Source organism: Isoptericola cucumis, assembly GCF_014635665.1.
GTDB classification, from domain to species: Bacteria; Actinomycetota; Actinomycetes; order Actinomycetales; family Cellulomonadaceae; genus Isoptericola; species Isoptericola cucumis.
Genome location: NZ_BMDG01000010.1, coordinates 170083 through 215581 on the forward strand (window position 1 = coordinate 170083; position 45499 = coordinate 215581).

45 protein-coding genes, 4 tRNA genes and 1 riboswitch (1 of these 50 cut by a window edge) are annotated in these 45499 nt (G+C 74.9%); of the genes, 21 read left to right on the forward strand and 28 right to left on the reverse strand.

Translation table 11 applies throughout. The features are described from left to right. The 8 genes from IEW03_RS15070 to IEW03_RS15105 form a co-directional block, all read right to left on the reverse strand. A protein-coding gene (locus IEW03_RS15070; RefSeq protein ID WP_188524518.1) for a S8 family peptidase crosses the window boundary here: on the reverse strand, positions 1-1220 show its 5' portion. It extends 583 nt beyond the left edge of the window; the window shows 1220 of its 1803 coding nt (coding positions 1-1220); its start codon is at positions 1218-1220; the stop codon falls past the left edge of the window. 112 nt (positions 1221-1332) lie between these two features. Further along, positions 1333-1848, reverse strand: a complete 516-nt coding sequence (locus IEW03_RS15075; protein WP_188524519.1) for a hypothetical protein — start codon at positions 1846-1848, stop codon at positions 1333-1335. Next, on the reverse strand, positions 1845-2480 hold the full coding sequence (locus tag IEW03_RS15080) for an RNA polymerase sigma factor (RefSeq protein ID WP_229738180.1): 636 nt from the start codon (positions 2478-2480) through the stop codon (positions 1845-1847). Before IEW03_RS15080 ends, IEW03_RS15075 begins: the two co-directional genes overlap by 4 nt. 297 nt (positions 2481-2777) lie before the next feature. Beyond that, the gene (gene rplA, locus IEW03_RS15085; RefSeq protein WP_188524521.1) at positions 2778-3488 is read right to left on the reverse strand and encodes a 50S ribosomal protein L1; all 711 of its coding nucleotides are present in this window, start codon (positions 3486-3488) and stop codon (positions 2778-2780) included. Between the two features lie 116 nt (positions 3489-3604). Then, complete coding sequence (gene rplK, locus IEW03_RS15090) at positions 3605-4039, reverse strand: 50S ribosomal protein L11 (RefSeq protein WP_188524522.1); 435 nt, start codon at positions 4037-4039, stop codon at positions 3605-3607. Between the two features lie 102 nt (positions 4040-4141). Further along, entirely contained in the window at positions 4142-4987 is an 846-nt protein-coding gene (gene nusG / locus IEW03_RS15095) for a transcription termination/antitermination protein NusG (RefSeq protein ID WP_188524523.1), read from the reverse strand. Positions 4988-5058: 71 nt separating this feature from the next. After that, positions 5059-5307, reverse strand: coding sequence for a preprotein translocase subunit SecE (gene secE / locus IEW03_RS15100; RefSeq protein WP_188524524.1), 249 nt, complete (start codon positions 5305-5307; stop codon positions 5059-5061). A 132-nt stretch (positions 5308-5439) separates the two neighbouring features. After that, positions 5440-5515 (reverse strand) — tRNA-Trp (locus IEW03_RS15105). A gap of 191 nt (positions 5516-5706) precedes the next feature. Here IEW03_RS15105 and IEW03_RS15110 point away from each other — a divergent pair. The 8 genes from IEW03_RS15110 (at position 5707) to IEW03_RS15145 (ending at position 13315) form a co-directional block, all read left to right on the forward strand. After that, positions 5707-6687 (forward strand): ABC transporter ATP-binding protein, encoded by a 981-nt coding sequence (locus IEW03_RS15110; RefSeq protein ID WP_188524525.1) that lies wholly within the window; start codon positions 5707-5709, stop codon positions 6685-6687. Beyond that, positions 6684-7553 carry an ABC transporter permease gene (locus tag IEW03_RS15115; protein WP_188524526.1) on the forward strand — a complete coding sequence of 290 codons (870 nt, stop codon included), beginning with the start codon at positions 6684-6686 and terminating at the stop codon, positions 7551-7553. The genes IEW03_RS15110 and IEW03_RS15115 overlap by 4 nt, the downstream gene beginning before the upstream one ends. Then, positions 7540-8787, forward strand: a complete 1248-nt coding sequence (locus IEW03_RS15120) for a sensor histidine kinase (RefSeq protein WP_188524527.1) — start codon at positions 7540-7542, stop codon at positions 8785-8787. The genes IEW03_RS15115 and IEW03_RS15120 overlap by 14 nt, the downstream gene beginning before the upstream one ends. Then, positions 8784-9413: a response regulator gene (locus tag IEW03_RS15125; RefSeq protein WP_188524528.1), complete on the forward strand. Its 630-nt coding sequence runs from the start codon at positions 8784-8786 to the stop codon at positions 9411-9413. The genes IEW03_RS15120 and IEW03_RS15125 overlap by 4 nt, the downstream gene beginning before the upstream one ends. A gap of 39 nt (positions 9414-9452) precedes the next feature. Then, on the forward strand, positions 9453-10484 hold the full coding sequence (locus IEW03_RS15130; protein WP_188524529.1) for an adenosine deaminase: 1032 nt from the start codon (positions 9453-9455) through the stop codon (positions 10482-10484). Positions 10485-10548: 64 nt separating this feature from the next. Beyond that, entirely contained in the window at positions 10549-10971 is a 423-nt protein-coding gene (locus IEW03_RS15135) for a hypothetical protein (protein ID WP_188524530.1), read from the forward strand. A gap of 29 nt (positions 10972-11000) precedes the next feature. After that, positions 11001-12662 (forward strand): sensor histidine kinase, encoded by a 1662-nt coding sequence (locus IEW03_RS15140; RefSeq protein ID WP_188524531.1) that lies wholly within the window; start codon positions 11001-11003, stop codon positions 12660-12662. Further along, complete coding sequence (locus IEW03_RS15145) at positions 12659-13315, forward strand: response regulator transcription factor (RefSeq protein ID WP_188524532.1); 657 nt, start codon at positions 12659-12661, stop codon at positions 13313-13315. Before IEW03_RS15140 ends, IEW03_RS15145 begins: the two co-directional genes overlap by 4 nt. On the opposite strand, the gene IEW03_RS15150 is transcribed toward IEW03_RS15145, so the two are convergent. Next, entirely contained in the window at positions 13281-13907 is a 627-nt protein-coding gene (locus IEW03_RS15150) for a PadR family transcriptional regulator (RefSeq protein WP_188524533.1), read from the reverse strand. The genes IEW03_RS15145 and IEW03_RS15150 overlap by 35 nt on opposite strands. Positions 13908-14037: 130 nt before the next feature. Here IEW03_RS15150 and IEW03_RS15155 point away from each other — a divergent pair, with 130 nt between their 5' ends. Together IEW03_RS15155 and IEW03_RS15160 are read left to right on the forward strand one after the other, a co-directional pair. Next, positions 14038-14730, forward strand: coding sequence for an NAD(P)-dependent oxidoreductase (locus IEW03_RS15155; RefSeq protein ID WP_188524534.1), 693 nt, complete (start codon positions 14038-14040; stop codon positions 14728-14730). Beyond that, positions 14727-15143, forward strand: coding sequence for a hypothetical protein (locus IEW03_RS15160; RefSeq protein WP_188524535.1), 417 nt, complete (start codon positions 14727-14729; stop codon positions 15141-15143). The genes IEW03_RS15155 and IEW03_RS15160 overlap by 4 nt, the downstream gene beginning before the upstream one ends. 6 nt (positions 15144-15149) lie before the next feature. On the opposite strand, the gene IEW03_RS15165 is transcribed toward IEW03_RS15160, so the two are convergent. From IEW03_RS15165 to IEW03_RS15175, 3 genes are all read right to left on the reverse strand, one after another. Beyond that, complete coding sequence (locus tag IEW03_RS15165) at positions 15150-15515, reverse strand: nuclear transport factor 2 family protein (protein ID WP_188524536.1); 366 nt, start codon at positions 15513-15515, stop codon at positions 15150-15152. Between the two features lie 59 nt (positions 15516-15574). Further along, a complete protein-coding gene (locus IEW03_RS15170) occupies positions 15575-15964 on the reverse strand; it encodes a hypothetical protein (protein WP_188524537.1) in 390 nt (129 codons plus the stop codon). Between the two features lie 119 nt (positions 15965-16083). Beyond that, positions 16084-17559 (reverse strand): phosphotransferase, encoded by a 1476-nt coding sequence (locus IEW03_RS15175; protein ID WP_188524538.1) that lies wholly within the window; start codon positions 17557-17559, stop codon positions 16084-16086. Positions 17560-17756: 197 nt separating this feature from the next. On the opposite strand from IEW03_RS15175, the gene IEW03_RS15180 reads away from it, so the two are divergent. The 4 genes from IEW03_RS15180 to IEW03_RS15195 all read left to right on the forward strand — a co-directional run bounded on the left by IEW03_RS15180 (position 17757) and on the right by IEW03_RS15195 (position 21425). Beyond that, entirely contained in the window at positions 17757-18974 is a 1218-nt protein-coding gene (locus tag IEW03_RS15180) for a sensor histidine kinase (protein WP_188524539.1), read from the forward strand. Then, the gene (locus tag IEW03_RS15185; RefSeq protein WP_188524540.1) at positions 18971-19675 is read left to right on the forward strand and encodes a response regulator; all 705 of its coding nucleotides are present in this window, start codon (positions 18971-18973) and stop codon (positions 19673-19675) included. Before IEW03_RS15180 ends, IEW03_RS15185 begins: the two co-directional genes overlap by 4 nt. 141 nt (positions 19676-19816) lie before the next feature. Next, positions 19817-20110 carry an SHOCT domain-containing protein gene (locus tag IEW03_RS15190; RefSeq protein ID WP_188524541.1) on the forward strand — a complete coding sequence of 98 codons (294 nt, stop codon included), beginning with the start codon at positions 19817-19819 and terminating at the stop codon, positions 20108-20110. A 301-nt stretch (positions 20111-20411) separates the two neighbouring features. Further along, a complete protein-coding gene (locus tag IEW03_RS15195) occupies positions 20412-21425 on the forward strand; it encodes a L,D-transpeptidase family protein (RefSeq protein WP_188524542.1) in 1014 nt (337 codons plus the stop codon). 19 nt (positions 21426-21444) lie between these two features. Here the strand turns inward: IEW03_RS15195 and IEW03_RS15200 are convergent, their stop codons facing one another. Together IEW03_RS15200 and IEW03_RS15205 are read right to left on the reverse strand one after the other, a co-directional pair. After that, entirely contained in the window at positions 21445-22635 is a 1191-nt protein-coding gene (locus IEW03_RS15200; RefSeq protein WP_188524573.1) for a UDP-N-acetylmuramate dehydrogenase, read from the reverse strand. Positions 22636-22685: 50 nt separating this feature from the next. Then, complete coding sequence (locus IEW03_RS15205) at positions 22686-24023, reverse strand: MFS transporter (RefSeq protein ID WP_229738182.1); 1338 nt, start codon at positions 24021-24023, stop codon at positions 22686-22688. Between the two features lie 135 nt (positions 24024-24158). Here IEW03_RS15205 and IEW03_RS15210 point away from each other — a divergent pair, with 135 nt between their 5' ends. Then, positions 24159-25250: a LacI family DNA-binding transcriptional regulator gene (locus IEW03_RS15210; RefSeq protein ID WP_188524543.1), complete on the forward strand. Its 1092-nt coding sequence runs from the start codon at positions 24159-24161 to the stop codon at positions 25248-25250. Between the two features lie 55 nt (positions 25251-25305). On the opposite strand, the gene IEW03_RS15215 is transcribed toward IEW03_RS15210, so the two are convergent. From IEW03_RS15215 to IEW03_RS15225, 3 genes are read right to left on the reverse strand one after another with little or no spacing between them, the layout of a single operon-like run. Beyond that, positions 25306-27798, reverse strand: a complete 2493-nt coding sequence (locus tag IEW03_RS15215; RefSeq protein ID WP_188524544.1) for a GNAT family N-acetyltransferase — start codon at positions 27796-27798, stop codon at positions 25306-25308. Continuing rightward, the gene (locus IEW03_RS15220; RefSeq protein ID WP_188524545.1) at positions 27795-29195 is read right to left on the reverse strand and encodes a lysine N(6)-hydroxylase/L-ornithine N(5)-oxygenase family protein; all 1401 of its coding nucleotides are present in this window, start codon (positions 29193-29195) and stop codon (positions 27795-27797) included. Before IEW03_RS15220 ends, IEW03_RS15215 begins: the two co-directional genes overlap by 4 nt. Then, complete coding sequence (locus IEW03_RS15225; protein ID WP_188524546.1) at positions 29192-30772, reverse strand: pyridoxal phosphate-dependent decarboxylase family protein; 1581 nt, start codon at positions 30770-30772, stop codon at positions 29192-29194. The genes IEW03_RS15220 and IEW03_RS15225 overlap by 4 nt, the downstream gene beginning before the upstream one ends. A gap of 167 nt (positions 30773-30939) precedes the next feature. Next, a riboswitch (TPP riboswitch) is annotated at positions 30940-31046 on the forward strand. Here IEW03_RS15225 and IEW03_RS15230 point away from each other — a divergent pair. Together IEW03_RS15230 and IEW03_RS15235 are read left to right on the forward strand one after the other, a co-directional pair. Beyond that, positions 31040-32356, forward strand: coding sequence for an MFS transporter (locus IEW03_RS15230; protein WP_188524547.1), 1317 nt, complete (start codon positions 31040-31042; stop codon positions 32354-32356). (Overlaps the previous riboswitch by 7 nt.) Positions 32357-32555: 199 nt before the next feature. Beyond that, positions 32556-33869: a C39 family peptidase gene (locus IEW03_RS15235; protein ID WP_188524548.1), complete on the forward strand. Its 1314-nt coding sequence runs from the start codon at positions 32556-32558 to the stop codon at positions 33867-33869. A gap of 51 nt (positions 33870-33920) precedes the next feature. Here IEW03_RS15235 and IEW03_RS15240 read toward each other — a convergent pair whose 3' ends face one another. From IEW03_RS15240 to IEW03_RS15270, 7 genes are all read right to left on the reverse strand, one after another. After that, the gene (locus IEW03_RS15240; RefSeq protein WP_188524549.1) at positions 33921-36161 is read right to left on the reverse strand and encodes an N-acetylmuramoyl-L-alanine amidase; all 2241 of its coding nucleotides are present in this window, start codon (positions 36159-36161) and stop codon (positions 33921-33923) included. 112 nt (positions 36162-36273) lie between these two features. Next, positions 36274-36699, reverse strand: coding sequence for a MaoC family dehydratase (locus tag IEW03_RS15245; RefSeq protein ID WP_188524550.1), 426 nt, complete (start codon positions 36697-36699; stop codon positions 36274-36276). Continuing rightward, positions 36699-37166 (reverse strand): FAS1-like dehydratase domain-containing protein, encoded by a 468-nt coding sequence (locus IEW03_RS15250; RefSeq protein WP_371870632.1) that lies wholly within the window; start codon positions 37164-37166, stop codon positions 36699-36701. Before IEW03_RS15250 ends, IEW03_RS15245 begins: the two co-directional genes overlap by 1 nt. A 35-nt stretch (positions 37167-37201) precedes the next feature. Further along, positions 37202-37372 (reverse strand): 50S ribosomal protein L33, encoded by a 171-nt coding sequence (gene rpmG, locus IEW03_RS15255; RefSeq protein ID WP_188524551.1) that lies wholly within the window; start codon positions 37370-37372, stop codon positions 37202-37204. 85 nt (positions 37373-37457) lie between these two features. Continuing rightward, positions 37458-37534: transfer RNA gene (locus IEW03_RS15260), tRNA-Met, on the reverse strand. A gap of 64 nt (positions 37535-37598) precedes the next feature. After that, positions 37599-37671: transfer RNA gene (locus tag IEW03_RS15265), tRNA-Thr, on the reverse strand. Between the two features lie 132 nt (positions 37672-37803). Continuing rightward, positions 37804-37885 (reverse strand) — tRNA-Tyr (locus IEW03_RS15270). Positions 37886-38034: 149 nt separating this feature from the next. Between IEW03_RS15270 and rarD the strand changes: the two genes are divergently transcribed. From rarD to IEW03_RS15285, 3 genes are read left to right on the forward strand one after another with little or no spacing between them, the layout of a single operon-like run. Further along, entirely contained in the window at positions 38035-38973 is a 939-nt protein-coding gene (gene rarD / locus IEW03_RS15275; RefSeq protein WP_188524552.1) for an EamA family transporter RarD, read from the forward strand. A gap of 21 nt (positions 38974-38994) precedes the next feature. Further along, the gene (locus IEW03_RS15280; RefSeq protein ID WP_188524553.1) at positions 38995-39489 is read left to right on the forward strand and encodes a YajQ family cyclic di-GMP-binding protein; all 495 of its coding nucleotides are present in this window, start codon (positions 38995-38997) and stop codon (positions 39487-39489) included. Then, positions 39486-40367, forward strand: a complete 882-nt coding sequence (locus IEW03_RS15285; protein ID WP_188524554.1) for an HAD family hydrolase — start codon at positions 39486-39488, stop codon at positions 40365-40367. The genes IEW03_RS15280 and IEW03_RS15285 overlap by 4 nt, the downstream gene beginning before the upstream one ends. A gap of 35 nt (positions 40368-40402) precedes the next feature. Here IEW03_RS15285 and IEW03_RS15290 read toward each other — a convergent pair whose 3' ends face one another. From IEW03_RS15290 to IEW03_RS15300, 3 genes are all read right to left on the reverse strand, one after another. Beyond that, positions 40403-41287: a potassium channel family protein gene (locus IEW03_RS15290; RefSeq protein WP_188524555.1), complete on the reverse strand. Its 885-nt coding sequence runs from the start codon at positions 41285-41287 to the stop codon at positions 40403-40405. 49 nt (positions 41288-41336) lie between these two features. Beyond that, on the reverse strand, positions 41337-42230 hold the full coding sequence (gene htpX / locus IEW03_RS15295) for a zinc metalloprotease HtpX (RefSeq protein ID WP_188524556.1): 894 nt from the start codon (positions 42228-42230) through the stop codon (positions 41337-41339). Between the two features lie 119 nt (positions 42231-42349). Beyond that, positions 42350-43762, reverse strand: coding sequence for an FAD-dependent oxidoreductase (locus tag IEW03_RS15300; RefSeq protein WP_188524557.1), 1413 nt, complete (start codon positions 43760-43762; stop codon positions 42350-42352). 248 nt (positions 43763-44010) lie between these two features. Between IEW03_RS15300 and IEW03_RS15305 the strand changes: the two genes are divergently transcribed. Then, positions 44011-44640 carry a prepilin peptidase gene (locus tag IEW03_RS15305; RefSeq protein ID WP_229738184.1) on the forward strand — a complete coding sequence of 210 codons (630 nt, stop codon included), beginning with the start codon at positions 44011-44013 and terminating at the stop codon, positions 44638-44640. A gap of 33 nt (positions 44641-44673) precedes the next feature. Here IEW03_RS15305 and IEW03_RS15310 read toward each other — a convergent pair whose 3' ends face one another. Beyond that, a complete protein-coding gene (locus tag IEW03_RS15310) occupies positions 44674-45270 on the reverse strand; it encodes a hypothetical protein (protein WP_188524558.1) in 597 nt (198 codons plus the stop codon). Positions 45271-45499 lie beyond the last annotated feature (229 nt).

Below are 45499 nucleotides of genomic sequence, written 5' to 3' on the forward strand. Positions count from 1 at the left end.
TCGCGCAGGCGCGCGAGGACCTCCGAGAGCGGGTGATCCCACTGCAGGTCCTCGGGCTGCTCGTGGTAGTAGCCCAGGGGCAGGACCACGACGTCGATCGCGACGCTGTCCGGTTCGCCCGCGAGGCCGCGGCGGTGGAACCGGAGGAGCCGTCGCAGGGACTCGATCACCTCGGACTCGACCGCGGACCCCGACCCGCCGACCGCGCGGACCGGCAGGAGCAGCGCGTCCGGGCAGGTCTGGTGGACGATCCCCGCGATGAACGTCCCGTGCCCCGCGACCGGGTCCAGCGGTCCTGTGAGCGGGGCCGTGCTCGCGCCGCCGATCTCGGCGTCCTCCTCGGGCAGGCGCGGCGTCGGGTACGTACCGATCGGGCCGTCCGGGAGCGAGGCCCCGCGGATCACCACGCCGTTGCCGTCGTCCGACCCGGACCCGTAGGTCCCGAACCACTCGTGGGTCCCGATGCCCGTGTCGACGATCGCGACCACGGGACGCGCCCCGCCGTCCGGGGTCCGGAAGTGGTCGCCGTCCTCCCGCACGCGCCGCGGCGGCGGCGACCCGAGCCTCGCCACCGGGGACCGGCCCCCGCTGCCCGGGGCGCCGTACTCCCGCATGCCGTGGGCGGTGAAGGGATGGGTGGTGAACGGGTGCGTCGTGAACGGGTGCGTCGTGAACGGATGCGTCGTGAACGGGTGCGTCGTGAACGGATGCGTCGTGAACGGGAGCGCCGACATCACGTGGTCCAGGTTGAGCCGCCACGGCACGGACTCGTCGCGGGAGTCCGCCTCGAGCACCTCCCAGGCGTCGGGCTGGACGTCCGGACGGTCGGCGATGAGCCGCAGGACGAAGCCCTGGTCCTCGTCGACGAGGTCCAGGGGATCCGTGTCCGCGGACGCCTCTGCGCCCTGGCGGTACCTCACCTCCACACCCAGGTGGCAGCCCTGGCTCCGCGCGGCGCGCTCGAACCCCGCGACCTCGGCGTCGTCGTCGGCGCTCGGGTCGAGCTGGAGGACCGAGGGCAGGTCCGGGGTGTCGTCCGGCCGACGGAGCCTTCCTCTGATCGGGTCCGGGAGCCCGCCCTGGACGAGGAGACGGTCGGCGACGTACCAGGTCGGCGCGACGTCACGCTGCCCGGGACGGCGTCGGACGGTGCTGGGGTCCAGGTATCGGACCGACGGGTCGGGCCTTCTGGGCGCCGGTCCTACGGGCGACTCGCTCACGTGCTCCCCTTCCAGGTGGCGCGCGTCGGTGGACGCGCGGCGGGGCGGCGGTGTGGTGCCGCGCCCAGGACTGCTCAGGTCGTCGAGGTCAGATGTGACGTCGTCCGGGAGATCAGAGCTCGATCACCGGAGTGGCGACGGTGACGTCGTCACCGCCGGCCAGGTGCACGAGCAGGCTCGTCGGCCCACGATCGACGGCGGAGAACGCGAAGCGACCGTCGGCATCGGCGTCGGTGGTGCGCTCGCCCCCCGGCTGGCGCAGCTCCACCGTGAGCGTGTCGGCCGGCGCGACCCAGCCGTCGACGCGCACGTGCGCGCCGTCGTCGTCCGCGGACAGGGCGATCATGACCGTCAGCCGTTCGTGCGTGAACGTGATGGTGCGCGCCTCGAGCGGTGCGGCGTCGCCGCGCACGGAGCCCGCCGGCGCGGTGATCTGCTGCAGCTCCATCACCTCGGCCTCGAGCCGGGCGAGCGTCATCGCGAACAGCGACCGCTCGACGAGGCTCTCCGGCACCGGGTCGGTGGCGCGCACGGCGCGTCCCAGCCGGTCCAGCAGCGCCACGTCGACGTGGTCGAGGGCGTCGTCCTCCCCGGGCACGGGCGTGCTTCCTGCGTCCTGCCTGCTCATGTCCACGAGGCCTCCCCCTGCTCCGTGAGGACGGCGCGCAGCTTCGCCAGGCACCGTCCCCGAGTGGCACCGATGCTTCCCACCGGCATGCCGATCGATGCCGAGATCGCCTTGTAGTCCGGGCGGTCGGCGAGCGAGACGAGCCGCAGCAGCTCCTGGCACCGCTGCGGGAGCCGCTTGAGCGACGACCACAGCAACCGGTCGCGCTCGTCGCGCAGCACCTCGTCCTCCGGCCCCGGGCCGAAGTCCGGCAGGGCCGCAGCTCCTTCCGTCACGTCGTCGGGCAGCTCGGTGCGCCGCCGTGCGTCCGTGCGGTCCTTGCGCACCGCCTGCCACGCGGCCCGGCGCGCCGTGACCAGCAGCCACTTCAGCACGGCCTTCGGCTCCGCGATGGTGTCGGCGTGCCGCACCAGCGCCGCCCAGGTGGACTGCACGACGTCGTCCGCGACGTCCCGGTCGGCTCCCTGGGCCCGCACCGTGTGCCACAGCAGCGGGGTGGCCTCGCGCACGAGGTCGGTGAGGGCGTCGGTCCGCCCCTCGCGGTACTCCAGCAGCGCGCGGGCGGCCCGGTCCCCCAGGCTCTCCTCCGCGTCGCGGGCACCGCCGAGCGGGTCGTGGCTGGTGGGTGACATTGCTGGTCGCACCTCACGAGGGCTCGTCGATTCGCCGGGGCTACCTTGCCCCGCAGCCTTAGAGCCTACGGCGTGCGCCGACGACGCACTGCCGGGTCGCGTCGTCATGCGGGGTCTCCCTCCGGGCGCGTGCCGGTGCGGTGTGCTCGTCATCGCACGGTAGGGAGCGTGGTCCACGGGCCCTGATACACGCCGTCACCACCGGATCCGTCGTCGGTCCCGGGGACGACGACGGCCCGGCACCCTCGCGGGTGCCGGGCCGTCGTGGCAGCTCTCGTCAGCGGGTCCCCGTGGGGATCACGCCTCCTCGAGGAGCTTCGTGGTGCGCGACTGGTCGAGCGGGATGCCCGGGCCCATCGTCGTCGCCATCGTGGCCTTGGTGATGTACCGGCCCTTCGAGGACGACGGCTTCAGACGCAGGACCTCGTCGAGCGCCGCCGCGTAGTTCTCCACCAGCGCCTTCTCGTCGAAGGAGGCCTTGCCGATGATGAAGTGCAGGTTCGAGTGCTTGTCGACGCGGAACTCGATCTTGCCGCCCTTGATGTCGTTGACAGCCTTGGTCACGTCCATCGTCACGGTGCCGGTCTTCGGGTTCGGCATGAGACCGCGGGGGCCCAGCACCTTGCCCAGACGACCGACCTTGCCCATGAGGTCCGGCGTCGCCACGGCGGCGTCGAAGTCGGTGTACCCGCCCGCGACCTTGGCGATCAGGTCGTCGCCACCGACCTCGTCGGCGCCGGCGGCGAGGGCCTCCTCGGCCTTCGCGGCGTTCGCGAAGACGAGCACGCGGGCCGTCTTGCCGGTGCCGTGCGGCAGGTTGACCGTGCCGCGGACCATCTGGTCGGCCTTGCGAGGGTCGACGCCCAGGCGGAACACGACCTCGACGGTCGCGTCGTACTTGACCGTCGCGGTCTCCTTGGCGAGGCGGACCGCCTCGAGGGGGCTGTAGAGCTCGTCGCGGTCGATCTTCGCCGCGGCGGCGCGGTATGCCTTGCTGCGCGTTGCCATCTGCTTCTCCTTCTGCAGTCGTGGTGAGCGGGTCCGCGCGGACCCTGCCACGTGCCCGGCGACGATCGCCGGGCGGGTCGCGCCGGCCCGGATCGCTCCGGGCCGGCGCGGGGTCGTCACTCGGAAACGGTGATGCCCATCGAGCGGGCGGTGCCCGCGACGATCTTCATCGCCGAGTCGATGTCGTTCGCGTTGAGGTCGGCCAGCTTGGTCTGGGCGATCTCACGGACCTGGTCCGGCGTCAGCGACGCGACCTTGACGGTGTGCGGGGTCGCGGAACCCTTGGCCACACCCGCGGCCTTCTTGATGAGCTCGGCCGCCGGCGGCGTCTTCGTGATGAACGTGAACGAGCGGTCCTCGTACACGGTGATCTCGACGGGGACCACGTTGCCGCGCTGCGACTCGGTGGCCGCGTTGTAGGCCTTGCAGAACTCCATGATGTTCACGCCATGCTGACCGAGCGCGGGGCCGATCGGCGGGGCGGGCGTGGCCGCACCGGCGTTGATCTGGAGCTTGATGAGGCCGGAGACCTTCTTGGACTTGGGAGGCATGAGCTTTCCTGGCTTCCTGTTTCGTGGGCCGACGCCGTGGGCGATGACCCGGTTGCACTGCTGCCGCTGCGGCGGTCGCGACGGGCGCGACCACCGACGGGATCAGATCTTGGCGACCTGGTTGAACGACAGCTCGACCGGGGTCTCCCGGCCGAAGATGGAGACGAGGACCTTGAGCTTGGCGGCCTCGACGTTGATCTCGGAGATCGTGGCGGGGAGCGTGTCGAACGGGCCGTCCGTGACGGTCACCGACTCGCCCACCTCGAAGTCGACCTCGACGGGCGCGGCCGCGGTCGCCCCGGACGACGCGGCGGCCGACCCGGTCTGCGCGGCGGCGGCCGGCTGCGCCTCGAGGAACGACGGCGCGAGCATCGAGTACACCTCGTCGAGCGTCAGCGGGACGGGCTGGTGGGTGTGCCCCACGAAGCCGGTGACGCCCGGGGTGTGGCGCACGGCGCCCCACGACTCGTCGGTGAGGTCCATGCGCACGAGGACGTAACCGGGGATCCGGACGCGGCGGACGGTCTTCTTCTGCGCGTTCTTGATCTCGGTCACCTCCTCCATGGGGACCTCGATCTGGAAGATGTAGTCCTCCATGTTCAGGCTCTGGATGCGGTTCTCCAGGTTCGCCTTCACACGGTTCTCGTAGCCGGCGTACGAGTGGATGACGTACCAGTCGCCGAACTGCGTGCGCAGCGTGCGGCGGAACTCCTCGGCCGGGTCCTCGATGACGTCGCCGTCGGCGTCCGCCGGGCGCTCGGCGTCCTCGGGCTCGTCGACCTCGCCCGGCTCGTCGGCGGCCTCGGCCGGCGCCTCGTCGTCGTCCGCCTGCGCAGCCGTCACGTCCGTGGTCTCGTCCGCGGGCACGTCGACGTCCGCCGCGTCGCCGGCGGCGTCGGGCTGCGTGGGGTCGACGTTCTCCGTCTGGTCCAGCGGATCCTGGGACACGAACGAACCTGCTTTCTGACTGCTGCTGGGTGTGGGACGGGCGCCCTGGCGGGTGCCCGACGGGTCGGGCGTCAGTCGCCGAAGACGGCGAGGACGCCCAGGCCGATGACGTAGTCGAGCGCCGTCACGAAGAGCATGACCACGGTGACGAACACCAGGACGACGATCGTGTAGTTGATCAGCTCCGACCGCGTCGGGGTGACCACCTTGCGCAGCTCGCCGACGACCTGCCGGACGAAGAGCGCGATACGGGCGAACACGTTGCGACGCTTGCCCTCGCGGGCGCCGTCGTGCACGGCCTCGGCCGGCGACTCGCTCACTGCTGTACCCCGTTTCGCGTTCGAACCGCGGCCGCGCCACCTGCCGGTGACGCACCCACGGCACAGACTCCTGGCGTTCCGGGGTCACGTGGCGTGCGGCCCCGCTGCGCGCGGCCCCGCGGGGGATCACGCTGGCAGGGTAGACAGGACTCGAACCTGCAACCTGCGGTTTTGGAGACCGCTGCGCTACCAATTGCGCCACTACCCTTCGTGCCCGACGCCCGCACGAACCACCCCGCAGGGCGCGTTCGAGCTTGGTGGGCATCAACCACCGAGGGACAACTGTACGCGACGCCGGGGCGTGGGTCGAACCACGCCCCGGCGTCCGTCGACCGGTGGACACGAGGTCCAGCCGTCCGGTGCTCGTGCACGGCACCCGCGCCGCGCGAGGCTCGGGTCATGACCACCACGAGGACGCCCGCACCCACCCCCGGGAGCCCGCCCGGCTCCCCCGGGACGTCGACCCCTGCCGCGCCCGCGGCGGCGCCCCGGCCGAAGGCGCCGCCCGTCGTCCGGGTCCGCGACCTGCGCAAGCGGTACGGCGAGAAGCAGGCCGTCGCGGGGATCGACCTCGACATCGACCCCGGCGAGATCGTGGCCGTGCTCGGGCCGAACGGCGCCGGCAAGACCACCACGGTCGAGATCCTCGAGGGCTTCCGCGCCCGCGACGCCGGCGAGGTCCGCGTGCTCGGCGAGGACCCCGCCACCGCGGGGCGTGGCTGGCGCGCACGGCTCGGCGTCGTCGCGCAGGACTCCCGCGACCAGGCGGAGCTCACCGTCGCGGAGTCCGTGCGGTACACCGCCCGCTACTACCCCGACCCCGCCGAACCGGACGAGGTCGTGGCGGCCGTGGGCCTGTCCGCGAAGGCCGGCGCGCGTGCGCGGTCGCTCTCGGGCGGGCAGCGCCGCCGGCTCGACGTGGCCCTCGGGATCGTGGGACGGCCGGAGCTGCTCTTCCTCGACGAGCCCACCACGGGCTTCGACCCCCAGGCCCGCCGCACCTTCTGGGACCTCGTCAACCGGCTCCGCGACGGCGGCACCACGATCCTGCTCACCACCCACGACCTCGCCGAGGCGGCGTACCTCGCCGACCGGGTCGCCGTCGTGCGCGACGGCGAGGTGGTGGCCACCGGCTCGCCCGAGACGCTCGGCGGCGCACAGGCACGCGTCCCGCAGGTCTCGTGGACCGCGGACGGCGTCCAACGGTCCGAGCGCACCCCCGCCCCGACCGCCCTCGTCGCCCGCCTGGCCGCCACCGCCGCCGGGACCGACGGCGAGATCACCGACCTGCGCGTGTCCCGGCCGACCCTCGAGGACGTGTACCTCGGGCTGGTCGGTCACGACCCGAGCGCGGCACACCGGACCGAGGAGACCTCATGACCGCCACCACCCCGACGACGATCCCGCGCACGTCCGGCGGGGCGCACCCCGACGCGCCGCTGCCCGGGGTCGCCCGCCTCGCCCTGGTGCGCGCCGGGGCGGAGGTGCGCCAGTTCTGGCGCGAGCGCGACGCCGTGGTCTTCGTCTTCGCCTACCCGATCATCATGCTGGCGATCTTCTCGACCGTGTTCGGCGGCGAGAACCAGGGCAGCGCCGCCGCCGAGGTGGACTTCGCGCGGTACTTCCTGCCCGGCATGATCGCGACCGGCATCATGCTCACCAGCTTCCAGTCGCTGGCGATCTCCATCGCCGTCGAGCGCGACGACGGCACGCTGCGGCGGCTGCGCGCGACGCCGCTGCCCGCCACGTCCTACTTCGGCGGCAAGATCCTGCTCACCCTGGCGACCTCGCTCGCGCAGACCGCCGCGCTGCTCGCGGTGGCCGCCGGCCTCTACGACGTGCCGCTGCCCACGGACCCCGGGCGCTGGGCGACGTTCGCCTGGGTGTTCGTCCTCGGCACGGCCACCGGCACCATCTGCGGCGTCGCGTTCTCGTCGCTGCCCCGCTCCGGCCGGTCCGCGAGCGCCGTGGTGACCCCCGTCGTCCTGGTGCTGCAGTTCATCTCCGGGGTGTTCTTCGCGTTCTACGCGCTGCCGTCCTGGATGCAGACGGTGGCGTCCGTGTTCCCGCTGAAGTGGATCGCCCAGGGCATGCGGTCGGTGTTCCTCCCCGAGGACATGGTCGCGCTGGAGCCCAGCGGGTCGTGGCAGCTCCCCGCGACGGCTGCTGTACTGGTCGCATGGTTGCTGGTCGGCCTCGTGGTCGGGGTCCGCACGTTCCGCTGGCGCCGTCGTGACGACGGCTGACGGCGCGCGCCCGGACGCCGAGGACGTCGCGCGGTACGACGCCGCCGACGTCGACCACTGGCAGAAGCAGGTCGTCTGGTGGGACCGGACGTTCGTCGCGATCGTCGTGCTGACGGCGATCGCCCTCCCGCTGGCGGGCCAGTCGGGTCGTGAGCTGTGGACGGCGTACGCCGCGATGGCCGTGATCCTCGTCGCGTACGCCGTCTGGGGTGCGTCGGCGGCACGCTCGCGCGACCAGCGCAGGGCGGGGGCCTACGTCGTGGTGCTGATCGCCGGCACGACGGTCACGGTCGCCCAGAACGGCATCGCGACGCTGCTGCTGTTCGGCGCGTTCACGCAGCTGTGGATGCTGCTGGAGCCGGTGCGCCGCGCCGTCGTGGCGTCCGTCGTGCTCGCGGCGGCGTCGTCGTTCGGCATCGCCTTCCAGGAGGGCTTCGACGTGCCGACCCTCCTCGAGGCGGCCCCCCAGATGGCGATCGCGCTGGCGTTCGCCATCATGCTCGGCCTCTGGGTCGCGACGACGATGCAGCGCTCCGACGAGCGTGCCCGGCTGCTGCACGAGCTGCGGCACGCGCAGGCGGAGGTCGCCGCGTCGCACCACGCCGCGGGGGTCACGGCGGAGCGCGAGCGCATCGCCCGGGAGATCCACGACACCCTCGCGCAGGGTTTCACCAGCGTCGTCACGCAGGCGCAGGCCGCCGTGAGCGACCTGGACCGGGGCCAGCAGGACCGCGCCCTGGAGCGGCTGCACCTCGTCGAGCAGACGGCGCGGGACAACCTCGCGGAGGCGCGCGCCCTCGTCGCGGCGTTCGCCCCCGTGCCGTTGCAGGGGTCCACGCTCGCCGAGGCGCTGCGTCGCCTGGCCGACCGGTTCACCGCCGAGACGGGCGTCGCGGTCCGCCTCGACGTCTCCGGCACCGGTCCGGCTGACGCGCCCCGGGACGCCGCGGCCGACGTCGTCGTGCTGCGCGCCGCGCAGGAGGCCCTGGCCAACGTGCGGCGGCACGCGGGGGCCGACGCCGTGACGATCAGGCTCGACGCCGGCACCGACGCCGCCCTCCGCCTCGAGGTGACCGACGACGGGCGCGGCCTGCCCGCGGAGCACGCGGAGGGCCTCGGGCTGGCGGGGATGCGCGAGCGCGTCGCGGCGGCCGGCGGGCGGCTCGACGTCGGCCCCGCGGGCGACCACGGCACCCGCGTCGCGGTGAGCCTGCCGCTCGAGGAGACGTCGTGACCGCCGTGCGGGTGCTCGTCGCCGACGACCACCCGGTGGTGCGGTCCGGGATCATCGGCATGCTCGACGGCGAGCCGGACATCGAGGTCGTGGGCGAGGCACCGGACGGCGAGTCCGCCGTGACGCTGGCCGGCGAGCTGGCGCCCGACGTCGTGCTCATGGACCTGCGGATGCCGCGGCTCGACGGCGTGGGCGCGACCCGGCGGATCGCTGGCTCCCAGGCGGGCCGCCGGCCCGTGGTCGTCGTGCTCACCACGTACGACACCGACGCCGACATCCTGCGGGCCGTGGAGGCCGGGGCCACCGGCTACCTGCTCAAGGACACGCCGCGGGACGTGCTCGTGGCCGGCGTACGCGCGGCGGCCCGGGGGGAGACCGTCCTGGCGCCCGGGGTCGCCACGCGCCTGGTGAGCACGGTGCGGACGGCCGGCGAGCGCCCCACCCCCCGCGAGGCCGAGGTGCTGGCGCTCGTGGCCCGCGGGCTGTCCAACGCTGCCGTCGGGCGGGAGCTGTTCATCGCCGAGGCGACGGTCAAGACGCACCTGCTGCGGGCCTTCGCCAAGCTGGGCGTCGACGACCGGACCGCGGCCGTGACCGTGGCGCGCGAGCGCGGCTGGCTCTCCTGACCCCCGGCGCCGAGCGCCGCGACCAGGCAGACTGACGCCGTGCGCGACCTGGCAAAGCTCCCCAAGGCCCATCTGCACCTGCACTTCACCGGATCGATGAGGGTGGCGACCCTGCGCGACCTCGCGGCCCAGTACGAGGTCCGGCTGCCGTCGGCGCTCACGGACGACGACCCGCTGCGCGTGCCCGCCGACGAGCGGGGGTGGTTCCGGTTCCAGCGCCTGTACGACGCGGCGCGGGCGTGCGTGCGCTCGGAGGCGGACATGCGGCGCCTGGTCGACGAGGCGGCGCAGGACGACGCGGCGGAGGGCTCGGGCCGGCTCGAGATCCAGGTGGACCCGACGTCGTACGCGCCGTTCGTCGGGGGCATCACGCCCGCGGTCGAGATCGTGCTCGACGCCGCGCGGACGGCGAGCGCGGCGCACGGCACCGAGGTGGCGGTGGTCGTGGCTGCCTCCCGCACGCGCCACCCGCTGGACGCCCGCACCCTCGCCCGGCTCGCCGCCCGCTATGCGGGCGAGGGGCCCGGCGAGGTCGTCGGCTTCGGGCTGAGCAACGACGAGCGGCGCGGCGACACCGACGAGTTCGCCGCCGCGTTCCGGATCGCCCGGCGCGCGGGGCTGGCGTCCGTCCCGCACGGCGGCGAGCTGCTCGGGCCGGCGCACGTGCGCCAGGTCGTGGACGCGCTGGCCCCGGACCGGCTGGGGCACGGGGTGCGCGCCGGGGAGGACCCGGCCCTGCTCGGCGCGCTCGTGGACGGCGGCGTCGCCCTGGAGGTGTGCCCGGCGTCGAACGTGGGCCTGGGGGTGTACCCCGACGTCGCGGACGTCCCGCTGCGGGCGCTGGTCGACGCGGGCGCGCAGGTCGCGCTCGGCGCCGACGACCCGCTCCTCTTCGGCTCCCGGCTCGGCGCCCAGTACCGGGCCGCCCGCGACGCCCACGGCTTCACCGACGCCGAGCTCGCCGACCTCGCGCGGGCGTCCGTGCGGGCGAGCCGCGCGTCGGACGACACACGCGCCCGCCTGCTCGCCGACGTCGACGCGTGGCTCGCGGCGCCCGACCCGGACGCCTGACGCTGCCCGGTGTGAAACCCCTGCTCTCATCTCCGTCTCATCCGTCCACGCCATGATCAGGGGCATGGGTCAGGGTGAGTCGGGGCAGGGTGAACCGGGGCAGGGTGAGCCGGGACAGGGCGGGCCGGGCCGGCGCTCGGTGCGCCGGGTGCTGCCGTGGGTGCTGGGGATCGTGCTGCTCGTCGCGGCCGGCGGGATCGTGATGGCCACCACGATGTCCGAGCCGGACGACCGCGAGGTCGGCACGGTGGTCGTCGTCTCGCCGTCTCCCGACCCTTCACCCTCCGCGTCCTCGCCGACCGGCCCGACGTCCCCCGAGCCGGAGGAGCCGAAGAAGCCGAAACCGGGCAAGACCGAGAAGCCGAAGACGGAGAAGCCCTCCCCGCCCGACGACGACCGCACCGTCGCGCCGGTCCCCCCGGCGGACGACGATGATGATGATGACGACGACGATGACGATGACGACGACGATGACGGGGACGACTGACGGTGCGAGCACAAGGCCCCCACGGCGGGTTGACCGTCCGCACGCGCATCCTCGCGACGCTGCTCGCGCTCACGGCGCTCGCGCTGGCGTTCGCCGGCACCACGGCGTACATCCTCACCTACCAGAACGTCGACGAGGGCATCGACGACGACCTGATCGAGAGCGCCAGCGAGCTGCGCACGCTCGCCGCCTCCGGCGTCGACCCGGTGACGGGTGACCCGTTCTCGTCCGCCGAGGAGGTCGTCGTCGCCGCGATCCAGCTCGACGTCCCCGCCCGGCACGAGGGCGTCCTCGGGCTGCGTGCCGGCCAGCGGCCCCTGGTGTCCCAGCAGGCGATCGAGGTGCACCTCGAGAACGACCCCGAGCTCGTCGAGGCGGTGACCCCACTGCTCGACTCCGACCAGGTGGTGCTGCGCACCATCAGCACGGCCACGACCGAGTACCGGGCGCTCGTCGCCCCCGTGTCCGCGCTCCCCGAGGCGGCCGACGCCGCCGGGCTGTCGGACGAGCCGGCCGCGCTCGTGCTCGCGTACGACCGCGTCGCCGAGCACGCCGTCACCCAGGCGACCTTCCGCAGCTACGCGGTCGTCGCCCTCGCGGCCCTGGCGGTCACCGGCGTCGTCGGCTGGCTGCTGACCGGCCGGCTGCTGCACCCCATCCGCGTGCTCGCCCGCACCGCCCAGAACATCAGCGACACCGACCTGTCCGCGCGCATCCCCGAGAGCGGCAACGACGACCTGACCCACCTCACGCGCGCGTTCAACGGGATGCTCGAGCGGCTCGAGGGCTCGTTCGACGCCCAGCGTCGCCTCCTGGACGACGTGGGTCACGAGCTGCGCACACCGCTGACGATCGTCCGCGGCCACCTCGAGCTCATGGACCCCGCCGACCCGGCCGACACCACCGAGACGCGCCACCTGGCGCTCGACGAGCTCGACCGGATGCACCGCCTCGTCGACGACCTCGTCACCCTCGCGACCGTCGGCCAGCCCGACTTCGTGCGGCCCGTGCCGGTCGAGCTGGGGCGGCTGACCGACGACGTGCTGGACAAGGCCCGGCCGCTCGGCGACCGCACCTGGCTCGTGGACTCGCGCACCGACGCCCGCACCGTCGCCGACGCGCAGCGGCTGACCCAGGCGTGGCTGCAGCTCGCCGCGAACGCCGTGAAGTTCTCCGAGCCGGGCAGCGTCGTCGCCATCGGCTCGCGCACCAACTCCGACGGCTCGCGCGTGCACCTGTGGGTGCGCGACGAAGGCATCGGCATCCCGGCGGACGAGGTGGCGCACGTCTTCGACCGGTTCGCCCGGGGCGACCACGGCGGGCAGCGCCGCGAGGGCTCGGGCCTGGGCCTCGCGATCGTGTCCGCGATCGCCGAGGGGCACGACGGCGAGGTGACCGTGGACTCCGAGCCGGGGCGCGGCTCGACGTTCAGCATCGTCATCCCCGTGCGCCCGGTGCCGGACGCCGACGCCGGCGACCCGGCGAGCGGTCCCGCCGGGACGACCTCCCGCCCGGTGCCCCCGGTGCCGCCCGCGCCGCCGCTGCAGCGGACGGTGGCGAGCCCCCCGACCGCACCCACCCCGTCCCTGCCGCCCGCGCTCCGCCCGGTCCCGCCGCCGTCGGTGCCCCCGGCCAGCGCAGGGCGCACCTCGCCGCACTCCCCCGACCCGGAAGGTAGGACCGCCCCGTGAGCCAGATCCTCGTCGCCGAGGACGAGACGCGCATCGCGTCGTTCGTCGCCAAGGGCCTGCGCTCGGCCGGCTACGCCAGCACGACCGTCGCGACCGCCCGCGAGGCGTTCGACCTGGCGAGCACCGGCGACTTCGACCTCATGGTGCTCGACCTGGGGCTGCCCGACCAGGACGGCTTCACCGTGCTGCGCCGGCTGCGGGAGGCGAAGGTGACGCTGCCCGTCATCATCCTCACGGCCCGTACCTCGGTGTCGGACACGGTGGCCGGCCTGGAGGGCGGCGCGGACGACTACATGCCGAAGCCGTTCCGGTTCGAGGAGCTGCTGGCCCGCATCCGTCTGCGGCTGCGCGCGGAGCCGGCCGGCGAGGTCACCGTGCTCAGCCACGGCGACCTCAGCCTCGACCTGCGCACCCGGCGGGCGACGGCGGGCGGCGCGGAGGTCGACCTGTCGGCCCGCGAGTTCGCGCTCGCCGAGGCGTTCCTGCGCAACCCCGGGCAGGTGCTCAGCCGCGAGCAGCTGCTGTCGCGCGTGTGGGGGTACGACTTCGACCCCGGCTCCAACGTCGTGGACGTGTACGTGCGCTACCTGCGCAACAAGCTCGGGGCCGAGCGGTTCGTCACCGTCCGCGGGATGGGGTACCGGCTGGCGTGACCGACCGGCCCGCGGCCGCGCCGCGCGTCTCCCCGCGCGTCTCCCCGCGCATCGTGTACGCACCGTCCTGGAGGCGCTGCACGAGGTCCTGCGTCCACTCGACGGCGCTGTCGGCCGTGCGCGCCCACAGCCGCACCGCCTCGACGTGGTGGCCCCAGTCCTCGTCGGCGGTGCGGTCGTACTCGTCGACCACGCGGGCGCGCCGGCGGCGGTAGGCGTCGACCCGCAGCCGCAGCAGCTCGATCGCGCGCTCGCGCGTCAGCTCGGTGATGAACCCGACTCCCGCGATCGTCTCCGCCAGACCCGCCTCGTCGGACCGCAGGGCGTCCTCCAGGAGCTCGACGAACGCGCGCTCACCGTCCTCGGTCAGCCCGTACGACGTGCGGGTGGGACCGGCCGCGGGCGCCGTCGTGGGGACCACCTCGAGCAGGCCCTCGCCCTCGAGCTTGCGCAGCCCGTGGTAGATCGACCCCTGCCGGATGTTGCCCCACAGGTGCACGCCCCACGACTCGAGGTCGCGCCGGACCTGGTAGCCGTGCGCGCTCCCCCGTTCGCGGACCGCGCCGAGGATGAGCAGTCGTGTCGCCGTCATCGTCCCTCCCGGCCCCGAGTCTAGGTCGCTCGTACAGGTTGACTAGCGACACCGGTGTCCCTAGGTTCTAGACAAGTTGTACTAGTGTCGCGGCCCGCGGCACCGGCCGACCACCCCGCAAGGAGCACGGATGCACCTCGCCGTCAGCGGCGCCTCGGGCGCCACCGGCCGCCTCGTCGTGGAGCAGGCCCTCGCGGCCGGGCACCGCGTGACCGCCCTGGTCCGCGAACCGCGCCGGTACCACGCCCCCGCCGGGGTCGACGTCGTCGCCGCCGAGGTGGTCGCCGACCCGGACCTCGAGCTGCCGCCGGGCGTCGACGCGGTCGTCTCCACCCTCGGCAAGCGCACCGCGAAGGACCCCGTCCCCGTCTGCGCCGACGGCACCGCCCACCTCCTGGCGGCGATGCGCCGCCACGACGTACGGCGCATCGTCACCGTCTCCGCCTCCCCCGTGCTGCGTACCGGGCACGGCGAGCCGTGGTGGTTCCGGCGCGCGGTCCGGCCGTACGTCCACCGGGTGGGGCGCGGCATCTACGCCGACCTCGAGGCGATGGAGGCGACGCTGCGCGCCGCGAGCCCAGCGGTCCGCTGGACCGTGCTGCGCCCCGGCTACCTGACCGACCGCCCGGCCACCGGCTACCGGCTCGTGCCCGAGGCGAACGCCGTCGGGTCGGTGCAGCGGGCCGACCTCGCCGCCGCCCTGCTGCAGGTGGTCGCCGATCCCGCGACGGTGGGGCACGCGTACGGGCTGGCGGCCGGACGCCGCGCACGTCGCCCGGCCCGCCGGCCCGCCGGCGCCGCTCCCGCGGGGGCGGAGCGATGAGCGGGCGCACGCCCCCGGGCGACCGCGGCGGGGCGGTCCTGCGCGGCGGCTTCGTCGCGGACGGCGTGTTCAAGCTGGCGACGGCGGCGCTCTTCGCCGTCGGGGCGCGGTGGCTCGCCACCCGTCTCGACGCACCCGCCTGGCTCGTCCTGGCCGCGGCCGTCACGCTGGCCCTGTGCGGTGTCGTCGAGCTCGCGCTCGCCCGCACCGGCGACCTGCGGCGATCGACCAGGTTCCTCGTCGCGTACGACTCCGGCTGGGTGCTGGTGACGGTCGCGGCCGCGCTGCTGGCGTGGTCGACGACCCCGGGCGGCGGCTGGGCATGGTTCGGCTATCAGGCGGTCGGGGCCACTGCCCTCGGCGCGGTCTTCGCCGTCGCCGTCCGGCGCGCCCGCGCCACAGCGGGTCGGTAGGGCCGGTCAGGCCGGATCGGCAGCCGGGACGAGCGTGGCGGCCAGGACCAGCCAGCCCTCGTCCGCCCGCACCCAGAGGCGCGTGTACGTCAACCTCGCGGAGACGGCGGCGCCGTCCTGGATGGCCTCCACGGCGGCGACCAGCCGGGTCACCCCGCTCGAGGCGTCCTCCTGGACGTCCAGCGACTCCTCCTCCAGGCGGGTGATCCGCAGCGAGCCCGAGCGGTGGCTCTCGAGGTCGTCCTCCTTGGAGAAGACGGACCCGTCCGGGCCGGAGCCGACGCACCGAGGGTGCAGCAGCACCTCCAGCGCGTCGACGTCGCCGGCACGCTGGGCGGCCTGGAGCGCGTGCTCCGCAGCAAGAAGGCTCATCGCCCGACTCTACGCACCGGGACCCGCCTCGGGGCGGGCCCCGGTGCGGGGGCCGGTGATCAGTCCGTCGAGGCGGCGGTCTTCGCCGACTGCGGCGTCATCGGGCTCACGGGCGACGACGCGGTCGCCGGGCTGGCGGGCGTCTGGGCAGTCTGGGCGGTCTGGGCCGAGCCCGCGGTGTCCGCCGTGTTCGTCGTCGGCGCGGTGGACGGGGTGGCGACCGAGCCCGCCGTCACCGTGGTGATCGACGTGCCGTTCTGCACCGCCGTGGGGGACGGGGCCGCGGCCGTGCTCGCCGCGGCGGCCGAGTCGTCGCCCACCTGCACGGCGGACGCGACGACGGCGTCGGACGGGGTCTGGTCGAAGGTCCCCTGCGCCGCGGCGATCCCGGCGCCCAGGCCGACGGCGCCGAGCGCCCCGGTGACGATCCATGCGCTGCGTGCCTTCATCGTGGTGCTCCTTCGTGTGGTGCTTCCGTGTCGTGCGTTCCCTCGGGCTGGTCCGCCCGACTGGTTCCCAGCCTCGGCGGCGAACGTGAGACCGCCGGGAGCCGGGCGTGAGAGGACTCTCAGACTTCCGCGGCCTGCTCGACGAGCCGCTCCGCGACCGCCAGCCACTCCAGGGCGTGCGCGGCGTCGTCGGCGCCCGCGGCGAGCGACACGACCACCGCCGCGGCCCGGGCCCGCAGGAGGGCCGGGTCGACCTGCTCGCCGAACGCGGCGAGGAACGTCTCGACCAGCCCCGGCACGCCGGCGTAGGTGTCGGGCGCGAGCGCCGGCAGCACGGCGAGGTGCGCGACGCAGCACGCCAGGTCGTCCACCAGGTGTCCGGGCCCGAGGGTGTCGACGTCGAGCACGGCGCCGACCCGCGGGCCGGCGTCGGGGCCGTCGCTCTGCCCACCGTCCTGCCCGTCGTCGTGCCCGCCGTCGTGCGCCGGCGAGAGCAGGAGGTTCGCGGCGTGCAGGTCGCCGTGGGTCACGACGAGCGGGCCCGCGTCCCGGGTCGCGACGACGGCGCGGATCTCCGCACCCAGCAGCTCGACCCGCCCGGACGGCACGTCGTGCACCACGGGCAGGGCGGCGAGGTAGTGGTCCAGCCGGTCGGCCCACGCCGGCCGGCGCGGCAGCGCCCTGCCGGCCCGCGGGAGGGCGGCGGCCACCCGCAGCACCTCCGCCGGGTCGATGCAGGCCGCCTGGCCGGCCGCGGGCGTCGCGGCGACCAGGTCGGCGACGGACCGGCCGGGCGCCTCTTCGAGGAGGACCACGCCGTCGGCCGCCCAGGTGAGGACACCGGGGGCGGCGACCGCGCCCGGCCCGGGACCACGCCGCGCGGGCTCGGCCGTGCGGGCCGCCCGGCGCCCGGCGCCGCGACCGGCGAGCGGCTCGCCCGCCGCCCCCGCGAAGAGCGCGTGCCGCCGCACCAGGTCGCCCACCCTCGACGGCCGCACCACCTTGACGTAGACGGTGCCGGCGGTGGTGCGCGCCCGCAGCACGGCGCGGCGCAGCGGCCGGTAGGTCACCGTCTCCAGCGACAGCACCCGCGCGTCGGTGCCGGCGGCGCGCAGCCTGTCCTCCACGCGCGCGGGGGTGCTGCCCGCGGCGAGGCCCGGCAGGGCCGGGTCGTGGGGATGGCGCCACACGTGCAGGCTGCGGTCGCCGTCGTCGAGCCGCACCACGCCCGGGCCGAGGTCGCCCTCCCGTCCGTCGCGACGCGCGCCGCGGGCCGAGCCCGCCGCGCCGTCGTCGGAGCGCAGCGCGCGCCGGAACGTCGACGCCGGCGCGCTGGTGGCGAACAGGTGCTCCTGCGCGACGACCGCGTCGGCGCCCTCGCCGCGCCGGGCGACCACCTCGTAGGCGGCGGTGACCTCGGCACCCGGCCGGGCGTGCACCTCGCGCAGCGACCAGGACCCGAGCTCGGCGCCGTCCGCCGCCAGCGCCGCCCCGAGGATGCCCGCGGCCGCGTCGCCGCCGAACAGGTCGAGCCAGGCCCGCTGGTCGTCGGGCCCGGTCGTCGTGGCTGGGGCGACAGAGGGTGCGGGGGTCATGGCGGCGATCCGACCATCGGGCCCCGAGCCCACGGTGAGAGCCAGATGAGAGCCTTCTCATCGGCCCCGCGGGTCGGCCCGGCAGGTCGGCCCGGCAGGTCGGCCCGGCAGGTCGGCCCGGCATGGTCCCGGAGGACGACGGCGCCCGGCACCCCGGTCGGACGCGCCGCCGGCGGCCGCGGCGTAGCGTGCCGGACATGGATCTCGGCCCGCTCGACCGGTGGCGCCCCCGGGTGTTCCTCGGCGTGGCGCTGGCCGTCGTCGTGCTGGTCGGCACGGTCGGGGCGTCGCACTGGCAGGCGGGGGCACGCGACCTCGACCTGCTGGGCCTGGCGCTCGCTCTCGTCGGCCCGGCGCTCGTCGTGCTGCGGCCCCGACCGCCCGCGCTGTCCGTGCTGCTGGCCGTCGGCGCGATCGGCGCCTACCTCGCGCTCGGCTACGCCTGGGGGCCTGCCCTCGCCGGTGCCGTCGGGGTGCTGGTGATGGTGCTCCTGACCGGCCCCGCCGCGCGCGCCCGGGCGCTCGCCTGGTCGGGCGCCGCGCTGATGTGGGGCGTCGTCGTGACGGGCGCCGCGCTGCGCGGCGACGAGCCGCGGTTCGCGGGCCTGCTCGGCGGCGCCGCCTGGACGGCGGTCGCGCTCCTGGTCGCCACCGGCCTCCGCGAGCGCATCGCCCGCGCCACCGCGGACCGGGCCGCCCGCGCCGAGCGCGAGCGCACCGCGGTCGCCACCGAGCGGCTGCGGATCGCGCGCGAGCTGCACGACGTGCTCGCCCACTCGCTGTCCGCGATGAACGTGCAGGCGGGCGTCGGCCTGCACCTGCTGGACCGCGACGTCGAGCAGGCGCGCTCCGCGCTCGCGTCCATCAAGGCCACCAGTCGTGACGCGCTGGACGAGGTGCGCGCCGTGCTGGGTGTCGTGCGCGGGGAGGGCGGCGACGACGGCGGACCCGGTGCCGATGGCGACGTGCCGCGGGCCCCGACCTGGGACCTCGCCGCGCTCCCCCGCCTGGCCGAACCGCTCCGGGCGCGCGGGGTCGAGGTGCGCTTCGACGTCGACCCGGCCGTCGGGGCCGACGGCGCCGCCGGGGCGCACGTGGCGGGCATCGTGTACCGGGTGGTGCAGGAGGCGCTCACCAACGTGGGCCGGCACGCGCCCGGGGCGCGGTCGGTGCTGGTGCACGTGGGCCGCGAGGACGCACGCGTGCGGGTCACCGTCGCCGACGACGGCGGGCCCGGCGGCCCGCTCGACGCGAACCGCCCCGGCTACGGCCTGCGGGGCATGCGGGAGCGCGTCGAGGGTGCGGGCGGCACGCTGCGCACCGGCCACCAGGCGGACGACGCCCGCGTCGGGTTCGTCGTCGACGCCACGGTCCCGCTCGCCCCGCCCCACGCCTCGGGAGGAGGACGCCCATGACGACCACGCCGACCACGCCGACCACGCCGACCACGCCGACCACCGTGCTGCTGGCGGACGACCAGGCGCTCGTGCGCGGGGGCTTCCGCGCCCTCCTCGACGCCGAGGACGACATGAGCGTGGTCGCGGAGGCGGCGACGGGCGACGAGGCCGTCCGCCTGGCGCTGGAGCACCTGCCCGACGTCGTCCTCATGGACGTGCGCATGCCCGGCCTCGACGGCCTCGAGGCCACCCGGCGCATCGTGGCCGACCCGCGGGCGGGCGGCGTGCACGTCGTCGTCGTGACGACGTTCGAGCTGGACGAGTACGTCGCGGAGGCCATCCGCGGCGGCGCCACCGGGTTCCTCGTCAAGGACACCGAGCCGGCCGACCTCGTGCGAGCCGTGCGCGTCGCCGCTGCCGGGGACGCGCTCCTGTCGCCCGGCGTCACGCGCCGCCTGCTCGCGCGCGTCGCCGACGCGACCCGTGACGTGCCGCCCCCGCCCGGCCTCGACCACCTGACGGCCCGCGAGCGCGAGGTGCTCGTCGAGGTCGCCGGCGGGCTGTCCAACGACGAGATCGCCGGCACGCTGTACCTGTCGGAGTCGACCGTCAAGACCCACGTCTCGCGGGTGATGGCGAAGCTCGGCGCCCGCGACCGGGCCCAGCTCGTCGTCGCCGCGTACGAGGGCGGCGTCGTGCGCCCCGGCTGGTCCCCGTGACCTGGGCGCCGGGGTGCCCAGAGGCGGCACGACGGGACGACGCCGGTCGGTACGCAGGGCTGACGACGCGGCCCGCGCGCCGCGGGACGGTGGAACCAGACGGCCCGCAGCGGGCGGGCCACCGTCGGAAGGAGACCTCCCATGGTCACCACCGCCACCACCGCTGCGGCGCTCGCCGCTCCGGCCGCCGTCGCCGCGCACCCCTACGGGGCGGGCGGCGGTCCGGGCTGGTGGATCGTGTTCCCCCTCCTGTGGTTCGCGCTGTTCGCGACGGTCGTGTTCCTCGTCGCGCGCCGCGCGCGCCGGCACGGCCCGCCGTGGGCCCGCGGCGGCGCGGGCGGCGTCGACGTCCTGGGCGAGCGCTACGCGCGGGGCGAGATCGACGAGGCCGAGTTCCGGCACCGGCTCGCCGTCCTCAAGGACGACAAGCGCTGACGACGCCGCGACGCGCACGTGCCGTCCGCCCCCGCCGGGGCGGGCGGCGCTGCCGTGTCCGCCCGACCTGCGGCGCCGTCCGGCTGCCTGACCTGCCTGCCTGACCTGCCTGCCTGACCTGCCCCGTCGCCGGCACCCCCTCGTTCCGGCGCTGCCGTCCGTCAGGGCAGGTGACAGGTCACGACACGGTGACGATCCGCCGGCCCGCGAGCGGCGCGCTCGCGCGACGGCGGCACGCACGGCACCGTAGGAGTTCCCGCGGCACGGGCTGCCGCGGCTGCTGGCACGGAAGGGCGGCAGTATGCGCACGGTTCTTCTCTCCCGACGGCGCCGGACGGTGCCGCGCCGCGGCGTGCCGGTCGCGCTCGGCGTCGTGGCGGCGATGCTCCTCGCCGGGTGCGCTCCGGGCGACGGCGAGCCGGACCCCGTGTCCGCCCCGTCGGTCTCGTCCGGCACCGCGACCCCGGACGCCGAGCGCGAGGCCGCGGAGCTGGAGGCGGCGGAGCAGGAGGCGGCGGAGGAAGCCGCCGAGCAGGAGGCCGCAGAGCAGGAAGCGGCCGAGAAGAAGGCCGCGGAGAAGAAGGCCGCGAAGGAAGCCGCCGAGCAGGAGGCCGCAGAGCAGGAAGCGGCCGAGAAGAAGGCCGCGGAGGAAGAGGCCGCACGGGAGGCGGCCGAGCAGGAGGCCGCCGAGAAGAAGGCGGCCGAGGAGCGCGCCAAGATGCTCGAGTACGGCGACTCCGGCGAGCGGGTGACCGCGCTGCAGTCGCGGCTGCAGGAGCTGGGCTACTTCGTCCAGGAGGCTGACGGCAGCTTCGGCCCGGCGACGCAGCAGGCGGTCTGGGCCCTGCAGAAGGCCGCCGGGCTGTACCGGGACGGCGTCATCGGGCCGCAGACGCAGGCGGCGCTGGAGGACGGCGTGCGGCCGAGCGCGCAGTCGTCGTCGGGCAAGGCCGTCGAGATCGACATCGACCGCCAGCTGCTCATGACCGTCGAGGACGGCGTCGTGACCCGGATCATCAACGCGTCGTCGGGCAACGGCGAGACGTTCGAGGCCCAGGGCCGTTCGTACACCGCCTCCACCCCGCGCGGGTCGTACGCCGTCTACATGGAGCGCGACCGCTTGCACGAGTCCACGCTGGAGCTCGGGGCCATGTGGCGCCCCAAGTACTTCAACGGAGGGTTCGCCGTGCACGGCTCGCCGTCGATCCCGCCCGTCCCGGCGTCGCACGGGTGCGTGCGCGTGTCCAACTCGGCCATGAACTGGCTCTGGGACGACTGGGGCATGCCGCACGGCACCCCCGTCATCGTCTACTGACCCCCTGCCCCTCCGGGGCTCAGAGGGCGACGCCGACCAGCACCGGCTCCGGCTCGAGGTCGATGCCGAACGTGTCGCGGACGCCGTCGCGCACGGTGCGCGCCAGCGCGACCAGGTCGGACGCCGTCGCGCCACCACGGTTGGTGAGCGCGAGCGTGTGCCGCGTCGAGAGCCGCGCCGGGCTGTGCTCGCCCGCGAGGCCGAAACCCTTGGTGAACCCGGCGTGCTCGATGAGCCACGCCGCGCTGGTCTTCACCAGCGATGGGTCGACGACGCCGAGGCTCGGGCTGACCGTCGACGCGGGCGTCGCCGACCGCACCGCGAACCGCGGGGCGTCGGCGGGCAGGTCGCCGGCCTGCTCGACGGGGACCACGGGGTTGGTGAAGAACGACCCTGCCGACCAGCGGTCGTGGTCGGGGGCGGGCGCCCCGCCGACGCCGTCGAGCAGCATGCCCTTGCCGCCGCGCAGCTCGAGGACGGCTTCGCGCACCTCGGCGGACGGCGCCCGCTGCCCCACCTCGACCCCGAGCCGCCGCGCCAGCTCCCCGTACCCGACGGGCGCGGACAGGCTGCCGAGCCGCATCTGCAGGTTGACCTCGAGCACGACGTAGCGCGGCGTCGGGTACCAGGGCGCGCCCTCGCCGCCGCCGGACCGCATCGTGCGCTTGAGCAGCGACGTGCGGTAGCCGAAGCCCAGCTCGCTGAGGGTGAAGGTGCGCATGCCCCCGGTGTGCCGGTCCCAGGTGCGCACGGATGCCACGACGCCGGACACCTCCTGCCCGTACGCGCCGATGTTCTGCACGGGAGCCGCCCCGACGGTGCCGGGGATGCCGGACAGCGCCTCGACCCCGACCCACTCGCCGGCGACCGCCTCGGCGACGAAGGTGTCCCAGTCCTGCCCGGCCGGCACCCGCAGGCTCGCGCCGCCGCACGCGCCGTCCGTGCCGCACGAGTCCTCGAGGTCGGCGTCCAGCCCCTGACGCACGTCGCGCACGACGACGCCGTCGAAGCCCTCGTCGGCGACCAGCAGATTGGAGCCGCCGCCGATCACCAGCAGCGGGACGCCCTCGTCGTCGGCGGCCCGCACGGTCTCGATGAGCTCGGCCTCCGTCGTCGCCTCGACGTACGCGCCCACGGGACCGCCCACGCGCAGCGTGGTGAGGTCGGCGAGGGACGGCGCGGCCTCGGTGGCGTCGCGGCGTGCGGGCACCTCGGGCGCCGACGGCGTGGTCGCGGACGGGGCGGGGGATGCTGGCAGGCTCACCCGTCCAGGGTACGCGTCGGGCCCGGGTCGCCGGCGGGGACGAGCGGGCGCGCGGCCCCGGCGACGAGCAGGCCGACGGCGACCGGCAGCGCCAGCACCAGCAACGCGTCCCGGTAGCCCACGTGCTCGGCCAGGAAGCCGATGAGCGCCGGCCCGACGAAGAAGGCCGAGTAGCCGACGGTCGAGACGACCGAGACGCGCAGGGCCGCGCGCCTCGGGTCGTCGGCGGCCGCCGACATCCCGAGCGGGAAGCCGAGCGCCGCGCCCGCGCCCCAGATCGCGACCCCGACGAGCGCGACCCACAGCACGGGGACGAGGGCGAAGACCGTCACGCCCACCAGCGCGGCCGCGCCCGACAGGCGCAGCACGGTGACCCGCCCGAGGCGGTCGATGAGCGCCGTACCGGCCAGCCGGGTGAGCGTCATCGCGCACAGGAAGACCGCCAGGCCCACCGCGCCCGCCGCGTTGCCCGTGCCGAAGCCGTCGACGACGGCGAGGCTCACCCAGTCGTTCGCCGCGCCCTCGGTGAGGGCCGCCGCCAGGACCACGAGGCCGACCAGCAGCGTGCGCGACTCGCGCCACGTGGCGAGCGTCTCGCGCACGCTGTGGGCGGTGCCGTGGTCGGTCTCGACGGCGGTCGCAGGGTCGGCGGAGGTGTCGGCGGCGGCGTGGGCGGCGGCGTGGGCGGACGCGTCGACGGAGCCTTCACCGGCCGCGGCGCCGTGCGGCGTCGGCTCGAAGAACCGCACGCACACGACGACGACGGCCAGGTCGGCCAGCATCACGGTGATGACGTGCGCGGGCAGCGACAGCCCGGCGTGCGCGGCGAGCGCGCCGATCCCGGCGCCGGCGACCGTGCCCAGGGAGAACCCGGCGTGGAAGCGCGGCATCACGGACCGGCCGAGGCGCTGCTCCACGACGGCGCCCTCGAGGTTCATGGCGGCGTCCCAGACGCCCACGCCCATGCCTCCGACGAACAGGCCCACCCGCACGAGCATCGGCTGGTCGGCGCCGACGGCGAGGGTCGCGACGGCGAACCCCGCCGCGCTGAGCCCGGCGAACGACACGCACGTCGCGGCGGCGCCGATGCGCGACGCGATCAGCCCCGACGTCGGCAGCGCCACCAGCGACCCGATGGCCCCGGTGAGCAGCAGCACGCCCATCTCGGACTCGGAGAAGCCCAGGCCGTCGCGGACCGCGGGGATGCGCGACGCCCACGTCGACATCCCGACCCCGGCGACCACGAAGACGACGAAGACGGCCCAGGCGGCCCGCACGGCGTGCGGGGAGGGCGGGACGGACGGCCGGCCCGGCGGCCGCGACGGGGAGCTCACCCCATGACGGTCGGGCCTGGCGGGGATCCGGTCAAGTCGGAGGTCGCATCGATTCGAGCGAGGGGCGCGGGCCGGAGGTAGGCTGACGCACCGTCCATGCGGTGCCGCAGGCTCCGCGCGACCGGAAGGAGCCCGATGGGCCGCATCCCCGGCAGGCCGACCCTCGCGCGGGTCGCGGAGCGCGCGGGCGTCTCCGTGTCCACGGCGTCCCTCGCCTTCTCCGGCGCCGGGCCGATCACGGCCGAGACGCGCGACAAGGTGCTCGCCGCGGCCGCCGAGCTCGGCTACTCGGGCCCCGACCCGCTCGGTCGCCAGCTGCGCTCGGGGCGCTCCGGGATCGTCGGCGTCGTGCTCGGCGACCAGCCCGGTCGCGCGTTCCGCGACCCCGTGGCCGTGAAGGTCCTCGACGGCCTGGTGGAGGTCCTCGGGTCGGAGGGCCTCGGCGTGCTGCTCATCCCCGGCGTCGCGCGCGCCGGCGGGGCGGAGGGCGAGCAGGCCGCGGTCGACCCGCTCGTGTTCAGCGCGGCCATGGACGTGGCCGTGCTCGTGTGGGGCGTGCTCGAGCGCGACCCGACGCTCCAGGCGCTGCGGCACCGCGGCATCCCGGTGGTCGTGGGCGAGGGACGCCCGGTGGAGGGCGCGCCGCTCGTCGCCATCCACGACCGGTCCGGCACGGCCGAGGCCGTCCGGCACCTGGTCGAGCTCGGGCACACGCGCGTGGCGGAGATCACCCTCCCGCTCGACGCCGACGAGCGGTCGGGCCCGATCGACGCCGCACGGCTGGCCCGCGCCGACCGCACCTCCACCAGCCACCGGCTGGCGGGCGTGCGCGACGTCCTGGAGCCGGCCATCTCGTGGGAGACGCCGGCCTCGCTCGTGGAGCACGGCCGCGACGCCGCCACCGAGATCCTCGGCGCGTGGGTGCCCGCCGCCGAGCGGCCGACGGCGATCATCGCGCACTCCGACCTGCTCGCCGCCGGCGCCGTGATCGCCGCCCGGGAGCTCGGCCTGAGCGTGCCCGACGACGTGTCCATCGCCGGCTTCGACGGCATCGACATGCCGTGGCTGTCCCCCGATGTGCTCACGAGCGTGCACCAGCCGCTGCAGGCCAAGGGCGCCGCGCTGGGGCGCGCCGTCCTGGGCGTGCTCGCCGGCGACGAGCCGGCCGCCACGACGCTCGACGTCACCCTGGTCCCCGGCACGACCACCGGCCCGGCGCCGCGGTAGCCCGCTCCCGGCGGGACCGGCCCCTCGGCCGCCGGCCCCCGCGGACCGGCGCCACTCAGCGCGCGACGGGGTTCGCCAGGGTGCCGGCGTAGAGCAGCGTGCTCGACTGGTCCGCCAGGTCGACCATCTCCAGCGTGTTGCGCAGCTGCAGCCGGTTGAGGCAGGCGTGCGCGAACCGCGGCGCGCGCAGGTCGACGCCCCGCCCCGGACGCGACGCGAGGTCGGGGTGCTCGGCGGCGTGCCGGTCGAGCACCTGCCCGACGACGGCCCAGAAACGGCCCTCGCCCAGCACCCCGTCGACGGCGAGGATCCCGGCGAGGTGGCGCAGCACGCCGTCGAACACGTCGGTGAAGATCACGCGCGCCCGTTCCTCGTCGTCGACGTCCGCCCGCACCCGCTCGGCGCCGGCCGGCAGCGCCCGGTCGCCCAGGACGGCGACCTCCTCGCCGATGTCCTTCATGAACGCCCGCCGCACGACGCCGTCGCGCAGCACGAGGACGAGGTTCTCGCCGTGCGGCATGAACGCCAGGTCGTGCGCGAGCAGGCAGTGCACGAGCGGGTAGAGGTAGGCGTCGAGGTAGGCGCGCAGCCACTCCTCGGCGCCGATGCCCGACGCGCGCACCAGCGCGGTCGCCAGCGCCCGCCCGCGGGCGTCGCGGTGCAGCAGGGACGCCATGGTCGCCAGCCGCTCCCCCGGCGCGGTGCGCGGCACGGGCGACGACCGCCACAGGGCGGCGAGCATCTTGCGGTGCGCGTTCGGGGTGGCCGTGCGGTGGTAGACGTCGCCCGTGTACCCGACGGACGCCCGCTCGCGCAGCACCTCGAAGCCGCACGCCCGCAGCGTCGGGTCGCCCTCGACGACGCCCGCGACCCAGTCGTTGATCAGCGGTGTCGCCCGCATGTACTGCGGGGACAGCCCGCGCAGGAAGCCCATGTTCTGGATCGCGAGCGCCACCTTGACGTAGTGCCGGTCCGGCCGCGTGCGGTTGAACAGGGTGCGGATGGACTGCTGGGGCTGGTATTCGTCCGCGCCGGGACCCAGCGGCACGAGGTCGTCGCGCGCGACGTCGGCCGCGAACGTGACCGGCAGCCGGTGCTGCCACTGCCACGGGTGCACGGGCAGGTAGAGGTAGTCCGCCGGGTCGAGGCTCCGCGCGGCGAGGCGGTCGGCGAACGCGGCACGCTCCGCCCCCGAGAGCTCGGCGGAGTACAGGCCCTGCTCCGTCAGGCCCTCCCCGAGCGCCAGGTGGGTGTGCTCGCGGCGTGCCGCCAGCCACACCAGCCGCACCCGCTCGCCGCGCTCGGGCGCGTACGCGCGGTAGTCGTCCAGCGAGAACCCGATCCGCCCGTTGTTCGCGAGGAAGCCCGGGTGCCCCTCGGTCATCGCCGCCTCCGTGGCCTGGAACGCGGCGGCGCGGCGGTGCTCGTCGCCGGCCGCGTCGCGGCGCTCGGCGGTGCCGGGCACCAGTGCGGCCGCGAGGTCGGGGACCTGCGGTGAGGCGCCCGTCAGCTCGCGCTCGCGCTTGGCGGCCCCGGCGGCCAGCGTGGCGGACAGCTCCTCGAGGTAGGTCGCGACCAGGTCGTCCGGGACCTGCAGCAGCGGCTGCAGCTCGGCGACCAGCTCGAGCACGTCGACCGGCAGCTCGGCCTCCGAGGGTCCGGCGGTGCGGGTGATCGACGACGGGTCGACCACCCAGTGCTCGAGCGCGAACGTGCGCGCCGTGAAGCGGTACGTCACGCCGTCCAGCGCGAGCACGTACCGGCCCCGCCCGTCGGTGCCGGGCTCGCCGGGGCCGGCCTCACCGTCGGGCTCCGGGCGGAACAGCCGCTCGTGCGCGAGCTCGCCGAGCGCCTTGGCGGCCAGGTGCCGGTGCGCGTGCGCCGCGAGGCCGGGCCGCAGGTGCGGGGCGGGGTCGGTCCCCGGCCCGAGGGGCGAGGCGGCGAAGTCCTCCGCGGCGCACACGCTGAGCGCGGCCCGCTTGGTGTGCCCGCCGTCGGCGACGTCGACCTCGCGCAGCACCCGGAACCCCGCAGCGGCGTTCTTGGCCAGCGCCGCGCGGTTGGCGACGTCGGGCTCGACGACGACCCGCCCGGCGCCGAGCCCGCCCGCGCGCCGCGGTGCGAGGCAGCACCGGACGACGGCGCCCATCACCGCGTCGGTGAGGCCGTGCCGGCGCGCCGCCGGGTCGGCCGGCGGCGGCGCGACGAGCAGGTGCATGCCCAGGTCGCCCGGCTCGGCGTCGTGCACGCCCCCGAGCAGCACGCGCGCCGGGTCGTAGGTCTCGACGTAGAACGTCGGCTCGCCGTCGAGGCGCCCGAGCCAGGCGTCCTGGTCGTCGTCCGCGGCGACGCCGGCGAGGTACGCGCGCACGCCGGCGACGTCCAGGTGGTCCATCCGCCAGAACGCGGACGCCGGGTGGGCCAGCCAGGACCGCAGCGTCGCGGCGTCGCGGCCGGGGTCCGCCGGCTCGAGCGTGATCGTGCCGGCGCGGCCGGTCGTGGCGAACGCCGGGCCACGGGCCGTGCGGGCAGCGGCGAGGGCCGTCATCGGGCCACCTCCTGGGTCGTGCGGTCGGGGTCCTGGCTGCCGTGCGACGTGCCTCCGGGCTCGGGGACGCCGCCGGGCAGGCCGAAGGTCTGGAACGCGATCCGCTCCTCGATCGGGTAGGGCTCGCGCCCCGTGACCTGGGCGAGGATCACCGAGCTGCGCCACGCGCCGAAGCCGAGGTCCGGCGCGGTGACCCCGTGGGTGTGCACCTCGGTGCCCGCCACGTGCACCCGGCCCGCGTCGTCGGCCGTGTAGTCGCGGGCGACGTCGAGGCGGCCCAGCTCGTCGAGGCGGACCAGCCCGGGCGCCAGGAAGTCGGGCGTGCCGGACCCGTAGCCGGTCGCCGCGACGACCGCTCCGGTCCGGTGCGGCGCGACGGTGCCGAGCTGCCCGTGGCGCAGCGTCAGCACGTGCCGTCGGGTGGCGGGCTCGACGCGCGCGGCGACGACCTCGGTGTCGGTGAGCAGGGTGGCCGGCACCTCGCGGCTGAGCGCGGACCGGCGGTAGAGCGTGTCGTAGATGTCGTCGACGAGGTCGGCGCTGATGCCCTTGAACAGCCCCCGCTGCTCGCGGCCCAGCAGCTCGCGCAGGTCCGTCGGCAGGGACCGGTAGTGGTCCGTGTACTCCGGCGACGTCATCTCCAGCGTCAGCTTGGTGTACTCCATCGGGAAGAACCGCGGCGAGCGGGTCACCCAGTCCACCCGGTACGTGTCGGGTCCGGCGCCCGCGAGCAGGTCGCGGTAGATCTCCGCGGCCGACTGGCCCGACCCGACGACGGTCACCGCACCGGAGGCCACCAGCTCGTCGCGCCGGCCCAGGTAGTCCGCGCTGTGGACCACCGGCCCGGCGCCGGGCACGTCCGCCGCCGCCTCGACGAGGCCCGCCAGCGGGGCGGGCAGCCGCGGCGCCGTGCCGGTGCCGAGCACGACGTGCCTCGTCCGGTAGGTCTCCGTGCGGGACGTCTCGGTCGTACCGTCGTCGAGCCGTGCGACGACGAGCAGGTCGTCCGAGCCCTCGGCCCGCTCCACCCGCACCACCCGGCGCCCCCAGCGCAGCGTCGTCAGGCGGTCGGCGACCCAGCGGCAGTACTGGTCGTACTCGGCGCGCAGCGGGTAGAACGACTCCCGGACGTAGAACGGGTAGAGGCGGCCGACGGCCTTGAGGAACGCGAGGAACGAGTACGGCGACGTCGGGTCGGCCATCGTCACGAGGTCGGCGAGGAACGGTACCTGGATCGTGGCGCCCTCGAGCATCATCCCGGGGTGCCAGGAGAACCCCGGCCGCTGGTCGAGGAACACCGCGTCGACGTCGTCCAACGGGTCCGCGAGCGCCGCCAGCCCCAGGTTGAACGGTCCGACGCCGACGCCGACGACGTCGTAGGTGCGGTCGTGGCTCATCGGGCCACCCCCTCGAGGGCCGAGGCGTCGCTGCGGCCGAGCCGGGGGTGGACGTCGCGGCACGGCGGCGCGTCGTCGAGCAGCTCCTCCCCGGCGAGCAGGCCGTGCGCCGCCTGCCGCACGAGGTCGAGCACCGCCCGCACGTCGTCGAGGGTCGCGTCCGGGTTCAGCAGCGTGAGCTTGAGGCACGGGCGCCCGGCGACCACCGTCTTGGCGACGAGGGCACGGCCCGAGTCGAACAGCACGCGCCGCACGCGCGGCACGAGGGCGTCGGCGCGGGCGTCGTCGACGCCGTCGGGCTGGAAGCGGAAGAGCACCGTCGACAGGTCGGTGGGGGCGAGCAGCCGCAGCTCGGGGTCGTCCGCGAGCTCGGCGTGCACCGCGGCGGCGAGGTCGCAGACCGCGTCGACCAGCGCGCCGATGCCGTCCGCCCCCACGGCGCGCAGCGTGGACCAGAGCTTGAGGGCGTCGAAGCGGCGCGTGGTCTGCAGCGACCGGTCGACGAGGTTGAGATCCGGGTTGGGGCGGCCCTGCTCGTGCGCGGGGTTGAGGTAGTCGGCGTGCCAGGTCGTGCGCGCCAGGTCGGCGGCCTCGCGCACCAGCAGCGCGCTGGAGGACACCGGCTGGAAGAACGTCTTGTGGAAGTCGACCGTGACGCTGCGGGCCCGCTCGATGCCGTCCAGCAGGTGGCGGCGGCGCGGCGAGACCAGCAGCCCGCCGCCGTACGCCGCGTCCACGTGCAGCCAGGCGCCGGCGGCGTCGCACCGCTCCGCGAGCGGCTCGAGCGGGTCGACGCAGCCGCGGTCGGTGGTGCCCGCCGTCGCGACGACGGCCATCACGACGTCACCCGCGCGCTCGACGTCGACGACCGTGCGGGCGAGCGCGTCCGGGCACATGCGGCCCGAGGAGTCCGTGCCCACCGCGACCACCGCGTCGTCGTCCAGCCCGAGCAGCAGGGCCGACCGCGCGACGCTGAAGTGGCCCGACGCGGTCGCGAGGACGCGCAGCCGACCCAGCCGGGCGCGGCGCGCCGGCCCCGTGAGGCGGGCGCCGTCCGGCGCGAGGAGCGCGTGCTCGCGCGCGAGGTGGAGCGCCTGGAGGTTGGACTGCGTGCCGCCGGAGGTGAACACGCCGTCGCCCGCGGCGAACCCGACGCGGGCCGCGGTCCAGGCCACGAGACGCTGCTCCATGAGCGTGGCGACCGTGGACTGGTCGTAGGTGTCCACCGACGTGTTGACCGCGGCGAGCATGGCCTCGGCGCCCACGGCGGGCAGCGCCACCGGGCAGTTCAGGTGGGCGACGTAGGCGGGGTGGTGGAACCAGACCGCGTGCGCGGCGTACAGGTCGGCGGACTCGCGCAGGGCGTCGGCGGTGCCGACGGGACTCCCGTCGAGGTCGACCGCGTCGACGAGCGCCTGCAGCTCGTCGCGGCCGGCCCCGCCGAAGGGCTGCCTGGTGGTCGCGAACCGGTGGGCGAGGTCGTCGACGACGGCGTGCAGCGTGTCGGCGTACTCGGCTGCGGTGGCGCCCCGCAGCAGCGTGCGGCCGGGGTCGTGGGCGGGGTGACGAGAGGGCATCGTCGTGGTGGCTCCTCGGGTAGGCATGACTGAGCCTCGGGCAACTGCTTAGGTCAGCCTGGCCTAACTTAGGGTGCCCTCAGTGATCGCACAACCGGGACACCGGACACGCGTCGGACACAGGTCCGGACACCGGGCCGGGCAGGGCGGGACCTGAGTTAACCTGGCGCGACACACACGGGAGCCCCGGCAGGGGCTGAGAGGGAGCCGACGCCGCTCCGACCGTCGAACCTGTCCGGGTCATGCCGGCGAAGGAAGTGAGCGACGATGCACAGCTCTGCAACGCCCCCTGCACCCAGCCCCACCGCGACCGCGCCACGCCCCGCGCCGTCGCCGGCCGGCATCCGTCGGGCGGTGCGCGGCGGGGCGCTCGGCAACTACGTCGACCAGTTCGACATCATGCTCCCGGTGGCCGCCCTCACGCCCGCCGCCGCGCAGCTTTTCGGCCCGGGACACCTCGCCGGGGCCACCGGCTGGGTGTTCGCCGCGACGCTGCTGGGGCGCCCGATCGGTGCGACCGTCTTCGGCCCGCTCGCGGACCGGGTGGGGCGCACGGCCACCACCCGCGTCGCCCTGGCCGGCATCGCCGTCACGACCGGGCTCATCGCCGTCGTCCCCGGCCACACCGTGCTGGGGGCGGGGACGATCGCGCTGGTGGTGGCGCTGCGCTTCCTGGGCGGCGTCTTCGTGGGCGGCGAGTACACGGCCGCCGTCCCGCTCGCGATGGAGTGGAGCGACCCGCGCCGCCGCGGCCGGCTCAGCGGCCTGGTGATGTCGATGTCGCCGTGGGCCAGCACGACCATCGCCGCGCTCGTGCTGCTGCTGGTCAGCACGCTCCCGGGCGACGCCTACGTCACCTGGGGCTGGCGGGTGCCGTTCGTCGTCGGGGCGGTGCTGGCCGGCGCCCTGTGCCTCTACTACCGGTCCGTCGTGCCCGACTCGGACGTCTGGCTGGGCGCCGCCCCGCGCCGTCACCCGCTGCGCGACGTGCTGGTCGGGCCGTACCGACGCTCCCTCGCGCAGGTGCTCGTGCTCATGACGGGGCTGTGGCTGCTCACCCAGATGGCGGTGCCGACGATGACGGCCGCGGTGCGCTCCGGGGGCGTGCTCGACGCGCAGGCGCTGTCGTTCACGCTCATGGTGGCGACCGCCGCCTCGGCCGTCGTCATGCACGCGGCGGGCGCGGCGTCGACCCGCACGGGGCGGCGGCGCTTCTTCGTGGTGTTCGCCGCGGTGTCGCTGGTCGCGGGCCCGCTCACGTGGGCAGGGATCGCGGCCGCCGGCTCGACGGCGGCGGTGGTGCTGCTGGTCACGCTGCTGCAGGTCGTGACGGTCACCGCCTACGGCCCGGTCGGCGCCTACCTGGCCGAGCGGTTCCCGGCCGCGGTCCGCTCGAGCGGGTACGGCGTGGGCTACAGCCTCTCGATCGTGGTGCCGGCGCTGTACCCGGTGTGGCTGCCCGTCCTGCAGGGCGCCGTCGGCGCCGACGTCGCGGTCATGGGTGTCCTCGCGCTCGGCGCGGCGCTGCTCGGCCTCGGCGCCTGGTGGGGCCCCGAGACCGACCGCGAGCGCCCGCTGCCGTAGGCCGCACGCCGGCCGGCACCGTCCTGCGCACGACGACGTCGTGCAACGTAGTGACACGCGCCACACTCTCTGGGAAAGTCGTCGCCATGGGTGGCGGGAGCGGCCCGTCACCCGACTCCCTCAGGAGGCGACCAGGATGGACGGCACCAGGGCGGGCAGCAGGGCGGGAAGCAGACCGGGGATCGGACGGAGAGGCTGGATGAGGGCGACGACGGCGGTACTGGCGGCGGGCGCGGTGGCGGCCCCGGTCGGCGCGGCGAGCGCGGCCGCGGCCGAGCCCCCGGCGGACGACGCGAAGATCACCACGACGCACTGGGACGGGGTGGACGACCTGCGCGACGGCGCGTGGGACAACCTGCGGCCCGGGGCGGGCGGCACCCTCGTCGTGCGGGACGCCGGCGGCCCGGTCGCCCCGTACACCGACCCGTTCGGCGACGGGGAGCCCGTGGAGTACGAGACCGGGACGTGGACGTCGCCGGTGGTCGAGACCGGGTACGCGATCGACGAGGCGGTGACCTCGTGGAACGCGACCACCCCGACCGGGACGTGGGTCGAGGTCGAGTTCCGGGGCCGCAAGGCCGACGGCGCGTGGACGAAGTGGTTCGTCATGGGCCGGTGGGCCTCCGGGGACGACTTCGCGCCCGCCGACGGCTCGGTGGGCGACATCCACCGCACCTCGGTCGACGGGCAGAACGACGACGACGCCTACCTGTTCACCGACACCTACGTCGCGAAGTCGGGCCACGAGCCGGAGGCGTACCAGGCGCGGGTGACCCTCCACCGCCCGGCGGGGTCGGACGCGACGCCGCGGCTGGCCGCCGTGAGCACGATGACGAACGAGTACCTCCCGTCGTCGCGGTACACGGGCACGAGCGACTTCACGCTCGGGCGCCAGGTCGAGCTCGACGTGCCGGGCTACTCGCAGCTCACGCACATCGGCGAGTACCCCGACTTCGGCGGCGGCGGGCAGGTGTGGTGCTCCCCGACGTCGACCACGATGATCCAGTACTCGTACGGCCGCAAGCACCACGTCCCGGCCGCGGAGCTGGCGGGCATCGAGGCCCCGGCCGGCGACCCGCAGGTCGACTACGCCGCGATCAACACGTGGGACTACACGTACGAGGGCTCCGGCAACTGGCCGTTCAACACCGCGTACGCGCACCGGTTCGGGCTGGAGTCGTTCGTGACGCGGCTGCGCTCCCTGGCCGAGGCGGAGCAGTTCGTCGCCGCCGGCATCCCGCTGGTCGTCTCGATCAACTTCGACGAGGCCGAGATGCCCGAGGCCGGCTACGGCACCGACGGCCACCTCGTGACCGTCGTGGGCTTCACGGCGGACGGCGACCCGGTCATCAACGACCCGAACAAGGCGACGAACGCCGACGTGCGCAACGTCTACACGCGCGAGAACTTCGAGCGCGTGTGGCAGACGTCCACCGACGGCCTCACGTACGTCATCCACCCGCACCACGTGAGGCTGCCGCGCCACCTGCCGGGCGTCACCCCCAACTGGTGACTCCCGCGCGGTGGTCCGGGTCCCGGCGGGTCCCGGACCACCGCGGCGGTGCTACCTCGGCGAGACGGGCCCGGTCGGGTCCGAGGCGAACGTCCGCGCCTGGTGGCCCGGAGCGCTGACGGTGACCTCGACGGAGATCTCGGCACCGCGGTCGCGGCCGGTGAGGTGATACCTCCCGCCGTCGGCGCCGGGCACGGGCTCGCCGTCGCGCAGCCACTGCAGGTCGACCTCGGCGTCGTCCCCGGGCAGGTACTCCCCCGGGTCCGCCGAGAGCCACGTGCCGATCTTCGCCCTTCCCTCGACGCGCGGACCCTCGACGTCGGTGACCACCGGGTCGTGGAGGGTGAGCTCCGCGGCCCGCGCGAAGACCTGCTTGTGCGCGTACCAGAGCTGGTAGTACCCGTCCTCGCCCCGCACGTCCGTGCGGTCGTCGGGCGCGGAGCCGTCGAACGACGTGGCGCGGTAGTAGTCCGTGACCGGGTCGGCGTCCGAGACGACGTAGGTCTGGTCGGCGCCGACCGTGTACTCGATGGGCGTGACGGCCTGGGGGGCGATGCCCGGGTACGGCTCGTACGCGGCCTCCTCCGGGTATGCCCGGCCGTAGACCGCGGCCGCCTCCTCGCCGGTCACGGTGACCGTCTGCCCCGTGCTGGGGACGACGACCGGCCGCTCCGCCGGGTTGTGGAGCCACACGAGCGAGCCGGCCCACCAGACCCCCAGCCAGTCGCCCTGCACCTGCGCGACGACGAGCTTGTGGCCCGAGGTCACGCGCGCGCTGATGTCGCTGGCGTAGGTGGTGCCGTCGGCGCCGCCCGGCTTCCACCCCGGGTCGCGGGCGTACGGGGCGTCGGACGACGGCGCCTGGCGGGCCAGGACGAAGTTCGTGCCCGCGCCGGCGACGCAGTCCCCGGAGCCCGGCGACGCCTGCTCGCACCCGGTGACCGGGTGGGCGTTCTCCCCGTACCCGGTGACGACCTCGACCACGTCGCCCGGCTCGGCCTGCGAGCCGACGCCCGCCGGGTCGAGCCCGCCGCCGACCGGCGCGCCGACGAGCTCCATGTAGTGGTCCCAGTCCCAGAAGGGGCCCGGGTCCCAGTGCACGCTCTTCGTGTACCCGGGCAGGATGCCCGGGACCTGGTCGTGGCCGATGATGTGCGCGCGGTCCAGCGGCACGTCGTACTTCTCCGCCAGGTACGCCACCAGCTCCGCCGACGTCTGGTACATCGCCTCGGTGAACCAGCCGGAGGTGCCGGCCCAGCCCTCGTGCTCGAGGCCGATCGAGTGCATGTTCATGTACCAGTTGCCCGCGTGCCAGCCGACGTCGGACGGCTCGAGGTGGTTGGCGACGTGCCCGTCGCTGGAGCGCAGGGTGTAGTTCCACGCGAGGTACGTGGGGTCCTGCACCAGCCGGACGGTCGGCTCGTACGCCGTCTCCGTGTCGTGGATGACGATGTACTCGATCGACGGGCCGCCCTCGCCCGTGCGGTCGGCCTGGTCGTGGTTGCCGTAGCTGCCGGTGCCGTCGGGCAGGTCCGGGCTCTCCTTGGCGTACGGCGCGGGCAGCCACTCGCAGCCCAGGTCGGGCGGGCAGTCCGCCGCCGGGTCGCCCGCCGCAGCGGCGGCCCGCGGGGCGGCGACGTCGGAGCGCGCCTCGAGCGTGACGGTCCCGCCGTCGTCGGTGGCGCGCTGCTGCCCCTGGCGGAGGGTCGTCACGACGCGGTCGGCGAACGTCGGCACCTCGCTCATCCGGGACACCGCCGCGTCCCAGGCGTCGAGCGGGGCGTCCGCGCCGAGGCCCGCGTCGGCCTGGTACGCCGCCAGCAGCGCCGCGCCGGCGCAGACGTTGGCGCCGGCGTCGGCCTTGATGCGGTCGGCCGTGAGTCCGGTGAGCGCCGCCGCGCGGTCGAGCTCGCTGGTCGTGCCGCGCGCAGGTTCCCCCTTGACTCCCCCCTTGCCGGCCCCGTCGGGCGCCGCCGGGGCGTGGTCGGCCAGGTTGAAGACGCCGTACCCGCCGTCGGTGCTGGGCACCCCGGCGTGCTGGTCCCAGCGGGACTCCATCCAGGAGACGGCCTTGAGCAGCGCGGCGGGGACGCCGGTCGCCTCGCTCGCCGCGGCGAACGCGGCCTCGCGGTCGGTGGCGGCCAGGGCGGCGGTGCAGTCGGTGCCGCCGGGCGCGCCCGCGGGCGGCCCGGCGGACGTGCCGGCCCCGGCGACGAACGCCGGTGCGGCGACGAGCGGGATCAGGAGCCCGGCCACGGCCAGGCTGGTGGTGCGTCGTCGTACGGATCTCACGGGGAGTGCTCCTCTCGATGACGGAGGCACGCGCGCGCGTCGTTGCACGGCGTCCACGGTCATCGAACCGTGAAATCTGCTTTCAGGGGAAGTCGAAGCGAGAAAATCTCCGTCAGAGGCGGACGACGGCCTGGGCCCGGCCCAGCACCTTGACGCCGTCGTGCGTGACGGCGAGGTCGATCCGCGCCGTCCCGGCGTCGGCGTCGACGGCGCCGACGGTGGCCGTCACCTCGACGGCGGCGGTGCCGCGGGCCGGCACGGGCACCGGCTTCGTGAAGCGGGTCTGGTACGACACGACCGCGCCCGGGTCACCGGCCCAGTCGACGACGGGGCCCACCACGGAACCCATGGTGAGCATGCCGTGCGCGATGACGCCGGGCAGCCCCACCTCGACGGCGAACGACTCGTCCCAGTGGATCGGGTTGAGGTCGCCGCTGGCGCCGGCGTAGCGCACGAGCGCCGCGCGGTCGAGCTCGACCGTGCGGGTGGCGACGACGTCGCCGACGGTGAGGTCCGCGAGCGCGGGACGGGTGGTCATCAGGCGTCCTCCCCGCGGATCACGAGGCTCGACGTCACGGTCGACACCGGCTCGGTGCCGTCCGGGGTCACCGCGGCGACCTCGCAGCGCGTCGTGACCATCGCGATCCCGGCGCGGTGCGTCACCGAGTCGACGTGCAGCACCGTGACCAGCTCGTCGCCGGCGACGACCGGCCGGTGGTGCGTGAACCTCTCGTCGGCGTGCACGACGCGCGAGAAGTCGACGCCGGCCTCCGGGTCCTGGATGTACTGGGCCTCGGCACGCTGCGCGACGACGACGGCGAACGTCGGGGGCGCGACCAGGTCCGGATAGCCCGAACCCCGCGCCGCCACGAGGTCGTGGTGCGCGGGGTGGACGGCGCCAACGGCCGTGGCGAACTCGCGGATCTTCTCGCGCCCCACGCTGTAGGGAGCGGTGGCCGGGTACTCGCGCCCAGCGAAGCTGGGATCGGGCAGACGGTTCGCCACGTCGGTGCGCTGGGTGGAGTCCGGGAAGGACCCGGTCAGCGAGTCTCGCGGTGCGACGTGTGCTTGCCGCAACGCGGGCAGAACTTCGCCATCTCGAGACGGTCCGGGTTGTTCCGGCGGTTCTTCTTCGTGATGTAGTTCCGCTCCTTGCAGTCCACGCAGGCGAGCGTGATCTTCGGGCGGACGTCCGCGCTCTTGGCAGCCATGGTGTGTCACCTCTCGCGCCCCCGGAAGGCGCCACGTGCGTCAAGGAGAATGCGGTCCGACGCCGGCCGTCGAACCGCGGTGTGTTGGTAGCGAGGGCGGGGCTCGAACCCGCGACCTCACGATTATGAGTCGTGCGCTCTGACCAGCTGAGCTACCCCGCCGCGCGTGACGATGCGCAGGACTGCCCGCCCGTTGACCGGTGGGCAGCCCCGCGTCGCGTCACAGAGCCCCGAAAGGGAATCGAACCCTTGACCTTCTCCTTACCATGGAGACGCTCTGCCGACTGAGCTATCGGGGCAGCGGGGAAGACTCTACACGGCTTGTGGTGCCGAGGCGAAATCCGCAGGATCTCGCGCTCCGCGCCGCCGTCAGGGCCTCCCCCGGACGTCGGACGGGGCATCACCGGTCGGTGATGCCCCGTCCGTCGCGGTGGCAGGTGAGGGATTCGAACCCACGAAGGCTGTGCCGTCTGATTTACAGTCAGATCCCTTTGGCCGCTCGGGCAACCTGCCGTGCAAGACCGTGCACGATCTCGCGGGTAGAACAATAGCCTCCCGGGGCGCCGGTCGTGAAATCACCACGGCGTGGCACCCGTCACGCCCGCCCCGCACGCCGTCCCGGGTGCCGCCCGGGCGGCACCGCCGGCGCCTACAGTGAGCCGGTGACGACCCCCTCCTCCCCCGACCGCTGGGGGCTGCCGCTCGGCATCTCGGCCTTCGCCCTCTGGGGCGCCATGCCGCTGTTCTTCCCGCTGCTGGAGCCCGCAGGCCCGATCGAGATCATCGCGCACCGCATCGTGTGGAGCCTGGTGTTCTGCGTCCTCCTGCTCGCCGTCACCCGGTCGCTGCGCTCGTTCCTCGCGGTGCTCCGCTCCCCGCGCACCCTCGGCGTGCTCGCGGTCGCCTCGGTGCTGATCATCGTCAACTGGACGACCTACGTGTACGCGGTGCTCAGCGGGCACGTGCTCGACGCGGCCCTCGGCTACTTCATCAACCCGCTGCTCACCGTGCTGCTCGGCGTCGTCGTGCTGCGCGAGCGGCTGCGCGTCGCGCAGTGGGTCGCGGTCGGCTTCGGCGTCGCCGCCGTCGCGGTGATCTCCGCCGGCGTCGGCGGCCTCCCCTGGATCTCCCTCGTGCTCGCGGGCGCATTCGGCCTGTACTCGCTGGTGAAGAACCGTGTCGGGCGGGACGTCGGCGCCCTGCCGGGGCTGGCCGCCGAGACCGCCGTCGCGACGCCCTTCGCGCTCGCCTACCTCGTCTGGCTCGGCGCCACCGGGGTGGGCACGTTCACGACGGAGGGCACCGGCCACGCGCTGCTGCTCGCCGCCTGCGGCGTCATCACCGGCCTCCCGCTGCTGCTCTTCTCGTCGGCCGCGCGGCGCCTGCCGCTGTCCGTCGTGGGGATGCTGCAGTACCTCACCCCGGCCCTCCAGTTCCTCCTCGGCCTGCTCGTCTTCGGAGAGCACATGCCGCCGTCGCGATGGATCGGCTTCGGCCTCGTCTGGGTGGCCCTCGTCCTGCTCACCGTCGACGGCACCCGGCAGGCGCGGGCCGCCCGTCTCGCCGCCCGCGCACGCACTACGGTGGTGCCCAGGTCCTGACCCGAGCTGAAGGAGCACACCGTGGCCGACTCGTCGTTCGACATCGTGAGCAAGATCGACCGCCAGGAGGTCGACAACGCGCTCAACCAGGCCTCCAAGGAGATCGCGCAGCGCTACGACTTCAAGAACGTCGGCGCGTCCATCTCCTGGAGCGGCGAGACCATCCTCATGGTCGCCAACTCCGCCGAGCGCGTGACCGCGATCCTCGACGTCTTCCAGACCAAGCTCATCAAGCGCGGCGTCTCGCTCAAGGCGATCGACACGGGCGAGGGCGAGCCCCAGCCCTCCGGCAAGGAGTACCGCCTCGGCGCCACCCTCAAGGAGGGCCTGTCGGGCGAGAACGCCAAGAAGATCACCAAGCTCATCCGCGACGAGGGCCCCAAGGGCGTCAAGACGCAGATCACCGGTGACGAGGTCCGGGTGACCAGCAAGTCGCGCGACGACCTGCAGTCCGTGATCAACCTCCTCAAGTCCGCCGACCTCGACGTCGCCCTGCAGTTCATCAACTACCGGTGACCGCCCCACGCCTCGTGGCGACCGACCTCGACGGCACGCTGCTGCGCTCGGACGGCACGGTCTCCGACCGCACCCGCCGGGCGCTCGCCGCCGCCGAGGCGGCCGGCGTCGAGGTCGTCTTCGTCACCGCCCGCCCGCCGCGGTGGCTGGACGGCCTCGCCTCGTGCGTGGGCGGGCACGGCCGCGTCATCTGCCTCGGCGGAGCGGCCGTCTGGGACCTCGCCGCCGGGCAGGCCCTGGAGGTGAACGGCTTCGCCGACGACGTCGTCGGCGAGCTGGTGCCCGCCCTCCGGGCCGCGGTGCCGGGCGTCGCGCTCGCGGCCGAGCGGGTCTCGGGCCCGGTCTTCGACCCGTGGTTCCCCGACGGCGAGCCCGGGCTGCCGCCGGCCCTGCGCGCCTCGCCCGTCGAGGAGGCGCTGGGTGCCGACGACGGGCCGGTCACCAAGCTGCTCGCGGTCCGGCCGGGCACCCCGGCCCAGGGCTTCGGCGTGGTGCAGCAGGGCCACGTGGACGACGCCGCCCAGGACGCCTTCTTCGACCGGGTCCGCTCGACGGTGTCCGGCCGCGCCGAGCTGCACTTCTCCGGCGCGGCGGGGCTGGCGGAGCTGCTCGCCCCCGGCGTCACGAAGGACGTCGCGCTCGCCCGCTGGTGCGACCGCCTCGGCATCGACGCCCGCGACGTCTGGACGTTCGGCGACATGCCGAACGACCTGCCGATGCTGCGCTGGGCGGGTCGGGGCCACGCGGTCGCGAACGCGCACCCGGAGGTCCTCGCGGCCGCGGACGCCGTCGTCGGGCCGAACGACGACGACGGTGTCGCCGCGGCCCTCGAGGCTGCCCTCTCCGAGGTCGCCGGACGGCCCGGCGTCGAGGCCTGACACCCCCGTCCGCGCACCGCGGGCCCTCCGGCAGGTCAGTCCCGCGGGTCGTCGCGCGGTGCGTCCCGGGCGCCGGTGCCCTCCGGCGGTGCCGCGGTCCTGTGGCTCGCGACGATCTCCCCCCGGAGCTCCTTGACCTCGGCCACGAGCAGCGCGACCTGCGCCTGGGACACCATCCCGACCGCCGCCTCGCCGCCCGCGCCCGGCGCCGCCGAGGGGCCGTCGTCGTCCGGGCCGGCGGCGACCCGCTCCACGAGCCACGACGACAGCGTCGCGGTCACCACACCGAGCAGGGCGATACCGCCCAGCATCAGACCCGCCGCGATGACGCGACCTGCGGGCGACACCGGGGCGAGGTCGCCGTAGCCCACGGTGGTGATCGTCACCACGGCCCACCAGAAGCCGTCGCCGAGGTTGACGATGCTCGCCCCCGGCACGCCGCGCTCGGCCTGGGTCACGGTCAGCGCCCCGACCAGGACCAGCAGCGCGGTGCCCGCGACGGCGAACCGCACCACCCGGCCGCGCAGGCGCACCGCGTTCGCCCGGTTGAGCCGCAGCACCACCGAGATCAGCAGCAGCGGCCGCAGCACGGGGAGCACCACGACGGCGAGCTCGAGCGGGTGGCTGCGCACGTACCGCCAGGTGTGCGGGGCCAGTCGTGTGCGCACGACGTAGTCGACGACGAACGCGAGCCAGGTCAGCGCGAGCACCCCGGCGCAGGCCGAGCGGACGTCCGGCGAGGCGTCCGGGAACGCGATCGGGACTCCGTACGCGACGAGGAACAGCAGCGACACCCCGGTGAGCGGCCACTCCGTGGCCGCCTGCCAGCGGCGCAGGCGCGCCTTGCCGGCGTCCGGGTCCGGCGGCGCGGACGCAGGACGCTCGGACGGCACGGTCGGCTCGGTCCGGTCGGGGGACATCGCAGGTCAGCCTGCCACCCCGGCCCCGCGGTCGCCCGCGGGACGCCGGTCAGTACCGGGTGATCCCGCCCGGCCCGGACCCGCTGCCGCCAGCCATCTTCTCCAGGCGGGCGATCCGCTCGTCCATGGGCGGGTGCGTCGAGAAGAGCTTCGCCATGCCGGCGCCGCGGAACGGGTTGGCGAGCATGAGGTGGGAGACGTTCTGCAGCTCGCGGGTCTGCGGCAGCGGCGCCTTCGCCGTGCCCGACTCGAGCTTGCGCAGGGCGCCGGCGAGGGCCATCGGGTCGCCGGTGAGCTTGGCGCCGTCCTCGTCCGCGTCGTACTCGCGGGTGCGGGAGATCGCCATCTGGATCATCATCGCGGCGAACGGGGCGAGGATCGCCATCGCGAGCGCGGCCAGCGGGTTGCCGCCCTCGCGCCGGTCGCCGCCGCCGAAGATCAGCATGAACTGGGCGACCGAGGTGATGACACCCGCCATGGCGGAGGCCACGGACGACGTGAGGATGTCCCGGTTGTACACGTGCATGAGCTCGTGGCCGAGCACCCCGCGCAGCTCGCGCTCGTCGAGCAGCCGCAGGATGCCCTCCGTGCAGCAGACGGCGGCGTTCTTGGGGTTGCGACCCGTCGCGAAGGCGTTGGGCGCCTGCGTCGGCGAGATGTACAGCCGGGGCATCGGCTGGCGGGCCTCCGTCGAGAGCTCACGCACGATGCGGTACATCTCCGGCGCCTCGAGCTCCGTGACGGGGTACGCGTGCATCGCGCGGATGGCGATCTTGTCGGAGTTCCAGTACCCGACGAACGTCGTGATCAGGCCGATCGCCACGAAGACGACAAGCATGCCCGCGCTGCCGCGGAAGAACAGCGCCCACAGGCCGAGGACCACGGCCCACATGACGCCGAAGAGCGCCGCCGTCTTGAGACCGTTGAAGTGCCTGTGGCCCATGTTTTCTGCCGTCTCCTTCCGTACCCCGCCGGGTGCAGGGCGCGCCCGGCAGGTTCACCGGTGGAACGCGCGACGGGCGCCGGCGGTTCCCGCCGGCGCCCGTCGTGGTCGAGGAGACGTCAGGAGGACGCGCGACCCTTGGCGACGGCGAGCATCTCCTCCCGCGGCACGACCTTGATGCGCTCCCGGCCGTGCGGCTCGCCGAGAGAACGCTCGTGCGCGTCGAGCACCTCGAAGTCCGACCACTCGACGACGTCGACGCCGCGGTCGGCGAGGAAGTCCAGCACCGCCTGCGGGTCGCCCTGGGCGGCTGTGCGGCCACCGGTGAGGTCGCCGGAGGCCACCTCTCCGCCGTCGCCGACGCCCGTGACGTCCTCGACGAGGTGACGCACGGTCTCCGAGGCGTCCGACTTGGTGTGCCCGATGAGGCCGACGGGGCCGCGCTTGATCCAGCCGGTGGCGTACACGCCCGGCAGGTGGTCGCCGTCGAGGTCCACGACGCGTCCCTCGCGGTTGGCGATGACGCCCTTGCGCTCGTCGAAGGGGATCTCGGACAGCGGGGACCCGAAGTAGCCGACGGCCCGGTAGACGGCCTGCACCGGCCAGTCGTGGAACTCGCCCGTGCCCTTGACGGTGCCGTCGCCCTGGAGGGCGGTGCGCTCGGTGCGCAGCCCGGTCACCTTGCCGTCGGTGCCCGTGATCTCCGCGGGCGACTGCAGGAAGTGCAGGTGGATGCGGCGGGACGCGGACTGCGTCGACGGGTCGACGAGGGTCCAGTCGGTCAGCGTCTTGACGACCTGCTTGGTCTGGTTGGACGACTCGATCGCGGCCATCGAGCCCTCGTCGAAGTCGTAGTCCTCGGGGTACACGACGATGTCGACGTCGGGCACGTGCCCCAGCTCGCGCAGCTCGAGCGGGGAGAACTTGACCTGGGCGGGGCCGCGGCGCGCGAACACGTGCACGTCCGTCACCGGGGACGCGGCGAGGATGTCGTAGACGTTCGCCGGGATCTCGGTGGGCAGCAGGTCGTCCGCGTGCTTGGCGAGGATGCGGGCGACGTCGAGCGCGACGTTCCCCGCGCCGAGCACGGCGACCTCCTTGGCCTCCAGCGGCCAGGTGCGCGGGACGTCCGGGTGGCCGTCGTACCAGGACACGAAGTCGGCGGCGCCGTAGGAGCCGTCGAGGTCGATGCCCGGGACCTGCAGCTCGGCGTCGCGGATCGCTCCGGTGGAGAAGATCACCGCGTCGTAGAACTGCCGCAGGTCGTCCAGCTTGAGGTCGACCCCGTAGTCGACGTTGGCCAGCAGGCGGACGTCGCCGCGCGACAGCACCTTGTGCAGGGCGCTGACGATGCCCTTGATGCGCGGGTGGTCGGGCGCGACGCCGTAGCGCACGAGGCCGAACGGCGCGGGGAGTCGCTCGAAGAGGTCGATGCTCACGTCGAGGTCGGTCTTCGACAGGATGTCCGCGGCGTAGGTGCCCGCGGGACCTGCGCCGACGATGGCGACGCGCAGAGGTCGGGTGCTGCTCACGACGAGATACGCCTTCCGGATCGGGGCTGCGAGACGTTCGATTCTAGGAGGAGTCTCCCGGATCGGTGGTGAGGGTTACCTCACTCCCAGGGTCCAGCCTTACCCAGGGTGCCACAACCGTCTCATTCAATGAACGGCGCGTCTCGCCCATCGGGCACTCTGGCGCGATCGGGCCGTGCTCGCGGGTCGTGACCGGCCCTGGGGACGACGGTACTCCCGGCACGGTGGCGCCACGTAGCATGCCGCGGGTGCGCCCCCACGACCCCGCGGCCTCCGGCTCCCCGGTACCTGCCGCCCGCCCCCGCGGCAGCGTCGCCGCCCGCGCACGGGCAGAGCTGGCGCCGGTGCGGCGTCGGGCCGCCGTGGTCGCAGCAGCCGCTGCGGCCTGGGCGGTCTGGGCCTCCGGGCCGGGGTGGTCGACGCCGGCGCTCGTCGTCGCGGCCGTCGGCGGTGCCGCGCTGGGCGTCGTGGACGCCCGCACGCACCGGCTGCCGAACGCCCTCCTCTTCCCGACGGCGGCGGGCGTGGGCGTGCTGCTCGTCCTGGCCGCGGTGGCCGGCGGGGACCTCGGCGCCCTGCTGCGGGCCGTCCTCGGAGCCACCGCGCTCGGGCTGGGCTACCTGCTGTTGCACCTGCTCGACCGGTCGGGGCTCGGCCTGGGCGACGTCAAGCTCGCCGTGCTGCTCGGCGCGACCTCCGCCTGGTACGGCTGGGGTGCTCTGGCGGGCGCCGCCCTGCTGCCGTTCCTGGTGGGCGGGCTGGTGGCCGTCGCGCTGCTCGTCACGCGGCGGGCGAACCGTCGCACCGCGCTCGCCTTCGGCCCGTACATGCTGCTCGGGACCGTGCTCGCGATCACGGCGGCGAGGCTCGGCGCCTGACGGCCACGCCACGGCGAGTGACGTGGAGCGCCGTCACACCCCCGGCTGCCGCACGACCCCGGTGAGCTCGGCGACCGCCCGGTCGACGTCCTCGCCCACGAGGCCACCCGTCGCACGCAGGGGCCGGTAGGCGGGGACGAACTCGGCGCCGGAGGCCTCGTCACGCAGCAGGACCGCCGGCGCGTGGCGGTTGCCGTAGAGGGCACGGCCGGCGCTCACCGCGCCGGGACCCCGGCGCACCGTCCAGCGCGGCGCGGAGTCCTTGCGCCCCCAGATCTCGTACTCCCCCGGGGCTGCCACCACGGCCACCGGGCTGCCGCCCATCGGCATCCAGCCCTTGCGCGACACGCCGAGGCCCGAGGCGATCTCGGGCATCGCCGCCGTCGTGAAGCCCGGTACCACCGGCATCCCCGGCCGGTGCCGCGCGGCGTTGGCCGCGCACGCGCTCGCGCGGCCGCTGACGACGGCCAGCGTCACCACGACGACGGCGGCCACGACCAGCAGCGCGATCCAGAGAGCGGCCGCGTCGCTGTCACCGTCCCCGAGCGCGCGCACCAGACGCAGCACCGACACCAGCCCGATCACGACGAGCACCCCGACGTAGGCGAGGCGCTTGTTCCCTGTGGTCACGCGAGACTTCCCCTCAGATGTTCTGCGACGGCACCGACCGTCCCGGCCCCCGACGCCGGCCGAGCCCGCGCAGGCACGTCCGGGTTCCGCTCCGGCCGAACGGGCGAGGGGCGGCCCGGGAACCCCGGACCACCCCTCGACACACCGGCACGAAGGACCGGTGAAAGCTGACCGAAACGTCAGCCGCGGATGCCCTGCGCCAGCTGCGAGTCCGCGTCCGACAGCGTCT

Excerpts from the sequence above, each read along its gene's own strand:
- IEW03_RS15075 (WP_188524519.1), bottom strand. The coding sequence starts at position 1,848 with ATGAGCAGGCAGGACGCAGGAAGCACGCCCGTGCCCGGGGAGGACGAC.
- IEW03_RS15080 (WP_229738180.1), bottom strand. The coding sequence starts at position 2,480 with ATGTCACCCACCAGCCACGACCCGCTCGGCGGTGCCCGCGACGCGGAG.
- rplA (WP_188524521.1), bottom strand. The coding sequence starts at position 3,488 with ATGGCAACGCGCAGCAAGGCATACCGCGCCGCCGCGGCGAAGATCGAC.
- rplK (WP_188524522.1), bottom strand. The coding sequence starts at position 4,039 with ATGCCTCCCAAGTCCAAGAAGGTCTCCGGCCTCATCAAGCTCCAGATC.
- IEW03_RS15110 (WP_188524525.1), top strand. The coding sequence starts at position 5,707 with ATGACCACCACGAGGACGCCCGCACCCACCCCCGGGAGCCCGCCCGGC.
- IEW03_RS15115 (WP_188524526.1), top strand. The coding sequence starts at position 6,684 with ATGACCGCCACCACCCCGACGACGATCCCGCGCACGTCCGGCGGGGCG.
- IEW03_RS15135 (WP_188524530.1), top strand. The coding sequence starts at position 10,549 with ATGGGTCAGGGTGAGTCGGGGCAGGGTGAACCGGGGCAGGGTGAGCCG.
- IEW03_RS15150 (WP_188524533.1), bottom strand. The coding sequence starts at position 13,907 with ATGACGGCGACACGACTGCTCATCCTCGGCGCGGTCCGCGAACGGGGG.
- IEW03_RS15155 (WP_188524534.1), top strand. The coding sequence starts at position 14,038 with ATGCACCTCGCCGTCAGCGGCGCCTCGGGCGCCACCGGCCGCCTCGTC.
- IEW03_RS15160 (WP_188524535.1), top strand. The coding sequence starts at position 14,727 with ATGAGCGGGCGCACGCCCCCGGGCGACCGCGGCGGGGCGGTCCTGCGC.
- IEW03_RS15165 (WP_188524536.1), bottom strand. The coding sequence starts at position 15,515 with ATGAGCCTTCTTGCTGCGGAGCACGCGCTCCAGGCCGCCCAGCGTGCC.
- IEW03_RS15170 (WP_188524537.1), bottom strand. The coding sequence starts at position 15,964 with ATGAAGGCACGCAGCGCATGGATCGTCACCGGGGCGCTCGGCGCCGTC.
- IEW03_RS15175 (WP_188524538.1), bottom strand. The coding sequence starts at position 17,559 with ATGACCCCCGCACCCTCTGTCGCCCCAGCCACGACGACCGGGCCCGAC.
- IEW03_RS15180 (WP_188524539.1), top strand. The coding sequence starts at position 17,757 with ATGGATCTCGGCCCGCTCGACCGGTGGCGCCCCCGGGTGTTCCTCGGC.
- IEW03_RS15185 (WP_188524540.1), top strand. The coding sequence starts at position 18,971 with ATGACGACCACGCCGACCACGCCGACCACGCCGACCACGCCGACCACC.
- IEW03_RS15190 (WP_188524541.1), top strand. The coding sequence starts at position 19,817 with ATGGTCACCACCGCCACCACCGCTGCGGCGCTCGCCGCTCCGGCCGCC.
- IEW03_RS15195 (WP_188524542.1), top strand. The coding sequence starts at position 20,412 with ATGCGCACGGTTCTTCTCTCCCGACGGCGCCGGACGGTGCCGCGCCGC.
- IEW03_RS15210 (WP_188524543.1), top strand. The coding sequence starts at position 24,159 with ATGGGCCGCATCCCCGGCAGGCCGACCCTCGCGCGGGTCGCGGAGCGC.
- IEW03_RS15215 (WP_188524544.1), bottom strand. The coding sequence starts at position 27,798 with ATGACGGCCCTCGCCGCTGCCCGCACGGCCCGTGGCCCGGCGTTCGCC.
- IEW03_RS15220 (WP_188524545.1), bottom strand. The coding sequence starts at position 29,195 with ATGAGCCACGACCGCACCTACGACGTCGTCGGCGTCGGCGTCGGACCG.
- IEW03_RS15225 (WP_188524546.1), bottom strand. The coding sequence starts at position 30,772 with ATGCCCTCTCGTCACCCCGCCCACGACCCCGGCCGCACGCTGCTGCGG.
- IEW03_RS15230 (WP_188524547.1), top strand. The coding sequence starts at position 31,040 with ATGCACAGCTCTGCAACGCCCCCTGCACCCAGCCCCACCGCGACCGCG.
- IEW03_RS15235 (WP_188524548.1), top strand. The coding sequence starts at position 32,556 with ATGAGGGCGACGACGGCGGTACTGGCGGCGGGCGCGGTGGCGGCCCCG.
- IEW03_RS15245 (WP_188524550.1), bottom strand. The coding sequence starts at position 36,699 with ATGACCACCCGTCCCGCGCTCGCGGACCTCACCGTCGGCGACGTCGTC.
- rpmG (WP_188524551.1), bottom strand. The coding sequence starts at position 37,372 with ATGGCTGCCAAGAGCGCGGACGTCCGCCCGAAGATCACGCTCGCCTGC.
- IEW03_RS15290 (WP_188524555.1), bottom strand. The coding sequence starts at position 41,287 with ATGTCCCCCGACCGGACCGAGCCGACCGTGCCGTCCGAGCGTCCTGCG.
- htpX (WP_188524556.1), bottom strand. The coding sequence starts at position 42,230 with ATGGGCCACAGGCACTTCAACGGTCTCAAGACGGCGGCGCTCTTCGGC.